This is a genomic window from Pseudomonas sp. CVAP#3 (assembly GCF_018986375.1).
In the GTDB taxonomy this organism is placed as follows: Bacteria; Pseudomonadota; Gammaproteobacteria; order Pseudomonadales; family Pseudomonadaceae; genus Aquipseudomonas; species Aquipseudomonas helvetica.
On the sequence record NZ_JAHMSC010000006.1, the window covers coordinates 112231 to 168810 of the forward strand.

A 56580-nucleotide genomic window follows, 5' to 3' on the forward strand; every position below is an offset into this window, starting at 1 on the left:
GTGCTCGGTCATCGCTGCCAGCACTTGCGCAGAAGGGGTCAGGGAAGGGTCGCGAATTTTTGCCAATTGCGCGTCGAGGGCTTTGCTGTGAGCGTCTCCGCCGTGGCTCTGATCGAGCAGCGCGGCCAGCGGGGCGATTTTTTCCAGCAGCTCCAAGGCCCACTCTTTCATGTCCACCGACTGACCATCGCGTTGCAATTGCAGGCCGGGACGACGACCTTCCTTGACCACGCTGAGGAAGTTCGAGGTGGCGTTGCCGCAAGTGGTGGCAGTCAGCAGCGGGCTGTCGTTCAGCGCGCAATACAGCAGGAATGCGTCGAGGAAACGTGCCTCTGGCAAGTCGATACCCATCGGCATGAACGGGTTGATGTCCAACAGGCGCACTTCAACGTACTGAATGCCACGGGCCATCAGCGCCTGAATCGGCCGTTCGCCGGTGTAGGTCACGCGTTTCGGGCGGATGTTGGAGTAGTACTCGTTTTCGATCTGCAGGATGTTGGTGTTGAGCTGAACCCACTCACCGTCCTGGTGCGTGCCGATTTCGACGTACGGCGGGTACGGCGTGGCCACTGCTTTGCGCAGGCTGTCGGTGTAGCTGTTCAGGTCGTTGTAGCACGGCGTTAGTCCGGCTTGCGCGTTGCTCTGGTAACCCAGATCGCTCATGCGCAGGCTGGTGGCGTACGGCAGGTACAGCGTCTCGGCGTCAAATTGCTCCAACTGATGGGAGCGACCGCGCAGGAAGCCGGCGTCCAGCGCTGGCGAAGAGCCGAACAGGTACATCAGCAGCCAGCTGTAGCGGCGGAAGTTGCGGATCAGCGCGATATAGGCCGCCGACTGATAGTCGCGGTCGGTGCCGACAAAGCCTTCAGCCTCTTTGAGCAGCGGCCAGAGCTTTTCCGGCAGGGAAAAGTTGTAGTGAATCCCGGCGATGCACTGCATGGTCTTGCCGTAACGCAGGGCCAGGCCCTTGCGGTAGACGTACTTGAGCTGACCAATGTTGGAGGTGCCGTAGTAGGCGATCGGGATATCTTCCTCGGCCGGCAGCGGGCACGGCATCGACGGACTCCACAGGTACTCGTTGCCGAGCTTGCTGTAGGCAAAGCGGTGAATCTTGTCGAGGCTCGCCAGCGTGTCCGCAGGGTCCGGCAGTGCAGGCGTGATGAACTCCAGCAGCGACTCGGAATAGTCGGTGGTGATCTGTTCGTTGGTCAGCGCGGAACCCAGGCTTTCAGGGTGCGGCGTTTGCGCCAGGCGACCTTCGCCGGTCACGCGCAGGCATTCACGTTCGATACCGTGAAGACACTGTTCGAGCAGAGAGAGGTTAGCGCGCTCGCCGAGCAGAGCCAGGCGGCGGTTGAGAAGTTCGCTCAAGTTGGATTCCTTCACGCGTCAGTCGCCCCAATATGGGGGTGGGCAGGACGGTCTACAAGGGTGAAGTTAAAACTGGCGTTTTCGCCTCATTATCGAGCTGCAATGACCCACTCGCAAAGGCCAATACTCCATCCCTGAAACTGGCTATCGCGCACGAAGAAACGTCGGCGCAGCTTTCGCAGCGCCGAAATTAACTCAAATTGATGACGCGCATCTACAGGACAGCGAACGTGCCTTGTGCTTTTGCGACCAGTTTGTCGCCTTGCATCACATCGGCTTCGACCACCAGCGTGCGCCGGCCCGGGTGAATCACCCGCGCCGTGCACATCACCTCGCCTTCAGCCACGGCGCGGATGTAGTTGATCTTGCACTCGATGGTCGCGCTCTGCTGGTCAAAACCATGAGAACTGGAACAGGCCAGCCCCATGGCAATGTCCACCAGACTGAACAGCGCCCCGCCGTGCAGCTTGCCGCCGCGATTGCGCAGCTGCGGCTCAAGCGTCATGGCGACTTGCGCCACCCCGACATCAAGGCTGTGCAAACGGCAACCCAGCAGCTTGAAAAAAGCGCTTTCGGTCAACCCCGCAGGGACCTCCATCAGCGCTTCTTCAACTGCTTGGCGTTGGCGAACAGCGACGCCATGGCGTTGTTGCTCGGAGCTGCTGCCGTGGTTTCTTTACGCGGCGCGGTGCTCGAAGACTGACGCGGCGCCGAACCCGGACGTGCGCCACGCGCACCGTCGATTTTCTCACCCGGGGTGTCGCTCATGCGCATCGACAGACCAACGCGTTTGCGCGGGATGTCGACTTCCATGACCTTGACCTTGACCACGTCACCGGCTTTCACCGCTTCACGCGGATCCTTGATGAATTTCTCCGAAAGCGCGGAGATATGCACCAAACCGTCCTGATGCACGCCGATATCGACGAAAGCACCGAAGTTGGTCACGTTGGTCACCACACCTTCGAGGATCATCCCCAGCTGCAAGTCCTTGAGGTCTTCGACGCCTTCCTGGAACTCGGCGGTCTTGAACTCTGGACGCGGGTCGCGGCCCGGCTTCTCCAGTTCCTGCAGGATGTCGGTGACCGTTGGCAGACCGAAGGTTTCATCGGTGTACTTCTTCGGATCGAGACGCTTGAGGAAAGCGGCGTCGCCGATCAGCGAGCGGATGTCGCGGTCGGTTTCTGCTGCGATGCGCTGGACCAGCGGATAGGCTTCCGGGTGAACGGCGGAGGAGTCCAGCGGGTTGTCGCCGTTCATCACGCGCAGGAAGCCGGCGGCTTGTTCGAAGGTCTTTTCGCCGAGACGGGCGACTTTCTTCAAGGCAGCGCGGGTTTTGAACGCACCGTTTTCATCGCGGTGGGTCACGATGTTCTGCGCCAGGGTCGCGTTAAGGCCGGAAATGCGGGCCAGCAGCGCAACGGAGGCGGTGTTCACGTCGACGCCAACGGCGTTCACGCAGTCCTCGACCACCGCGTCCAGGCCACGCGCCAGTTTCAACTGCGACACGTCGTGCTGGTACTGGCCGACACCGATGGATTTCGGATCGATTTTCACCAGCTCGGCCAGCGGGTCCTGCAAGCGACGGGCAATCGACACCGCGCCACGGATCGACACGTCGAGGTCCGGGAATTCCTTGGAGGCCAACTCCGAGGCCGAGTACACCGAAGCACCGGCTTCGGAGACCATGACCTTGGTCATTTTCATCGCCGGGTATTTTTTGATCAGGTCCGCGGCGAGCTTGTCGGTTTCACGGCTGGCAGTGCCGTTGCCGATGGCGATCAGGTCCACCGAGTGCTTGGCGCACAGGGCGGCGAGCACGGCGATGGTCTGGTCCCACTTGTTGTGCGGCACGTGCGGGTAAACCGTGGCGTGATCCAGCAGCTTGCCGGTGGCGTCGACCACCGCCACCTTGCAACCGGTGCGCAGGCCCGGGTCCAGGCCCAGCGTGGCGCGTGGGCCGGCAGGAGCGGCCAGCAGCAAGTCGTGCAGGTTGTGCGCGAAGACGTTGATCGCCTCGGTCTCGGCGCCGTCACGCAGCTCACCGAGCAGGTCGGTTTCCAGGTGGGTATAGAGCTTGACCTTCCAGGTCCAGCGCACCACTTCCCCGAGCCATTTGTCGGCTGGGCGGTTCTGGTTGGCGATGCCGAATTGCTGACCGATCATGCCCTCGCACGGGTGCATGGTGCCCGGCAGCTCGTCACCGACTTTCAGCGCGGAGCTGAGGATGCCTTCGTTGCGGCCACGGAAAATCGCCAGGGCGCGGTGCGATGGCATGCTTTTCAGCGGTTCGTCGTGTTCGAAATAGTCGCGGAACTTGGCGCCTTCTTCTTCCTTGCCGGCGATCACGCGGGCACTGAGCGTGGCTTCCTGCTTCAGGTAACTGCGCAGTTTGTCGAGCAGGTTAGCGTCTTCGGCGAAGCGTTCCATGAGGATGTACTTGGCGCCTTCGAGGGCCGCTTTCACATCCGCCACGCCTTTTTCGGCGTTGACGAAGCGTGCGGCTTCGGTGTCTGGCGTCAGGTTCGGGTCGTTGAACAGGCCGTCGGCCAGTTCGCCGAGGCCGGCTTCCAGGGCAATCTGGCCCTTGGTGCGGCGCTTCTGCTTGTACGGCAGGTACAAGTCTTCGAGGCGGGTCTTGGTGTCGGCGAGTTTGATATCGCGCTCGAGTTGCGGGGTCAGCTTGCCTTGCTCTTCGATGCTGGCCAGGATGCTGATGCGCCGTTCGTCGAGTTCTCGCAGGTAGCGCAGACGCTCTTCCAGATGCCGTAACTGGATGTCATCGAGGCTGCCGGTCACTTCTTTCCGGTAGCGGGCGATGAAGGGCACCGTGGAGCCTTCATCGAGTAGCGCGACGGCCGCTTCGACCTGTTGTGGGCGTACACCGAGTTCCTCGGCGATGCGGCTGTTGATGCTGTCCATAAAACCACCTGACAAATTGTGAAAGCAGGCTCGCGGGCGCAGGGAATAAGGCCCGGCGAGTCTGGTTGAGCGGCCTGGCCAGCGCCGCTACCTGGATCAAAAGGCATCCCATTGACCCGTGGAATCGAACAATTACTGCCAGGCGATGAAAAATAAAAAGCCGCCACCGGCAGTAACGATCAGACGTTGCCCGACACAAAAGGCCGCGCATTATAACCGCCGTTCTGCCCGATGGGGGCATCGCAGGCTGTAGGCATAAAGGCCATGTCGCTGGCGGTAGAGGAAAAATCTGCTAACAATGCACACGGTGCGTATAACGGCAGCTACGCCATAATGCGCACCGAGATCAAAGGAGCATCCAATGAGCAGCACTGCACAAACTGCTGAAGGCGAAAAAATTCTTATCGTTGACGACGATCCGGGGCTCAGCAGCCTGCTGGAACGTTTTTTCGTCAGCAAGGGCTATCGTGCCCGCGCCGTACCGAACACCGAACAGATGGATCGTTTGCTGGCGCGTGAAGTGTTCAACCTGGTCGTCCTCGACCTGATGTTGCCCGGCGAAGACGGCCTGACTGCGTGCCGTCGTTTGCGTGGCGCAAACAATCAGATTCCGATCATCATGCTGACCGCCAAGGGCGATGAGCTGAGCCGTATCAAGGGCCTGGAACTGGGCGCCGACGATTACCTGGCCAAGCCGTTCAACCCGGACGAACTGATGGCGCGCGTCAAAGCCGTCCTGCGTCGTCAGTCGGCTCCGGTGCCGGGCGCACCGGGCAGCGAAGACGAAAGCGTGACCTTCGGTGATTACGAATTGTCGCTGGCGACTCGCGAACTCAAGCGCGGCGACGAAGTACACATGCTCACCACCGGTGAATTCGCGGTGCTCAAGGCGTTGGTGATGAATGCGCGTCAACCGCTGACCCGCGACAAGCTGATGAACCTGGCCCGTGGCCGCGAATGGGATGCCCTGGAGCGTTCCATCGACGTCCAGATCTCCCGTCTGCGCCGGATGATCGAGCCTGATCCATCAAAACCACGCTACATTCAAACGGTCTGGGGCGTGGGTTACGTGTTCGTTCCGGACGGCACCGCGACCAAGTGATCGGTGATTTGTAGGAGCGGGTCAGCCGGGTAACGTGTCACCCGGTTGATTCGCGATCCGCAACTCTGCGAGCTTCGCTCGCTCCTGCAAAGTATGTAGCGGTTGTCTATGAAAACCCCCGTGTGGTTCCCCCAAAGTTTCTTCTCTCGCACCCTCTGGCTGGTGCTGATCGTCGTGCTGTTTTCCAAGGCGCTGACCCTGGTTTATCTGTTGATGAACGAGGACGTGCTGGTAGATCGCCAATACAGTCACGGTGTCGCGCTGACCTTGCGTGCCTACTGGGCTGCGGACGAAGAAAACCGGGCGAAGATTGCCGATGCCGCGACACTGATTCGTGTGGTGGGCGCCGGTGTTCCCGAGGGTGAGCAGCATTGGCCCTACAGCGAAATCTACCAACGACAGATGCAGGCCGAACTGGGTGCCGACACCGAAGTGCGATTGCGCATGCACGCACCGCCGGCGCTTTGGGTTCGGGCCCCGAGCCTGGGTGACGGCTGGTTGAAAGTGCCGCTGTACCCGCATCCATTGCGTGGCCAGAAAATCTGGAACGTACTCGGCTGGTTTCTCGCCATCGGCTTGTTATCCACCGCATCGGCGTGGATTTTCGTTAGCCAGCTCAACCAACCGCTCAAGCGGCTGGTCGATGCCGCCCGGCAACTGGGGCAGGGGCGTAGCGTGCGCCTGCCGATCAGCGACACGCCGAGTGAAATGACCGAGGTCTATCGAGCATTCAACCAGATGGCGGAAGACGTCGAGCAGGCCGGTCGCGAGCGTGAATTGATGCTCGCCGGGGTATCGCACGACCTGCGCACACCGTTGACCCGCTTGCGTCTGTCGCTGGAGCTGATGGGCAACCACAGCGACCTGAGCGACGACATGGTGCGTGACATCGAAGACATGGACGCGATTCTCGACCAGTTCCTGGCGTTCATTCGCGATGGTCGGGACGAGTCGGTCGAGGAAGTCGACCTGAGTGATCTGGTGCGCGAAGTAGCGGCGCCTTACAACCAGAACGAGGAGCGGGTGCGCTTGCGCCTGGAGCCGATCCAGCCGTTCCCGTTGCGCCGGGTCTCGATGAAACGTCTCTTGAACAACCTGATTGGCAACGCCTTGCACCACGCCGGTAGCGGCGTTGAGGTGGCGGCGTATGTCTCGGGAGATGTCAGCGCGCCGTACGTGGTGCTGAGCGTCATGGACCGTGGCGCCGGGATCGATCCGTCAGAGCTGGAAGCGATCTTCAACCCGTTCACCCGTGGCGACCGCGCGCGGGGCGGCAAGGGCACCGGACTAGGGCTGGCCATCGTCAAGCGGATTGCGTCGATGCATGGCGGCAACGTTGAACTGCGCAACCGCTCCGGTGGCGGCCTGGAAGCGCGAGTGCGGTTGCCGCTTGGGTTGATGTTGCCAAGGGATGCTGTCTAACGGCTGGTTGCGATCCTTGTGGCGAGGGAGCTTGCTCCCGCTCGGTTGCGCAGCAACCGCAAAACCAGCGATTGTGTTTAACCTGATCCAGCACAACCGCTGCATTTGGGAGTCCTTCGGCCTCCAGCGGGAGCAAGCTCCCTCGCCACCATGGGGCTGGCCGAGCGTTAGCCTTTTCCTTTGGTCCGCGTCATATTCGGCCCGCCGTTCTTCTCGATGTGCTGAATGATGATCCCCGCCACGTCCTTGCTAGTGGTGGTTTCGATCCCTTCCAGGCCCGGCGACGAGTTCACTTCCATCACCAGCGGCCCGTGGTTGGAACGCAGGATATCCACGCCCGCCACACTCAAACCCATGACCTTGGCCGCACGCAGCGCGGTCATGCGCTCTTCGGGGGTGATCTTGATCAGGCTGGCGCTGCCGCCACGGTGCAGGTTGGAGCGGAACTCGCCGGGCTTGGCCTGACGTTTCATTGCGGCGATCACCTTGTCGCCGACCACGAAACAGCGAATGTCCGCGCCGCCGGCTTCCTTGATGTATTCCTGAACCATGATGTTCTGCTTGAGGCCCATGAACGCCTCGATCACCGACTCCGCCGCCGTCGCCGTTTCACACATCACCACACCGATGCCCTGAGTACCTTCCAGCACCTTGATCACCAGTGGTGCGCCGTTGACCATTTCGATCAGGTCGGGAATGTCGTCCGGCGAGTGAGCAAAACCGGTGACCGGCAAACCGATACCGCGACGTGAAAGCAATTGCAGTGAGCGCAGTTTGTCCCGTGAGCGGGCGATGGCCACCGACTCGTTGAGTGGGAACACGCCCATCATTTCGAACTGGCGCAACACCGCGCAGCCGTAAAAAGTCACCGAAGCGCCGATCCGCGGGATCACAGCGTCAAAGCCTTCCAGCGGCTTGCCGCGGTAGTGGATCTGCGGCTTATGACTGGCGATGTTCATATAGGCGCGCAGGGTATCGATCACCACCATCTCATGGCCGCGTTCGGTGCCGGCTTCAACCAAACGACGAGTGGAATACAGACGCGGGTTCCGCGACAGCACAGCGATCTTCATGCAACACCTGTGGAAGAGGTAGTGGATACCGGAAACACCGGCTTGTCTTGAACGTATTTAATGCCTGGATTGACCACCAACTGGCCGTCGATCAGGGCTTTGGAACCGAGCAGCAGGCGATAACGCATGGACTTGCGGCAGGCGAGAGTGAACTGTACCCGCCAGACCCGATCGCCGAGCGCCAGGGTGGTGCTGATCACGTAACGCACCTGCGCTTGGCCGTTGGAGCTTTTAATGGTTTTCATCGTCACCAGCGGCGCTTCGCAGCGGCGGTGACGCAACTGCACCACCGTGCCCAGGTGCGCGTTGAAACGCACCCACGTTTCCCCGTCGCGCTCGAACGGCTCGATTTCGGTGGCATGCAGGCTGGAAGTGCTGGCACCGGTGTCGATCTTCGCCCGCAGGCCCGCGACTCCCAAATCAGGGAGCGCCACCCACTCGCGCAGACCCACAACGGTCAAATGGTCAAATGTCTTCAAATGTGCTCAACCGGTGAGGAACCGTTCGCACCGCAAAGCGGCCGAGTTTGCGGTATTCACGCAGAATAAAGGTTAAAAGGCGACAGATATCTACGGCCCGGATTCTCGGCTGCCGAGCGAGGCCCGATAGCGTCGCGCATTGTATGCTGAACCGGTGAAATTCATGGCACGACAGAAACGGTAGTACAGTTCAGAAATATTTCAGAATGAGGAAAACCCATGGCACAAAAAAACGAAGAGGACGACAAAGTCCGTCTCGATAAGTGGTTGTGGGCGGCGCGCTTCTACAAAACCCGTGCGCTGGCCAAGGCAGCGATCGAAAGCGGCAAGGTGCATTGCCGGGGTGAGCGTTGCAAACCGGGCAAGGAGCCGAGGATTGGCGACGAATTTCAGATTCGCGCCGGTTTCGATGAGCGCACCGTGGTGGTCCAGGCACTCTCGATCGTCCGTCGTGGCGCCCCTGAGGCCCAGACGTTGTACATTGAGACCGAAGCCAGCATCGCCAAACGCGAAAACGCCGCAGCCCAGCGCAAGGCCGGCGCCCTGGGCGTCAGCACCGACGGCAAACCGAGCAAGAAACAGCGCCGGGACCTGTTCAAGTTTCATGGCAGCGGCGCTGGCGAGTAATCGCGCTTGTGTGGCGAGGGAGCTTGCTCCCGCCGGCCGGTCCGCGCTCGGGCAAAGCAGCCGTAAACCCAGCTTCCGGGTAGTACCTGAACTCACCGCGTTGGCCGGGTCTTGGAGTCCTTCGGCCTCCAGCGGGAGCAAGCTCCCTCGCCACAGGCTAACGGGGCTAAACTAGCGAGCATCACTACGTCGCGGTTCGACCTTGCTTGGAACAATCCCGGATTGTTCATAAAATGCCTGCCATGGCCAATATTAATGCACCGAAACGGTGCGCAAGGCGCGACTCTCAGCCCTTGTCATCCTTTAGTCTTCACTTCAGATACCCAGACCTATGACTGATCTACCGGATACCGACTTCACCCAACGCTTCATCTTCGATGACAGCGACACTCGCGGCGAGCTGGTGGCGTTGGAGCGTAGCTATGCCGAAGTCCTCGCCAAACATCCCTATCCGGAGCCGGTCGCGCAACTGCTCGGCGAGCTGATGGCGGCTGCGGCGCTGCTGGTCGGCACCTTGAAGTTCGATGGCTTGCTGATCCTGCAGGCGCGTTCCGAAGGCCCGGTGTCGCTGTTGATGATCGAGTGCTCCAGCGAGCGTGAAATCCGTGGTCTGGCCCGTTACGACGCAGACCTGATCGCCGCTGACGCGACCTTGGCCGACATGATGCCCGACGGCGTGCTGGCGCTCACCGTCGACCCGATCCAGGGCCAGCGTTACCAGGGCATCGTCGACCTAGACGGCGCGACCCTGGCCGACTGCTTCACCAACTATTTCGTCATGTCGCAGCAAGTCGGCACGCGCTTCTGGTTGCACGCCGACGGTCGTCGCGCCCGTGGTCTGCTGCTGCAACAACTGCCGGCCGACCGCCTGAAAGACGAAGAAGAACGCGCTGACAGCTGGCGGCACATCACCGCGCTGGGCAGCACCCTGACCGCCGATGAGTTGCTGAGCCTGGACAACGAAACTATCTTGCATCGTCTCTACCACGAAGAGCAGGTGCGCCTGTTTGATGTGCAGAAACTACGCTTCCATTGCAGTTGCTCGCGTGAGCGTTCTGCTAACGCGCTGTCCAGCCTGGGTCAGGAAGATGCTCAGGCACTGGTCGTCGAGCACGGTGGCCACATCGAAATCGACTGCCAGTTCTGCAACCAGCGCTACCTGTTCGATGCGGCCGATATCACCCAATTGTTCGCCGGAGCGGGTGTCGATACGCCGTCAGATACCCGTCACTAAAACGCTTCAGCGCAGGTAAATTCACTGGTAAACGCCGGAATAACGCCGTCCTGACGGGAGGGCCCTACTATTTTTGGGCTTTTCTGGCATAATCCGGCCCACTTTTTTAGCGGTAGTAGTGCGCGACTTTCTACTACAAAACGTTTGGAGCACTCGGCCACTGGCCGACGGGGAACCTCATGACGCAAGCCAATAATGCTGTGTACACCGATCTGAGTGTTGATGATCTGGTTAAAGAAGCCCTGAGTCGCGGTGAGGGCGAGCTTGCCGATACCGGCGCGCTGGTCGTTCGCACTGGTCACCGTACCGGTCGTTCGCCAGTCGACCGTTTCATTGTTGAAGAGCCAACCACTCAGGCCGCCATCGCCTGGGGCCCGATCAACCGCAAGTTCCCGGCCGACAAGTTCGATGCCCTGTGGGCTCGTGTTGAGGCGTTCAACAACGCGCAAGAGCATTTCGTTTCCCACGTGCACGTAGGTTCGGCTGAAGAGCATTACCTGGCCGTGAAAATGACCACCCAGACTGCCTGGCAGAATCTGTTCGGTCGTTGCCTGTTCATCAACCCGGCCCAGTACAACCCGGCTGGTCGTGAAGAGTGGCAAGTTCTGAACGTCGCCAACTTCGAGTGCGTGCCAGAGCGTGACGGCACCAACTCCGACGGCTGCGTGATCATCAACTTCGCGCAGAAGAAAGTGCTGCTCGCCGGCATGCGCTACGCCGGTGAAATGAAGAAAGCCATGTTCTCGGTGCAGAACTTCCTGCTGCCGGCCGCCGACGTGTTGCCAATGCACTGCGCCGCCAACATCGGCGAAGAGGGCGACGTGACCCTGTTCTTCGGTCTGTCCGGCACCGGCAAGACCACCCTGTCCGCCGACGAAAGCCGTTACCTGATCGGTGACGACGAACACGGCTGGGGCGAGGGCGTGGTGTTCAACATCGAAGGCGGTTGCTATGCCAAGTGCATCGACCTGTCCGAGAAGAACGAGCCAGTCATCTGGAAAGCCATCAAGCACGGCGCAGTCCTGGAAAACGTTGTTATCGACGACGCCAAACACGCCGACTACACCGATGTCAGCCTGACCCAGAACAGCCGCGCCGCCTACCCGCTGGAGCACGTTGCCAAGCGTTCCGAGAAGAACCTGGGCGGCGAGCCAAACGCAGTGATCTTCCTGACCTGCGACCTGACCGGCGTACTGCCGCCAGTGTCGATCCTCAATGAAGAACAAGCGGCCTACCACTTCCTGTCTGGCTACACCGCACTGGTGGGCTCGACTGAAATGGGTTCGGGCAGCGGCATCAAGTCGACCTTCTCCACCTGCTTCGGCGCACCGTTCTTCCCGCGTCCGGCTGGCGAATACGCAGAGCTGCTGATCAAGCGCATCCGCGGCTTTGGCTCCAAGGTCTACCTGGTCAACACCGGCTGGACCGGCGGCGGCTACGGCGTTGGCAAACGCTTCAACATCCCGACCACTCGCGGCGTGATCGCAGCGATCCAGAGCGGCGCGTTGATCGGTGCAGCCACCGAACACCTCGACACCATCAACCTCGACGTGCCATTGGTTGTGCCAGGCGTTGAGACTGGCCTGTTGAACCCACGTAATACCTGGGCTGACAAGGCTGCTTATGATGAAGCTGCCAAGGCGTTGGCCGGTCTGTTCATCGAGAACTTCAAGAAGTTTGAAGTGAGCGACGCGATCAAGGCTGCTGGGCCGAAGTTGTAATTATCGGTAGTGGTTTGAGGTAAGAAAAAGCCGCCCTTAAGGGCGGCTTTTTTGTGAGCGCAATCCAGGTCAGCGGAGGTAGAACTATCAATATTCCAGCTGAAATGGCGCTAAACGGCCAGAATAATGGCACTTATGTGTTCGACTTGCCTTCCAGTTCCTGCGTATCCCAGCGTTGCGCCTTGATGGCCTGGTAGAGCATGCCAATGGTCAGCGGGACTTTGTCGCCGCGTCCCTTGGCCCTGCGTTTGAGAAACACGTCGAAGCCTTCGGGCTGAAAGTAGCGATAGGCGTCGTAGTCGACGAAGTCGATGGCGAACTGTTCTTCCAGGGCTTCCATCAGGTGCCGGGCGTCTGAGCCGTCGCAGCCGAGGTCGAAATTGATCGAGGTGCTGAGGCTGATGGTTTTGCGTTCGGGCAGGCCGAGTTCTTCGTGCAGCAGCTGCATGAGTAACTGCATGGCGTGGTCGTCGGGGAAGTTGGGGGCGAGGTACATGGTTAACAGTCCGGTTGAGGCATGCAGGAATGTTATGGGGCGCAGGGTTTGGGTGGAAGGCCCTTGCTACGCGGTTGATCGTTCCCACGCTTACGAGTTTCTTTGATTTGCAACGCGTCAACATGGAATTCGCGGGAAGGTAGGCGTTCACCCCGTACGATCTCGTCCATCTGCTGCACGCTTTCCATCAGCTCATCAAAAAACGTGTTCACGGTTATCTCCTGTGTTCGATGACGGCTTTCAACACTTTGCGTTCGATCGTTCTCACGCAGAACGTGGGAACGATCTGTTCACTCGGACTTCAGGACGGCGCTTTCCAGTTCAGCATGCGTTGCTGGGCAACCTGGAGTAGGTCGCAGCCATCTTGATTCAGCAGGTACAAGGCGTGCGTGATATGGGGGATGTCTTTGACGTCGCCGTGTTTGAAGCATTGGCAGTGCAAGGTTTCGAGCAGGTCGCTGGAGGCGCGGATGCGTTGCAGGGCAGCTTCGAGGATGTCTTGCGGGTCGGCCTCTGTGTCGATGATCAGAACCGGCGTGTCGGTGAAGTTGGTTTTTAATGGACGGTAGCGGTCTGCAAACGGATTTAATGTGGTCATTGAGGAGCGCCTCTATTTAAGGGAAATGTATGCCTCTCGTCCGGGTGACCAAGCCCGGTCGCTGATTTTGCAGCGACGCTAACGACTATAGGTGTGGTGTGCCGGCTGGCGATAGCCGACAAGGAGCACGAGGTTGTAGGACGGGGACGAAGATTGGTTAGGCCGTGTCTATCGGTCTGTCCGCCGACGTAGGACGTCTCGTTGTTCAGCCATAAAGCGCTTGGCTTCGTCATCTTCAATGCTGGGCCGAAGATCGTCGATGCTGGCTTGTACTTGCTCCCTGAACCATGCGTTGTAGGCGGCTGTTATCACTCCATCCCCGTACGAGTGCAGGATCTCTGCATCTATCTCCGCCATGGCGTCTTCATGCGAAATGCTGGGTCTAGGGTCGTCGATGGCCGCTTGAATGTCGGCAGCGAGTTGCTGGTTGTATGCGTCGGCTTGATGGGTTCGCATGAGAGATCCTTTATTGGCTACGTTTTCACCTCGTCATCCGCTGCCGTGCCACCTCAAGCAATTCACTCCCATCCTGAGTCAGCAGATAAAGCGCGTTGACGATATTCGGAATGTCTTTCACATCCGCTTGCTTGAAGCACAGGCAATACAGGGTTTCGAGCAGGTCGCTGGAGGCGCGGATGCGTTGTCGGGCGGCGTCCAGGATGGCGTGGGGGTTGGCCTCGGTGTCGATGACCAGAGCCGGGGTTTCGCTGTAGCTGGTTTTGAGTGGGCGATAGCGATTGTTAGACGGATCGAGCGGGTTCATTGAACGTGTCCTGTAGGAAGTCGCGGCGTCGCTTCTGCAGGCCGACACACGGGGTTTAGCCGCGCTGCAAACTATAGAACCCGATCCCGAAGTCTCGCAAGACAGCCCGAATGGACAGGTTTTGTAGGGGGTTTACTTGATCTTAAGGCTGGGGACTACGCACCGCCCGAGGTTTTTTTCAGCGAATCCCCTAGAGGTCGAATTTCCTACGCAATTGTCAGGTGAAACGCGGCAAATTTCTGTATGGTGCGCGCCAGAATCCGTAGGACCTTTCTAGACGTCTGTTTAAACACTTAAAGGGAATTAGGTATGCGTTTGCTTCGTATGGCTTCGATTTTTTCACTGTGGGCCGCGTTTGGCTCGGCGCAGGCTGAACAACTGCCGATCGAGGTGTTGAGTGCGGTGGTCAAGGATCAGAAGATCGCCGACGCTGAAGTGCTGTTGCAACGCAATGGCGCGCAGAACGTGGTGGGGCGTACCAATGCTCAGGGCCAGGTCAGCCTGACCGCTGATTTTGCCGATGACGCCAGCAACCTGCTGATCATCAAGAAGCCGGGTTATTCCAACCTGGTGGTCAAGTGCCCGTGCAAGGGCATGACCTATGCCGTCAGCCCGGTGATGACCAACCTCGACGGTCTGCGTGTGGTGCTGACCTGGGGCGCAACCCCGCGGGACCTTGACTCGCACATGATCTTCCCTGGCAACAACATCTACTTCGGCAGCAAGCAGGGTACCGACGCTCATCTGGATGTCGATAACACCACCAGCTATGGTCCGGAAACCATCACCCTGGAGAAGAAGCACTTCGGCGAGAGCTATGTCTACGCCGTGCATGACTTCAGTAACGGCGGCAACCCAAGCTCGCGTGCACTCTCCAACAGCCAGGCCAAAGTGTTCGTGTACATGGGCCAATCGCTGGTACGCACTTACTACGTGCCGCAAAACCGCAGTGGCAACCTGTGGACCGTATTCCGCATGACCGGCAGCGGCGATTTCCAGGACATCAACAACTTCACGGGCTCGCAGGTCGATGCCAAGAACGTATTGAACGAAGTCTCGCCGTTGCTCAATGACAGCGTGGCCGTCACTGCCGTGGCGGTCAGTGCTTCGGCACTGTCGGATGCGAAAAGCCTGAACCAGAAAGGCGAAGCGGCCTACCACGCCGGCGACCTGCCGCAGGCGATCGACTTCTATCGTCAGGCTATCGAACTGAACAATGGTTTCGGTCAGGCCTACAGCAACCTGGGTCTGGCGTATCAGAAGGCCGGCAACACTGCCGAGTCGATCTGGGCCAACCGCAAGGCTATCGCTCTGGCCAGCGGCAATTCGGCTGCCACTGTTCGCGCCAGTTCCTACTACAACATCGCCCGTATCTATGAAGCGGCGAATCAGTTCCCCGACGCATTGCGTCATTACCAGTTGGCCAAGCAGCAAAAAGCCAACCCTGTGTATGACAAGGCGATCGAGCGCGTGCAAAACCGCTGATCGGTTTGCGTTGAGTTGACCCCACAACGCGCCGCTATCGGCGCGTTGTGCATTTAAGGAGCTGGGTATGCGGTTGCGGGTTTTTACGTTTTTACTGCTCGGTTGCCTGTGGGCAAACACTGCATATGCGGTGGGTGCGGCGGTGTTCGCGACGATTGATCGCGGCGGCTGGCCAGGCTCGCTGGCCACTGAGGCGGGTTTCGATACGGCCTCGCGCGCCGAGATGCTGATGTTCGGCAAGGCGTTGCTGGCCAGCGAAGCACTGGACGAAAACGCCCTCAAGCAGCGTTTGGGTGTGAAGCAAGTCGAGTTCAAATCCGTGGAGCAGGTGCGCCAGCGTTTCTGGGACCGGCTGTTGAGCAACTACCGCAGCGCCAGCCAGAACTGCGAGGCCGAGCTGTTTTGTCCACAGGTGCGTGGTCTCGACGATTTGCGTCAGCAGGCGGCTAGCTTCACCGGCGAGGTCGTCCCGGCCTATGCCGCATGGGCTTCGGTCAGCCGGGTATTTCACGAGCAGTATTTGAACGAGCAACTGCGTCTGGCCGCGTTGTTCCCGACGATCAGCAGCGAGATCGAGCGCTTCGACAGTGCCGAACTGACGGGTGATGAGTTGGCTGACCGGCAGTTTCTGCTGACGTTCGACGATGGCCCGAGCAGCATCGACAAGCAAACCGATACCGTGGCCAATGTGCTGCGGGCCAACGATTTGCACGGCGTGTTCTTTGTGCTCGGCGAGCCCTTTCAGGCACGCTTGCGTAAATCTTCGCCAGACAAAATGCGCGAGTTGTACCGAGGCCAGTGCGTTGCCCTGCATGGCTGGGAGCACAAATCCCACAGCGCCTGGAGCGAGTGGCAGTCGTCGATCAACCGTTCGGTGACGTTGGTGCGCGGTACGGTTCCGGATGACTATCAGTCGTTGTTTCGCCCGCCTTATGGCCAGCGTCGCAGCGACAGCGCCGGGTTTTTCAAGGCTCAGGGGCTGAAAGTGATGCTTTGGGGCATCGACTCCCAGGACTGGAGCAAACAGATCAACGCAGACGCCGCGACCCAACGTGTGCAGACCCTGATGCTGCTCTGGCGCCGCGGGATCATCCTGTTCCATGACATCCACGACAAGGCACCGAAAGCCATTCCCGCGTTGATTGCGGCGAATCAGCGCAACGGTGTGAAGTGGGTAGACTGTCGGGCGCAGCAATAGGCCCGAGTCTTTCGTTTACGATCGTTCCACGCCCGGCGCGGAACGATCGGTGCTCTTGCGACACGCCCTCCCTGTATCATCCCGTATCTCTTTTGCGCCCGACCTTTTCTCGACTCGCTGCTTTGGCCGGCTAGGCTTTCGGCATGGCAGCGGTCAACGGAGTGACAGCTTATGCACAACACCCTTGAACAGGTTTTTGGTTATCCACAGTTCCGGCCCGGCCAGGAGGCGGCGGTCAGTGCAGTGTTGGCCGGGCGCTCGGCGGCGGCGATTTTCCCGACCGGCTCCGGCAAATCCTTGTGCTATCAGTTGCCGGCCTTGTTGCTGCCGCACCTGACACTGGTGGTGTCGCCGTTGCTGGCGTTGATGCAGGACCAATTGGCGTTCTTGCAGCGCCACGGCATTGCGGCGGCGAGTATCGATTCGGCGCAGAGCCGCGATGATGCCAACGAGGTGATGGCGCGGGCGCGTTCCGGCGAATTGAAGATCCTGATGATTTCCGTGGAGCGCTTGAAGAACGAGCGCTTTCGCAACTTTTTGCAGCAAGTGCCGATCTCGTTGCTGGTGGTGGACGAGGCGCACTGTATCTCCGAGTGGGGCCACAACTTCAGGCCCGACTATTTGAAACTGCCGGACTACCAGCGCCAATTCAATATCCCGCAAGCCTTGCTACTGACAGCCACTGCCACGCCCAAAGTGATCGCCGACATGCAGGCGAAATTCGCCATCGCGGCGAACGATGTGGTGACCACCGGTTTCTATCGCCCCAACCTGAATTTACTGGTTGAACCGGTGCGTGGCCAGGACAAGCGCCGGCGTCTGGTGGAGTGGATGGGCCAGCGTGCCGGGCAGCCGAGCATCGTCTACGTGACCTTGCAGAAAACCGCCGAGCAGATTGCCCAGCACCTGAGCCAGAACGGTCTTCAGGCCGAGGCCTATCACGCCGGTTTACCCCATGAACAGCGGGAAGCCATTCAGCGTCGGTTCATGGGCGGGCAGTCCAATTGCATCGTCGCCACCATCGCGTTCGGCATGGGCATCGACAAGAGCGACATCCGCAACGTGGTGCATTTCGACCTGCCGAAATCCATCGAAAACTACAGTCAGGAAATCGGCCGCGCCGGGCGCGACGGGCAGCCTTCCGACTGCCTGGTGCTGGCCAACCGCGACAGCCTCAATGTGTTGGAAAACTTTGTGTACGGCGATACGCCGGAGCTGGATGGAATCCGCTGTGTGCTCGACGAATTGCAAGCGGCCGCACCGGATGGGCAATGGGAGTTTTTGCTGGGACCGCTGGCCGACCAGAGCAATATTCGCCAACTACCGCTCAAGACCTTGCTGGTGCAGCTTGAACTCAAAGGCTTGATCGCACCGCGTTACGCCTACTTTGCCGAGTACCGTTTCAAGTTCCTGCTGGAGCCTGAAGCCTTGCTGGCGCGCTTTGAAGGCGAGCGACGGGACTTCGTCGAGGCGATCATCCAGACCTCCAGCCGTGCGCGAACCTGGGCCACGGTGAATTTCGAGGCGCTGTACCAACAGCATCAAGCCGAGCGCAACCGGGTGGTCAAGGCGCTGGATTACTTCCAGGAGAAGGGTTGGGTCGAGCTGGAAAGCAAGCAGATGACCGAGGTCTACAGCCTGCTGATGACGGACTTCGATGCCCTGGCGTTGAGCACCCAGTTACATGGCTACTTCACGCGCCATGAGCGCACCGAAATCGCTCGCATCCACGCGATGCTCGATCTGTTCGCCACCGAGCACTGCCTGGGTTATCGATTGGCGCAGTACTTCGGCGACGACAATGCGCCTCAGCAGTGCGGGCATTGTTCGGTGTGTCATGGGCAGGTTGCCCGTCTGCCGGAACCGCCTGAGCTGCCGGCGCTTGTGGATAAAAACTTCGAGTCGCTGTGTAGCGACTTTATCCACAGGCATGAGGCGTACAACGGCGATCTACCGGGTGCGGAACGGCTGACGCGATTCTTGTGCGGTATCAGCGTGCCGTTGTTTACCAAGCTCAAGGCGCGAGCGATTCCGGGGTTTGCAGCGCTGGAGGATTATCCATATGCCGAGGTACGCGAGTGGGCCGAAGCGAATCTGACTGACTGACTGAACTGTCACTCATGTAGGAGCGGGCCGGGCGGTTTTCGCCTTAGACTGGCTGTTCAATTCCAGGAACCGACACTGATGTCCAACCCGATACCCCAGCGCTCCGACTACCGCCACTTCCAGCCGATCATCACCCGCTGGCACGATAACGATGTCTATGGCCATGTGAATAACGTGACCTATTACAGTTTCTTCGACACGGCGGTGAATACCTATCTGATCGAAGTCGGTGGTCTGGATATTCACGGCGGTGAAGTGGTGGGGTTTGTGGTGAGTTCGGCGTGCGATTACTTCGCCTCGATCGCTTTTCCCGAGCGCATTGAAATCGGTTTGCGGGTGGGCAAGTTGGGCAGCAGTTCGGTGCAATACGAATTGGCGGTGTTCAAGGCCGGGGAAGCGGACGCCTGTGCGTCAGGACGCTTTGTGCATGTGTTTGTGGATCGGGCCTCGAATCAGCCGGTGGCGATTCCTGCCGGGTTACGCGGGGCGTTGGAGCGGTTGGTGGTGTGAAACGAAAAATCGCAGCCCGAAGGCTGCGATTTTTTGGAGTCCGTTGCGTGACACTACTCGAGTATCAGTCGCGATAGTACCGGTGGTGATGCTTGCGATGGCCGTAGGCATGGCCACGACCGCGGTGGTCATCATCATCGTAGTAGCGACGGCGATCATGGTCGCGATAGCCACGGCGACCTTCATCGTTGCTCTGGTTGCCCATGTAGTTACCCAGCGCACCACCAGCACCACCACCGGCGGCTGCGCCGATCAGGCTGCCTGATGTGCCGCCCATGCTGCGGCCGACCACGTTACCGCCGGCTGCGCCGAGCGCACCACCGATGGCCGCTTCGCCACGGCTGTGTTTGTTGGCACCCACCGCACTACCACCAGCGCCGCCCAAGGCTGCACCAATGGTCGAGCCGGTGCTGCCACCCAGCGATTGACCAACCACTGAGCCAAGAACCCCGCCCAATGCGCCGCCAACACCTGCCTCGGCGGTGCCACCAGCAGACGCGGCGCCACTGATCAGGCCAAGGGACAACAAGAGAATCGAGGAGAACTTCATGAGAGGAGCCTCAAAGGGATGACGGCGCGATCCTGAGGCTGTGTCGCGATGGTTACAATAGAAATCCGACGAGTAACACGACTTGTGCACAATTTGCTAAGTTATTGTTTTATAGACGGAACTTAATGGATTTTCGCGGGTCTTTAGCTACTTGCGACAGGCCGCTTTGATACAAAAGCGGCCTTTTTTGTGGGCGTTTGGAAAGTGTTCCAACACTGAGTAAGTGGGTGAACATAGTCCTGTGGCGAGGGAGCTTGCTCCCGTTGGGTCGCGAAGCGGCCCCAAGGTTCACGGCTGCTACGCACCCGAGCGGGAGCAAGCTCCCTCGCCACAGAGGTTTGACTTTGTGTCAGGCCAACCTGGCCATGATCAGCCCGGTCTCGCTCGCTGCTTCCAAGCGGATCGCCACGAACTTGGAGGTCGGTGTGTGGCTGCCATCACCGATGCTTTCCAGCGGCACCAACGGGTTCACTTCCGGGTAGTAGGCGGCGGCTTGTCCGGCGGGAATATCGAACGCCAGCAAGGTGAAGCCTTTGACGCGGCGCTCACGACCGTCATCCCAGATCGATACGATATCGGCTTTCTGCCCCGGTTTGAAACCCAGGCGGATGATGTCGGCTTCGTTGACGAACAGCACGTCACGCTGGCCCTTGACCCCACGATAACGGTCGTCGAGACCGTAAATGGTGGTGTTGTACTGATCGTGAGAGCGCATCGATTGCATGATCAGGTCTGGTAACTGCCCGGTGGCGCGGGTGCGCTCGTGCACCAGATCAGCTGGCAGGATGTTCGGGCGGAAATTGGCGCGGCCCGACGGAGTGTGCCAGCGCCGGGCACGTGCGCTGTTGCCCAGATAAAAGCCGCCCGGGTTCTCGATTTTCTGGTTGAAGTCCTTGAAGCCCGGAATAGTGTCGGCAATCAGTTCGCGGATACGGCGGTAATCGGCCACCAGCCAATTCCAGTCGACAGGCGTGGCGCCCAAGGTTGCGGCAGCGATGCCGGCGATGATCGACGGCTCCGAGCGCATCTGTTTCGACAACGGCTGCAGTTGGCCGTTGGAGGCGTGAACCATGCTGAACGAATCTTCAACGGTCACCGCTTGCGCCCCTTCGGTTTGCAAGTCGATGTCGGTGCGCCCCAGGCACGGCAGGATCAGCGCTTCTTTACCGTGCGCCAGATGGCTGCGGTTGAGCTTGGTGCTGATTTGCACGGTGAGGTCGCAATTGCTCAGGGCCTGGAAGGTCCGTGGGCTGTCCGGCGTGGCTTGGGCAAAGTTGCCACCCAGACCGATGAAGACTTTCGAGCGACCGTCGAGCATCGCGTGGATGGCCTCGACTACGTTGTGACCGTTTTCGCGCGGCATCTTGAACTGGAAGCGGCGCTCCAGTGCATCGAGGAAGAATGCCGGAGGGCGTTCGTTTATGCCCATGGTCCGGTCGCCTTGCACATTGCTGTGCCCGCGCACCGGGCACAGGCCCGCGCCCGGCCGACCGATATTGCCGCGCAGCAGCATCAGGTTGGCGATTTCCTGGATGGTCGGTACCGAGTGCCGGTGCTGGGTAATGCCCATGGCCCAGCACATGATCACGTTCTTGCCTTTGGCGTACATGCGCGCCGCTTGCTCGATCTGTTCCAGGGTCAGCCCGGACTGCTCGACGATCTGCTCCCATGAGGTGTCGTCGATCTCGCCCAGGTAGTCGAGCACGCTGACGGTGTGTTCGTTGAGGAAGTCGTGGTCGAACACCGATGGCGCGTCGGTTTGCTGCGCCTCGCGTTCCCATTGCAGCAGGAACTTGGCCATGCCGCGCAGCAGCGCCATGTCGCCGCCCAACGCTGGGCGGAAGTACGCGGTGTTGGTCGGCTTGTCACCGTTGGTGAGCATTTCGATCGGGTGCTGTGGGTGCTGGAAACGCTCCAGGCCACGCTCTTTGAGCGGGTTGATGCACACCACCTGAGCGCCGCGCTTCACCGCTTCGCGCAGAGGTTCGAGCATCCGTGGATGGTTGGTGCCGGGGTTCTGGCCCCAGACGAAAATCGCGTCCGCGTGTTCGAAGTCGTCGAAGGTCACGGTGCCTTTGCCGACACCGACACTTTGTGCAAGTGCAACACCGCTGGCCTCGTGGCACATGTTCGAACAGTCGGGAAAGTTGTTGGTGCCGAACGCGCGGACGAACAGCTGATAGAGATACGCCGCTTCGTTGCTGGCGCGGCCCGAGGTGTAGAACTCGGCCTGATCCGGACTCGACAGGTTTTGCAGATGTTTGCCGATCAGCGCGAAGGCCGCTTCCCAGCTGATGGGGGTGTAACGGTCGGTCTCGGCGTCGTAGCTCATCGGCTCGGTCAGTCGGCCTTGATACTCGAGCCAGTAATCACTCTGTTCCAGCAACGCGCTGACGCTGTGCTTGGCGAAGAACGCGGCATCGACGCGGCGCTTGGTGGCTTCCCAGTTGACCGCCTTGGCGCCGTTCTCGCAGAACATCACCATGCCCTTTTCCGGAGAATCGCCCCAGGCGCAACCGGGGCAGTCGAAGCCGCCGTTCTGGTTGGTCTTGAGCATTATGCGGAGGTTTTTCAGCGCGTTATCACTGGTCAACCAGGCCTGGGCGACGCTGATCAGCGCGCCCCAGCCACCGGCTGGGCCTTTGTAGGGCTTGTAGCGGGGGACGGGTTTCTGGTCGGCTTGACGATGTTGACTCACGCTTGGTTCTCCGTCGCAGGGCTGTAGACCCTCGGCGCACTTTTTTGCGGCAGGTGGATGAGATTGAGGTTGTGCCGGCGTGCCCATTGCACGGCCAGGCCGGTGGGCGACGACAGGCTGACCAGTGTCTGGATGCCGGCGCGCAGCACTTTCTGGATCAGTTCGAGGCTGCAACGGCTGGTGACTATCACCAGTCCACCTGCCATCGGGATGTTCTGGCGAATCAGCGCGCCAATCAGCTTGTCGAGCGCGTTGTGCCGGCCGATGTCTTCACGGCCCAGCAGCAACTCGCCCTGGTTGTTCATGAACACAGCGGCGTGCACTGCGCCGCTGTATTGGCCCAATGGCTGGAATTCACCGATGCGCTGGCGCAGGCCTTCAAGCCATTGTGCGGGGGGCAATGGTGCGCCCGGCAATACGTTGAGTTGCGGCAAGGCTTGCTCTACCGCTTCGACGCCACAGAGTCCACAACCGCTGGTACCGGCCAGTTGCCGGCGCTGCTGCTTGAGGTTCCAGAACGCGCGGCTGGAAATACTGACCTGCGCGTACTGCGCCGAACCGGACCCGCTGAGTTGCAGGTCATAGAGGTCGGACACGTCACTGATGATCCCGCTGCCCAGGCTGAAACCGACGATGAAGTCTTCCAGGTCACTCGGTGTCACCAGCATCACCGCCTGGCTGATGCCGTTGTAGGCGATTGCCAACGCCACTTCCTCAGCGAGCGCGGTGCTGGCTGATTCGCTATGGTCGAGGTTGCAATACTGATAGTTCTGACTGGCGGCTGGCTTGGGCATTTCGAGGGCGGGCGCCCCGCAGACCGGACGCTTGGCTTTCATGGGGGCATTACCGGCGGTTTATCCAGCCTTAAGCCTAGGCGCGTCAATGTGTCACGTCTAATCGCTATTACTGATCTGCCGATAGATGGCGTCGATCAAGAGCTCGTAAGTGATTTCTGATAGTGCGCGAAACACGCTTCAGCCAGTGCCGAGCGCGGTGCACCGCGGCGCATGATCAGCCCCAGCCGGCCAAGGGTTTGCGCATTTTCAATCGGTTGCAGGCGCAAATGCTCGGTCAGTGTTTCGAGCCCGCCTTCCAGTGGCATCACTGCGCAACACAGGCCACCGTGCACAGCTTGCAACAATTGATGGACCGCGTCGGTTTGTAACAACGGCTGCGGGCTGAGACCGCGGCTGTGGAAGTTGTGGTCGATGGACTGGCGAAAGTGCATGCCGCTGGTGAGCATGCCCAAGGGTAGCTCGATCAGAGCCTCCCAGCTCAAGGGCTTTTCACCGAAGCTGAAAAAGCGCTGGTCGTAGAGCAGGCCCATGCGGGTTTCGCTGAAGGCAAGTGAGTCGAAACGCTCGCTATCAAGGCGTTCAAGATAGGACACGCCGAGGTCCAGGCGATTGTTCGCCAAGTGTTCGAGGATCTGCTCGGAGCTCAAGGCCGAGAGTTCGAAGCGCAGGTTCGGGTGTTCGGCGTGCAGTTTCTGCATCAGTGGCAGCGGATCAAAACTCGACAGCGGCACTACGCCCAGGCGCAAGGTGCCGACCAGGTTGCCGCGACAGGCTGCGGCTTCGGCCTGCAAGCCGTCACAGGCGGCCAGCACGGTGCGCGCCCAGGCCAGCACCCGCTCGCCCGGCGCGGTGAAACCTTCGAAGCGCTGGCCACGATTGACCAACGGCAGATCGAGTTCTTCTTCAAGGCTGCGCAAGCGCATCGACAGGGTGGGCTGAGTGATGTGGCAGCGCGCAGCGGCTTGGCCGAAGTGTCGGGTTTCGTCGAGGGCGATGAGGAATTTCAGCTGTTTGATGTCCATCGTCGCTCCGTGGCGCAGGCAAAGGGCGCGATTCTAGCGCTTGTGCCGAAGTTGAGTCATTGGTCGGGCACTGTGGATTTCTAGACCGTGTGATGGCCATCGCGAGCAAGCTTTGCTCCTACAGACGATTACGTGATTACGCGGTCCGTAGGAGCAAGGCTTGCCCGCGAAGCAGGCGATAAGGTCTCAGAGCCCTGCAATGAGCTCTCGATAATCCTCAACCGCTGCAAATTCCGCAGTGTCTTTCGGTTCTTTGCGGCTGTCCGGCTGGCTCACGGCCAACAGATGCGCCACGCCAAAATCCCGGGCACTGCGCAGGATCGGTAATGTGTCGTCGATGAACAGGCTGCGGCCTGGGTCGAAGTCGATGTCTGCGTGCAAGGCGTCCCAGAATTGCGGATTTTCCTTGGCGAAACCGTAATCGTGGGAGCTGATCAACCGCTCGAAGTAGGGCGCCAGTTCGACTTTTTCCAGCTTCAGCGACAACGAGTCACGGTGGGCGTTGGTGATCAGGATCACGCGCTTTCCGGCCTGCTTGATCGCTGCCAGAAAGGTATCGGCGTCCGGTCGTAATGCGATCAGATGGGCGGTCTCGAGTTTCAACTCGCGCACCGGCAGCTTCAGCTCAGCGCTCCAGAAGTCCAGGCAATACCACTGCAACTGACCGGCGTTGCGCTTGAACAACGGCTGCAATTCCAGCTCGGCCATGGCCTGACTGACACCATGCAGCTCGGCATAACGCCTGGGCAGGTGTTCCATCCAGAAATGGTTGTCGTAGTGCAGGTCCAGCAGCGTGCCGTCCATATCCAGCAGAACGGTATCAATGTCGCGCCAGGGCAGTGATGGCATTGAAAACTTCTCCAGCGGTAAAAAGATATCCGACATAAACAATCAAGGAAGCCGCGTTATAGTACCGCGTTCACGCCAAGGAGCCGCCATGCGCCAGAAACCCGAAGTATTAGCCCGCGAGATCGTCGCCACCACCCGCTTGTTCTGCGTTGAAGAGGTGCAGTTGCGCTTTTCCAATGGCGTCGAGCGCACCTATGAGCGATTGGTCGGCAAGGGCGCGGGGTATGGCGCAGTGATGATCGTGGCGATGCTCGATTCCGACCACGCGGTGCTGGTTGAAGAATACTGCGGCGGAACCGATGCCTATGAACTGTCGTTGCCCAAGGGCTTGATCGAACCTGGTGAGGATGTGTTGGCAGCAGCCGAGCGTGAGCTCAAGGAAGAGGCCGGTTTTGGCGCCCGACAACTGGAGCATCTGACCGAGCTGTCGCTGTCGCCCGGTTATATGAGCCAGAAAATCCAGGTGGTGTTGGCGACTGATTTGTACGAAGAAAGCCTTGAAGGCGATGAGCCAGAGCCGATGCGCGTGGACCGGGTCAATCTGCGGGAGCTCGCGGCGCTGGCGCAGAATTCACAGTTCACCGAGGGCCGTGCCTTGGCGGCGTTGTACCTGGCCCGTGATCTATTGACCCAGCGTGGAGTGTTTCAACCGTGAGTGATTTCCCCCAGGTTCATCCTTTGCTGGCCCCTGTGGTCGAGTTGGCGCTGAAGGCCGGCGAGGTCATTCTGCCGTTCTGGCGCACCGGTACCGAGGTGACCGCCAAGGCTGATGATTCGCCGGTCACTGCCGCCGATCTTGCCGCTCATCATCTGATTCTGGCCGGGCTGACAGCGCTTGATCCGAGCATCCCGGTGCTCTCGGAAGAAGACGCCGACATTGCGCAATCGGTGCGCGCCGGTTGGCAGCGCTGGTGGCTGGTCGACCCGTTGGATGGCACCAAGGAGTTCATTTCCGGCAGTGAAGAATTCACCGTCAACATCGCGCTGATCGAACAGGGACGCGTGGTGTTTGGCGTAGTGTCGATGCCGACCAATGGCCGCTGCTACTTCGGTGGCGCCGGACTTGGGGCCTGGCGTGCTGACAAGGATGCTGCGCCGCTGCCGATTCAGGTCCGTGACGTACTGCCTGCTGGCGAAGCGTTCACCGTGGTCGCCAGTCGTCGACATTCAAGCCCTGAGCAGGAGCGCTTGCTCGCTGGCTTGAGTGCCAGTCTGGGTGAGCTGCAACTGGCCAATATCGGCAGTTCGCTGAAGTTTTGCCTGCTGGCCGAAGGCGCGGCGGATTGTTACCCGCGTTTGGCACCAACCTCCCAGTGGGACACGGCTGCGGCACAAGGCGTGCTCGAAGGTGCGGGTGGCGAGGTGCTGGAGTTGAGCGGTGAGCCGTTCAGCTATCCGGCGCGAGAGTCGTTGCGCAATGCGTTTTTCCTGGCGCTGCCGGCCAAAGCCGCGTGGCGCGAGAAGCTGCTGGAACTGGCTCGCTCCTGAGCACACCACAGCCTTGTGGCGAGGGAGCTTGCTCCCGCTGGGTCGCGAAGCGACCCTAATATCAGCCATCGAGAGTATTCAGATGGAACGCGATTACCGGATTACGACCGCTTCGCGGCCGAGCGGGAGCAAGCTCCCTCGCCACAGGGTTTATCGATGCAACACGTATTGCCCTGTAAACGTCACTGCGTCCTCATCGCTATCGACGTTGACGACCCGCGTATGCAACGTCAACCGTGCCCGGCCATAGCGTTGGTACATCGCCAAAAACTTCTTCCACACCGCTGCACTTGGCGCAGCGCAGATTGCGATGCCGTCGCGGGTGACCGGCAGCGGATAGCTGATCCGGCCTTCCTGGATCACGATGTGCCCGCCCTCGATGCCTTCTTCGCGCAGGCGCAAATGCAGCCAGCCCCAACCTGCCAACACCGCGCCGCAATACAGGCTGCCGCCGAACATGGTGCTTTTGTGATTGAAATTGGCCGCCAGCGGTAACTGCAAGCGCAGTTGATGTGATTGCCAGTCGAGCACCTTGAGGCCCATATCCCGCGTGAGGGGAATGTCGCGATGGAGGACGGATTCCAGGTGACGACTGTCGCGGTTCATGCGCGGGCCTCGCAGTGTGGGATGTTTGGGTGAAGGTTAGTCGGCGTGGCTCAATCAAGCTCGTCGGCATTGCTGTTGGTGCCAGCGCCATCGGCGAAGCTCAAGCCGTGTTTGCGCAGTTTGTCATGCAGGGTTTTGCGTGGAATACCCAGCGCTTCGGCGACACTGCGCAGTGAGCTGTGAGTGCGCGCCAGTTCGGCGGCGATCAGGTTCTTTTCGAAGCTTTCCACCTGCTCGCTCAGATTGCCGCCGAGCACTGCACTGTGCGGCGCCGGAGTGCCGTCCGGAGCACCGTTATCCAGCGCCAGTTCCAGGCCCAGGGCGAAACGTTCGGCGGCGTTTTGCAGTTCACGGACGTTGCCGGGCCAGGAATGGCGCAACAGCAGGGCCCGTTGTCCGGGTTGCAGTTCGTGGGGTGGCAAGCCATGGCGCTCGCTGGCTTCGTTGGCGAAATGCTGGAACAGCATCAGCGCGTCTTCGCCCCGTTCGCGCAGCGGTGGAATGCGCAGTGGTGCGACGTTCAGGCGGTAGTACAAGTCCGCGCGAAAACGCCCTTGATCCGCCGATTGGCGCAGGTCTTCCTTGGTCGCGGCGATGATCCGGATGTCCAGCGGGATCAACTGATTGCCCCCCAAACGCTCGACCACCCGCTCTTGCAGCAGGCGCAGCAATTTCACCTGCACGTCCAGGCTCATGCTTTCGATTTCATCGAGGAACAGCGTGCCGCCGTTGGCGAACTCGAATTTGCCGATACGGCGCTTTTGCGCGCCAGTGAAGGCGCCGGGTTCGTGGCCGAACAGTTCGCTTTCGACCACCGATTCGGCCAGTGCTCCGGCATTGATTGCCACAAACGGGCCATTGCGGCGATTCGACAGGTCGTGCAGGGCACGGGCCACCACTTCTTTGCCGGCACCGGTTTCACCGAGGATCAGTACGTCGGCCTTGGTCGGTGCCAATGCGCCGATCTGTTCGCGCAAGCGCAGCATCGGCGCCGACTGCCCGACCAGTCGGGTGCTCAGCTCGTTGCGATCGCTCAAGGCCAGCCGCAGGCTGCGGTTGTCCAACACCAATTGCCGCAGGGCCAGGGCGCGGCGCACGCTGTCGAGCAATGCGTCACTGGCGAACGGTTTTTCGAGGAAGTCATAAGCGCCGGCACGCATCGCCTGCACCGCAAGCGGTACATCGCCGTGGCCGGTGATCAGCAACACCGGCAGTTCCGGGTCCTGGGCGTGCAATTCATTCAACAGTTCGAGACCGTCCATGCCCGGCATGCGAATGTCACTGACCACCACGCCCGGCCAGTCGCGCTCAAGGCGCGAAGCGAGGCCCTTGGCTTCGGCCAACGGGAGGATTTTCAGACCGGCGAGATCCAGCGTCTGGCTCAGGGCCTGACGCAGATGCGGATCATCGTCGATCAGCACGACCTGGATTCGGTTGTCGATCGGGTTGCTCATTCACTGCGGTCCTCGGACGGTTGCAGACTTACACCGGGTGCGCCCGCGCGCAGCCGCAGGGTGATCAGGGCGCCGCCTTCCTTGTGGTTGGCGAACGACAGTTCACCGCCGAAGGCGCGCATCAACGTGTCGCAAATGGCCAACCCCAGACCAAGGCCCTGAGTGCGGGTCTTGGTGGTGTAGAACGGTTCACCGGCGCGACCGAGGGCCTCCATGCAGAACCCCGGGCCGTTATCGCGAATGTACAGGTTGACGCCGTCGGCGGTGGATTCGGCACTCAACCAGAGTTTACGGGGCGGGCCTTTTTCGGTCAGGGCGTCGAGGGCGTTGGCCAACAGGTTACCGAGTACCTGGCGCAGACGGGTTTCGCCGGCCTCGACCCATAGCGTGGCAGCCGGCAGGTCCCGGATCAGTTCGACTTCCATTGCCCGCCTGCGCTTGGCCAGCAACGCCAGTGCATCATCCAGCGCCGGTTGCAGCGCAACGCTTTCCGGGGCGTGACGGTCGCGACGGGCAAAGGCACGCAGGTGGGCGATGATCGAGGCCATGCGCCCGGTCAGCTCGCTGATCAGTTTCAGGTTGCCGCGGGCATCGTCGGTGCGCTGGTGGTCGAGTAGCACTTCGGCGTTTTCCGCGTAGCTGCGAATCGCCGCCAGCGGTTGATTGAGCTCATGACTGATGCTTGCCGACATGGTGCCCAGCGCCGAAAGTTTGCCGGCCTGGACCAGATCGTCCTGGGCGCGCACCAGTTCCTGTTGTGCCTGTTCGCGTTCCAGCACTTCCTGCTTGAGACGGCGGTTGAGCCCTTCGAGGTCGCTGGTTCTTTCGGCGACGCGCGCTTCCAGTTCGCGGCGGGTCTTGGCTTCGAAGGCGATGCGCTGCAAGTAGTGGCGACGGCGTTGCATCATCAGCCCCAGCAGCAACATCAACACCAACAGCGTCGCCCCGCCGATGGCCACTACCGTGCGCACCGGGCGGTCGATCAAGGTTCTGGGCGCGAGGATACTGACGCTCCAGCCGGTTTCTTCGATCTGCTGAGTCTGGATCAGCCAAGCGTCCGGGTTGAGGTTCAGCGGTTGCGGATCACGGGTCGGGTAGGGCTGGACGGCTGAGATCGCGTGGCGTTCTTCGTCAGTCAGCGGTCGGGTCGCCCTGAAGCGCCACTCCGGGCGTGAGGTGATGATGACCACTCCGTTGTGATCGGTCAGCAGCAGTTGCTCGGGGGTTTTACCCCAGAGGCTTTCGGTGTGGTCGAGGTCGACCTTGACCACCAGCACACCAATGATCTGCTCGCCATCGCGCACGGCTCCCGCAAAGAAATAACCGCGTTTGGCCGACGTCGTGCCCAGGCCGAAAAAGCGCCCGAGGCGGCCTTGCATGGCTTCGCTGAAATACGGTCGGAAGGCAAAGTTACGCCCGACAAAACTATCGTGTTTGTCCCAGTTGGACGCCGCCAGGGTCTTGCCGTGGGTGTCCATCAGGTACATGACTTCGGCGCCAGTCTGGGCGCGGATGTCCTTGAGCAGGCGATTGGCGTTGTCGGTGGCCTGCGGCTCAAATGGCGCGGCGAGAACGGCACGCAGGGCCGGTAGATCACCGAGGATCTGCGGCAAGACTTCATAGCGGTGCAGGGTCCCCAGCAGGTTGGCGACGTAGAGGTCCAGCGTCTGGCGGTTTTGTCCAACCAGCTCGCTGCGGTAATAACGCTCGGCCAGGTGCTGCAGTGGCCACAACAACGGCGCCAGGCACAGGGCGAGCAGCGCCAGGCTGCGCCAGCGGGGTCTGCGGGGGAGTGTTGGGGTCATAAGCATCGGGCGCCTGAAGGTACAGGCGCATTATGCCTAGGCTTGTTCGGCAAGACACTCGCGCAACGCGTCGCGCCAGTCGGGTTGGCTGACCTGCCATTGCTGTTGCAGAAGGCGGCAATCCAGACGCGAGTTCAGTGGGCGAGCGGCAGGCGTCGGGTAGTCGCGGCTGGGGATCGCCTCCAGGCTGGCGCAGGTTTTGTGCTGCGTCTGTAAATGTTCGGCGATGGCTTGAGCAAATCCAAACCATGACGTTTCGCCCTGAGCGGTCAGGTGGTAAGTGCCCCAGGCGCCGGGTTGCCCCAACTGCCAGCGCTCGATCAAGGCGCGTGTACTGGTGGCGATGGTGCCGGCCCAGGTTGGTGCGCCGATCTGGTCGGCAACGATGCGCAAGTGCGGTTTCTCTTGCAGCAACCGTTGCATGGTCAGCAGGAAATTGCGCCCGTGGTTCGAGTAGACCCAACTGGTACGCAGAATCAGGTGCTGACCGTTGACGGCGCGGATGGCCTGCTCGCCGGCCAGTTTGCTGGCGCCGTAGACGCCCAGCGGGTGGGGTTCGTCGGTCTCGGTATAAGGCGAGGTTTTGCGGCCGTCGAACACGTAGTCGGTTGAGTAGTGAATCAGCGGGATACCCAGTTCCAGAGCCAGCTCGGCGAGCACTCCTGGTGCTGTGGCATTTATGGCAAACGCCAAATCGGGTTCACTTTCAGCTTGATCGACGGCTGTGTGTGCGGCGGCATTGATGATCAGACTCGGACGTAAAGCGCGAATCTGCAGACGGATCTGCTCTGGATGCGCCAGATCGAGCTGATCGCGCCCCAGCACGATCAGTTCGCCGAGCCCTTTGAGGCGACGTTGCAGCTCGATGGAAACCTGACCGTGCTGGCCGTTGATGAGGATTTTCAGGGGCATGCTCATGCAAATACCTGCGCCTCGCGCAGAAGCTTGCCGGCCTGGTCCTTGGCCGACAGCTGCGGGGTTTGCGTCAGTTGCCAGTCGATGGCCAGATCGGGGTCGTCCCAGCGAATGCAGCGTTCGGCCGATGGGGTGTAGTAGTCGGTGGTTTTGTAGAGGAACTCGGCGTAATCGCTCAGCACGACGAATCCGTGGGCAAAACCTTCGGGAATCCACAGTTGGCGATGGTTTTTTGCAGACAAGCGCACGCCCACCCAGCGTCCAAAATTCGCTGAGCTGCGGCGGATGTCGACGGCGATGTCGAGGACTTCCCCATCAGTGACCCGCACCAGCTTTCCCTGGGTATTTTCCAGTTGGTAATGCAAGCCGCGCAGCACACCTTTCTGCGAGCGTGAGTGGTTGTCCTGAACGAACGTTGTGTTCAGCCCCGTCGCTTGCTGAAAATCCCTGGCGTTGAAGCTTTCGTAGAAAAATCCACGCTCGTCACCAAACACTTTCGGCTCGATGATCAGAACCTCGGGCAATTGGGTGGCGATGACCTTCATTGGTGTGTTCCGGCGAGGCTGAACAGGTACTGGCCGTAACCGGTCTTGCCAAAGTATTCGGCGTGCTTGAGCAAATGATCGCGATTGATCCAGCCCTGGTAGTAGGCGATTTCTTCGAGGCAGGCGACTTTCAGGCCTTGGCGATGCTCGATGGTTTGTACGTACTGCGACGCTTCCAGCAGGCTGTCGTGGGTGCCGGTGTCGAGCCAGGCAAAACCCCGGCCGAACCGCTCGACGCGCAAGTCGCCACGCTGCAGGTACGCATTGTTGATGTCGGTAATTTCCAGCTCGCCACGAGCCGATGGTTTGACCGCTTTGGCGATCTCCACCACCGAATTGTCATAGAAATACAGGCCGGTGACCGCGTAACTCGATTTGGGATGCAGGGGTTTTTCTTCGATCGACAACGCGTTGCCCTGATCATCGAAATCAATCACACCAAAACGCTGCGGGTCTTTGACCCAGTAGCCGAAAACCGTGGCGCCTTCGGTGTGCTCGGCGGCACGTTGCAATTTTTCGGTGAAGTGCTGTCCGTGAAAGATGTTGTCGCCCAGTATCAGGCACACCGAATCGTCACCAATAAACTCCTCGCCAATCAGGAACGCCTGGGCCAGGCCGTCTGGAGACGGTTGCTCGGCATAGCTGAAATGCACCCCGAACTGACTGCCGTCGCCCAACAGATTGCGGTATTGCGGCAGGTCCTGAGGGGTGGAAATCACCAGGATGTCTTTGATGCCTGCGAGCATCAGCACCGAGATCGGGTAATAGATCATCGGTTTGTCGTAGACCGGCAACAGTTGTTTGGACACCCCGAGTGTGATCGGGTGCAGGCGGGTACCAGAGCCGCCTGCCAGAACAATTCCCTTCATCATGCGATCAAGTCCTTGAAGTCAGTGAAACCCAGGCGTTGGCCTTGATAGCTGCCATCCTGGACTCGTTGGCACCAATCCAGGTTATCGAGGTACCACTGCACGGTTTTACGCAGGCCACTGGCGAAAGTTTCTTCGGGAACCCAACCCAACTCGCGTTCGATTTTGCTGGCGTCGATGGCGTAGCGCTGGTCGTGGCCGGGGCGATCCTGGACAAAAGTGATCAGGTCGGCGAAGTGCTCGACGCCTTCAGGTTTTTGCGGCGCCAACTCCTCCAGCAGGCTGCAGATGCTGCGGACTACGTCGATGTTTTTCTGTTCATTGTGGCCGCCGATATTGTACGTCTCACCGACTACACCGTTGGTCACCACGGTGAGCAGCGCGCGAGCATGATCCTCGACGAACAGCCAGTCACGCACTTGCAGGCCGTTGCCGTACACCGGCAGTGGCTTACCGGCGAGGGCGTTGAGGATCACCAGCGGAATGAGTTTCTCGGGGAAGTGGAACGGCCCGTAATTGTTCGAGCAATTGGTCAGCAGCACCGGCAAACCGTAGGTGCGTTGCCAGGCGCGGACCAGATGGTCGGACGCAGCCTTGCTGGCGGAGTACGGCGAACTCGGCGCATAGGGTGTGGTTTCGGTGAACAGGTCGTCGACGCCATGCAGGTCGCCATACACCTCGTCGGTCGAAATGTGGTGAAAGCGAAAGGCGCTTTTCTCAGGCTCCACCAAGCTGTTCCAGTAGGCGCGAGTGGCTTCCAGCAGGCTGTAGGTACCGACAATGTTGGTCTGGATGAAGTCCGACGGGCCGTCGATGGAGCGGTCTACATGGGACTCTGCGGCCAGGTGCATGATCGCGTGCGGCTGGAACCGCGCCAGTATCGCACTGACAGTGGCCTGGTCGACGATATCGGCCTGCACGAATTCATAACGGGTGTTGGTGGCGATACTGCTCAGTGACTCTAGATTGCCGGCGTAGGTCAGCTTGTCCAGGTTGAGCACTTCATGTTCAGTGTGGCGGATCAGGTGGCGAACCAGCGCCGAGCCGATGAAGCCGGCACCGCCGGTGATGAGAATGCGCATGTGGAGTTGCCTTTTCCGTCGAACGATTATGCGTATGGATCATAGCTTGTCGGCAGGAGGGGGGCGGCACAAGAGGGGGGGTGGTCGGATTTTGGTTTTTATGAGGTTTTGTTGAGCTGCGGGAGGGGGGGATTGCGGGCAAACCATGTTCCTGCGATCGCTGTAGCATTCCCGTAGGAGCAAGGCTTGCCCGCGATGGCGGCCTGGCATTCGCCTAAAAATGAAATGTCCTAGCCGAAAAGTTCAGGGTTTTCAGCGCGGAAGGATTTAAAGGTTTTGTATCTCCAGCGCTCTTTCTCGGAGCCATCATCCGCTTCATCGACTTCTCCGAAGTACCAATGCTCAGATTCAAACTTCTGCCCGTCTTCATCCTCGTGAACAAAGTGCAACCCCACTTCATTCATTCCAGCAGGGACGATTAAACCCCATTCGGTGGCGAGGCTTTTGTCGGTGATGCGGGTCTGGCAAAAATGTTCGTAGTCGAATGGCAATACATGACCGCGATAACGGCTCATGTCGGTGTAAATGCAAATCCCGCTGGAGAACATGTCGGGCGTGAGGATTGACGCGACGATTCGGCAGTTGCCGGTGTCTTCGGGTCTGGCCTGAAGCAGGTGATGGGCTGCATTGATGAGTTGTTGCGCGCATTCCTTTTGAATGGCGAAGGTGGTTTGTTTCCCTTCAACCAAGGTTTCCAGGACCGGAATTTTTCGGTTTGCGTAGCCTTGTTCCACGGGAAGCTCGTCCGGAAAGTAACCTTCGTAGCTGGCCGCCCAGGCAGCAAGAGCGCGGAGGCGGCGTGGGATGTTGCGGACTTTTTTGTCTGAGAATGCAATTCGGCGCATAGGGGATATTCTTTCCGTAGGTTAATTCAGCTCAAGCGAAGCTGGTTAAAAAAAGCTCCAGATCTCTGGGTAGCCTTGTTGAGCAGGCTTGCTCGATATCGCAGATTTGTTGCTCGGTGAGTCGATAGTCAAAGACGCAATCATTGTTGTGTTGCCAACCCATAATCGGCATAAGATCGTTTGTCATAATAGGGAGCGTTGTTTCAAAGCATGGGAAGTCTTCACCACGCCGAACACCCATGACCATGTGTACAAGGTTCCCTTCCATCCGGTTTTCACCATTGATCCCTGTAGGCGAATCCCAATTGATAGTCGTGAGCGCTCAGATCAATGGTGTGGTTAAAGTAAGGTTGAATGAGTGCTACCCACTCAGGCAGCACATTGAAAACCCCCTGATTGACTGTGTTTGCAGGCTGCAGGCCCAACGATTCGATGATTACACCGTCGTCCCCGAAGTCCTGTGAGTAAATTTCTTCTTCACAAAACTCGGTAGTTTTGTTGAACCAGTGCAACTTCAATTTCAAACCCATACTGATCTCACATGAATTTTTTGACGTTGCGCTTTTTATTCGCGGGGAGGGCTTCGTTCCCAATTCGTAAATCACCAGTGATTGCGGTACCGAAAAGATATTTGATAGTCGAAAAGGTTAGTGTCTATCTGATGATTGAAATGCGGTTGGATCATCGCTACCCACTTCGGCAGGACGTCAAATCCTCCATCAAATATTTCAGGTTCATTGCTCAGTCCTAGTGCAGCAAGGATGCTGTCGTCATCACCGAAATCTATAGAAAATTCATCAGCAGCTAACGCTTCAGTTTCTTTGTCGTACCACTCCAACCTTACTTTCATTCCCATGTTGCTCATCTCCAATGTCATCTATTGATGCGTCGTTCTTTTTTGGGTTGTCCCCGTCGTTCGCCGGTGTAGGGGTCAAATGCACCGAGATGGCTGAGGTCGCTTTCTCGGTAGGCCTCTAACTCGGCTTTTTTTGAGTCCCATTCATATAGTGTTCGCCCTTTGGCATCTCTCCAGCGTTCACGCAGTCCTCCTCCACCCTGTCTTGGGGTTTTTCTCTTTTGTTCCACCAATCCGGGAAAACCAGTTATTTCGCTGGTTTTCGGTGCTGGAAAGTAGTCATGGTCTGGGGTCTTGCGACCTTTCCACGGTTCGCTCACCACCACGTAAAGTGGCCGCACCCCCGAATCCGCCGGGAATACCAGGATGAAATCCTGATACTGCGGTGGATAAATCGGGTTCACGAGGATGCTGTTGCTCGCCTCGGTGGGCGGGTAGACCCAGAGAGTTGGTACTTGCGGGGCGGCCTCCAGTGCGGGAATGCCGAGGGTGTCTGCTGGGTCGATAGCCGGGGTCCAGATCAGTTCCAGACCTTCGCCGAATACGGCGACCTGTCGGGCTTCGCGTGTCTGGAACTGAATGACCGGGATCCGTTGCCATTCGGCGTTGTTGCCGGTGTAGAAGCCGTAACCCTTGAGGGTGCCGTCAGCTTGTTGCTCGATGCGCAGGCGCACCCGTGAGTTGGCTTGTTCAAGCGAGCGCAGTTGCTCTTCGCTATAGAGGGCGCTGTCGCCCAGCTCGGAGGGCCAGAACAGGGCGACCAGACCGGTTAGCAAACGGGCGGCAACAGTGCCGCCGACTGCTGTGACACCACTGACCGATGACCCGCCCAGAGCAAGGCCGCCAAGGCCGATTGGCAATGCACTGCCACTGATTTTCTTGAGTGGCACGGCGCCAGAACTGTCGGTCTCACGCCCGCCCAGCAGGGCGAAGTTTCCGTAATCTTTCAACGAATCCAGCGGCACGAAACCGGACGGATTGGCGTAATTGATGATGCCGTCCGGCAACTTGCAGGATTTGGCGAAAACGCAGCCCAGCGGTTTGTTGGGGGCGGGATCAGCGGGTCGATTCACCGGCAAATCGGCAATCGGTGGATACAGGTTGGGTGATGGCGACGGCTGCAAAATACGGCGGCGCAGCTGTTCTTTGTACGTCAGCGGGTATGAGCGTTCTGGCATGTGCGGCGGGCTTCCCTGTCCATGGGAGGCAGCCTAGGGGCGTGAGAACGCGCCGAACATTCCTCGGGTTCGACACGTTTCGTGGGAAAGTTCACTGCTGTGTGGCGTGGCCTGAAGCCCCCCGCCGTTATCCATCACTGATCGGTATAAGGGGGTTGCGTATCGCGGTCAGCAGTGGCGATATAGACGCCTTATAAAAATTCCAGGGGTCGTTGTATGTCGCTCGCCACGTTGATTCATCGTGCCAGTCTGCCCAGCCCGCAAGTCACTGCGCAGCAAGCGCTGGAGCTGTTGCGCGAGCACTACGGCCTGAGCGGGACGTTGCAGTCGCTGGGCAGCCAGCAGGATCTCAACTACCGGCTCGACAGCGACCAGGGCCGTTTCGTCTTGAAAATCTGCCGGGGTGACTACGCGGCGCTGGAACTGCACGCCCAGCATGCGGCTCTCAAACACCTGGGCTCGCAGCCGGTTTTGCATGTGCCACGGGTGATTCCGGCGAAAAACGGCGAGGACCTGCTGACCCTGGAACTGGCCGGGCAAGCACTGCACGTGCGCTTGCTCGACTACATCGAAGGTCAATCGCTGACCCACCTCAAACACCTTGGTCATGAACTGGTTGCCGGCCTCGGCCAACTCTGTGGCGAAATGGATCTGGCGCTGGCCGGGTTCGAGCATCCAGGGCTTGAACGTGCCTTGCAGTGGGATGCCCGGCACGCCAATGCGTTGATCAATCACCTGCTGCCGGTAATCCGCGACGAGCGGCAACGAACATTGATCGCCGAGGCCGCGCAACAGGCCGAGCGGCGTTTGCAGCCGCTGATGGCGAAGTTGCCGGTGCAGGCGATTCACATGGACATCACCGATGACAATGTGGTCTGGAAACGGGATAAGCAACGTCACTGGCAGTTGCAGGGCGTCATCGATTTTGGCGATCTGATTCGTACCTGGCGCATTACCGATCTGTCGGTGACCTGCGCTGCGCTGCTGCACCATGCCGATGGCGATCCGCTGTGCATTTTGCTGGCGGTGCAGGCTTATCACGCAGTCAATCCGCTGAAGCACGAAGAGTTGCTGGCGCTGTGGCCGCTGATCGTCGCGCGCGCGGCGGTGCTGGTGCTCAGCGGTGAGCAACAGGTCAGCATCGATCCGCAGAATCAGTACAGCCGCGACAATCTGAACCACGAGTGGGAGATCTTCCGCGTCGCGACCTCGGTGCCGTTTGAACTGATGGAAGCGGCGATTCTGACGGCGGCAGGCCAGTCGTTGCCGGCGATTGCCAGTCAGGGTTTTGCGCCATTGCTGCCGAGCCTGGTCGGCCGCGAGTTTGCCTTGATCGACCTGGGTGTCTTGAGCCCGCATTTCGAAGCGGGCAACTGGGAGCAGGACGGCATCGATCAACGTCTGTTGGTCGAAGCGGCGGCAGCCCATGGTTTGGCGGCCAGTCGTTATGGGCAATACCGCTTATCGCAGACGCGTCCGGACAGTGCCGTCGAGCCGGACACATGCCCGCTGCACGTTGACTTGCAGGTGCCGCAGGGCACAACGGTTGAAGCGCCCTTTGCCGGCGTCGTGCACCTGTGCGCCGACGGCCGCGTGCAACTGGACAGCGCACAATTGAGCGTGCGCCTGTGGGGTGTAAAACCTTCACTGCACACCGGTGCGGCCGTGCTCAAAGGGCAGGTGCTGGGCGAGGTCGGCGGCGCGTTGCGGGTTCAGCTCAGCCGTGGCGCCGAACTGAATCCACCGCTGTTTTGCACACCATCGCGCGCAGCTGCCTGGCAGGCGTTGTGCCCATCGCCCGCGGCGTTGTTGGGGCTGGCTTGCGACGCAGAGGCCGAACTTGATCCGCATACCTTGCTGGCACGCCGCGATGCGAGTTTTGCCCGCTCGCAAAAACACTATTACGTCGATCCGCCGCGCATCGAGCGGGGCTGGCGCAATCACCTGATCGACATGCAGGGCCGCTCCTACCTGGACATGCTCAACAACGTTGCGGTGCTCGGTCACGGCCACCCGCGCATGGCCGCCGAGGCCAGCCGTCAGTGGTCGTTGCTCAACACCAACTCGCGTTTCCACTATGCGGCTATCGCCGAGTTCTCCGAGCGTTTGCTGGCACTGGCGCCGGACTCGATGGATCGGGTGTTTCTGGTCAACAGCGGTACCGAGGCCAATGACCTGGCGATTCGTTTGGCGTGGGCCTACAGCGGCGGTCGCGACATGCTCAGCGTGCTTGAGGCGTATCACGGCTGGTCGGTGGCCGCCGATGCGGTGTCGACGTCGATCGCCGATAACCCCAAGGCTCTCAGCAGTCGTCCGGACTGGGTGCACCCGGTGACGGCGCCGAACACCTATCGTGGCGAGTTCCGTGGCCTCGACAGCGCGCCGGATTACGTGCGCAGCGTCGAACACAACCTGGCGAAGATTGCCGAGCAGAAGCGACAACTGGCCGGTTTTATCTGCGAGCCGGTGTACGGCAATGCCGGTGGAATTTCTCTGCCACCGGGTTACCTGAAACAGGTGTATGCGCTGGTCCGTGCCCAAGGTGGCGTGTGCATCGCCGACGAAGTGCAGGTCGGTTACGGCCGCATGGGCAAGTTTTTCTGGGGCTTTGAAGAGCAGGGCGTAGTGCCGGACATCATCACCATGGCCAAGGGCATGGGTAACGGCCAGCCATTGGGCGCGGTCATTACCCGTCGTGAAATCGCCGAGGCGCTGGAGGCCGAAGGTTATTTCTTCTCGTCGGCTGGCGGCAGCCCGGTCAGTTGCCGCATCGGCATCGCAGTGCTGGATGTGATGAAGGAAGAGAAACTCTGGGAAAACGCCCAGATCGTTGGCGGGTATTTCAAGGAGCGGCTTGAAGCGTTGATCGAGCGCCATCCTTTGGTGGGCGCGGTGCATGGCTCTGGCTTCTATCTGGGCGTGGAGCTGATTCGCAACCGCGAAACCCTGGAACCGGCCACGGAAGAAACCACGGCGTTGTGCGACCGCCTGCGCGAATTGGGCATTTTCATGCAGCCGACCGGCGATTACCTGAACATCCTCAAGATCAAACCACCGATGGTGACCACGCGACACAGTGTGGATTTCTTTGTCGATACCTTGTCGAAGGTGTTGGACGAAGGCCTCTAAACACACTCCCACGGGGATTGCGATAAGTTCGATTGATATCGTGATTTAAAGGGATATTTTCGACTGTATGATTATATATCGCTTTAAAAGCCGATTTTTATCGGTTATAAAGTCGCCTAACGCCACGGCGTAGATCACCGCGCCTGGCCGTTCCCATTTCTGTCATCGGTCGATGCCACAATCGACCCTCTGAACCCGCCCGGGAGATGCTTCATGAGTCGTATCGTTACCGTCGCCGCTACCCAGATGGCTTGTTCCTGGGACCTTGAAGCCAACATCGAGACCGCTGAGAAGCTGGTCCGTGAGGCTGCAGCCAAAGGCGCACAGATCATCCTGATTCAGGAGCTGTTCGAGACCCCGTACTTCTGCCAGAAGCCGAACCCGGATTACCTGCAACTGGCCACTTCGGTTGAAGACGACGTGGCCATCAAGCACTTCCAGAAAGTCGCCAAAGAACTGCAAGTCGTGCTGCCGATCAGCTTCTTCGAACTGGCGGGTCGCGCACGCTTCAACAGCATCGCGATCATCGATGCCGATGGCAGCAACCTCGGGATTTATCGTAAAAGCCACATCCCGGACGGCCCTGGGTATCACGAAAAGTACTACTTCAACCCGGGCGATACCGGCTTCAAAGTCTGGAACACCCGTTACGCGAAAATCGGCGTGGGCATCTGTTGGGATCAGTGGTTCCCGGAGTGCGCTCGCAGCATGGCGTTGCAAGGCGCGGAAATCCTGTTCTACCCGACCGCCATCGGCAGCGAACCGCACGACAAGAGCATTTCGTCCCGCGACCACTGGCAGCGTGTCCAACAAGGCCATGCCGGTGCCAACCTGATGCCGCTGATCGCCAGCAACCGCATCGGCAATGAAGAGCAGGACGGCTACGACATCACCTTCTACGGCTCCTCGTTCATCGCCAACCAGTTCGGCGAGAAAGTCCAGGAGCTCAACGAAACCGAAGAAGGCGTACTGGTTCAGAGCTTCGACCTCGACGAGCTGGAGCACATCCGCAGCGCCTGGGGTTCGTTCCGTGACCGTCGTCCAAACCTGTACGGCGCAATCAAAACCCTCGACGGTTCCCTGGAGTCCTGATCACTATGACTACTTTGCACAGCACGCCTCGCGCTGACGGTTTTTACATGCCCGCCGAGTGGGCGACCCAAACCCAGACCTGGATGGTCTGGCCGGAGCGCCCGGACAACTGGCGCCTGGGTGGCAAGCCGGCGCAGGCCGCTCATGTTGCGGTGGCCAAGGCCATCGCGCGTTTTGAACCGGTGACCGTTGCCGTCTCGGCGGCCCAGTACGAAAACGCCCGGGCGCGTCTGGACGTGCCGAATATCCGCCTCGTCGAGATGTCCAGCGACGACGCTTGGGTCCGTGATACCGGCCCGACCTTCGTCATCAATAACAGCGGCGAAGTCCGTGGAGTCGACTGGGATTTCAACGCCTGGGGCGGCTTTGATGGCGGTCTGTATTCGCCGTGGAATCGTGACTCGCAGGTGGCCGGCAAGATCCTCGAGATCGAGCGCAGCCCACGTTACCGCACCGAGGGTTTCGTGCTCGAAGGCGGTTCGATCCACGTCGATGGCGAAGGCACACTGATCACCACTGAAGAATGCCTGTTGAATCGCAATCGCAATCCGCACCTGAACCGTGCCGACATCGAAGCGGTGCTGAGTGCACAATTGGCTGTGGATAAAATCATCTGGCTGCCGGACGGTTTGTTCAACGACGAAACCGACGGTCATGTCGATAACTTCTGCTGCTATGTGCGTCCCGGTGAAGTGCTGTTGGCCTGGACCGACGATCCGCAGGATCCGAACTACCCGCGTTGCCAGGCTGCAATGAAGGTGCTGCAAAGCAGCAAGGACGCCAAGGGCCGCCCATTTACGGTGCACAAAATGCCGATTCCGGGGCCGCTTTACGCGACCGAGGAAGAGTGCGCCGGTGTCGACCCGGTGGACGGTACTCAGGAGCGTAACCCTTCTGTGCGCCTGGCCGGTTCCTACGTGAACTTCCTGATCGTCAACGGCGGCATCATTGCGCCGAGCTTTGACGATCCGCTGGACGCGCAAGCCAAGGAAATCCTCCAGAACCTGTTCCCGCAGCACGAAGTGGTGATGGTGCCGGGGCGTGAACTGTTACTGGGTGGCGGCAATATTCATTGCCTTACCCAACAACAGCCGGCACCGCACAAAGGTTGAGTGAAGTTGTAACAACTGGTGGCACTGGATTGATCCGCGTTTTATCCGGTTTATGTGAGTGACCCCTTATCTAACCCGCAGCTCCTATGGACTGCGGGTTTTTTTACGTCCAGATGCCGGTCTGGCAGGCACTTTGGCATAGCTCTTGTATCTGTTTGAGAGCAATTCTCGGGAATGTAGAACCGCGTTGTTCTGTCATAAACCTTGGATAAGTTAGCCGCTCACGAACCAGGAGAGAGCGCCGGAAATGAATATGGTCAGCGAGCGGACATTGCATCCCTTGGCAATGAATGGCGAATCGCTTCAGGTGCTGGCGCAATGGTTGAAATCCAACGGAACGCGACAGGTCAGAGAACCTGACCCGCGCAGGATGATGATCGAGCGTTATCCCGCTGGTTTATTCAGTGAGGCAGAACTTGAAGCCTTGTGGGATGTGATTGAAGGATAGAAAGCAAAGGATTGGTAAAGCGCTGCCCGGATGGCAGCGCTTTTTTTTGCCCTTGGAAAAGCGGGTTCAGGTTTGATCCAGCCTGCCGTAGCTTAAACAGGCCATTTGACCGATCTGCGAAACAGACTAAAAGCCATTACGGCGTTTTTCCCTCTCTGCCATAGGAATAGTCTGCCGGCATCGAATTCCTACGACTTTGCTGGAGCTTTCCATGTCTACCGCGACCCTTCATTACATCTACGATCCACTGTGCGGCTGGTGCTACGGTGCCAAACCATTGGTGCAAGCGGCGCAGGCTGTTTTGCCGGTGATTGCCCATGGCGGCGGCATGATGATTGGCGCCAACCGGCAGACGGTTTCGCCTCAACTGCGCGATTACGTGATGCCTCACGATCGACGCATTGCCGAGTACACCGGGCTGCCGTTTGGTGAGGCATATTTCGAAGGCTTGCTGCGTGATCACACTGCAGTGTTCGATTCGGCACCACCAATTGCTGCCGTGCTGGCTGCCGAGCAACTCGCCGGACGTGGGCTGGAACTGCTGGGGCGTTTGCAGAGCGCACATTACGTGGAAGGTCGGCGGATTGCCGATGAAGCGGTGTTGCTGGAACTTGCCGTGTCGATTGGCCTGGAAGCAGAATCCTTCAAGCGCGAGTTCAAGGACGCATTGGCAAACGAAACCCAAGACCACATCAAGAAAAGCCGCGCACTATTGGCGCAGGTTGGCGGCCAGGGCTTCCCGACATTGGTGCTGGAGCAGGACGGTCAATTCACCGTGGTCAACATCAGCCCATGGCTCGGTAAGCCTGAAGCTTTTGCCGCCTGGTTGAGCCAGTCGGTTGTCACCCAAGTAAGCGAAACCGCTTCCCCGGTTCAGGCCTGTGGCCTGGACGGTTGTGCTCACTGATCTCGTCAACTACGCGGAGCGACCCATGGATAACCTGAGCTTGATCAAAAGCACCTACGAAGGTGCCAACTCCCAGGAAAACGCACGCAACACCGCTGCAGCGTTAGCCACCGATGCACAGTGGACCGAATCGGCGGGGTTTCCGTATGCGGGGACGTACGTTGGTTTCGACGCCATCGTCGAGAATGTCTTCAAGCGTCTGGGCACTGAATGGGACGATTTTCAGTTCAAGGTCGAGAGCTATGTCGCGCAGGGTGACAAGGTATTTGCCTACGGAAACTACAGTGGAATCTACAAGGCCACGGGCCGTCCGATGAACGCCCGAGTCGCGCATTTGTGGACTCTGGCGAACGGCAAAGTCACCCATTTCGAGCAGTTTGTGGACAGCCACACGGTGCAATTGGCGATCGCCGACCGGTAAGTTCTTAGACGATTTTCGCCTAATCACAGACGATTCACGAAATTGACACATGCTTAAGGGCGCGGCTAGGATTCGCCCCAACGCCTGTGGCCAACCGCCACGACTCCAAAAAATAATAAGGGCCTGCCTCGCTTTTGCGTGGGCGGGCCTTTTGTTTTGGAGTGAAAAAAGAGCGCAATAACAGCCATTTCAGCCAGCGGTCACAGTGCGTATCAACCCGTAATAAGGAAAATAACATGTTGAACAAGCGGATCGGTCTGATCGCTCTGGGGATTTTTAGCGCCACTCAAGCCATGGCAAATGACCAAGCTGAGTCCAAGGGTTTTGTTGAAGACAGCAGCCTGAAAGTGCTGTTGCGCAACGCCTACATCAATCGCGATTACAAGGACGGTAACCCAGACAAGGCCGAGTGGGGCCAAGCTGCCATCGGTACTTTCTCCTCGGGTTTCACCCAAGGCACCGTGGGTGTCGGCGTTGATGCCTTCGGTCTGTACGCCCTGCGTCTCGATGGCGGCAAAGGTCGTAGCGGCGCCGGCGGTATCGACTTCTTCAAGCAAGGCGACAGCGGCGAAGCAGCCGATGACTTGGCCAAGGCTGGTGCGGCGGTAAAATTCCGTCTGTCCAACACCGTGTTGACCTACGGCGACCAGATGCCGGAGCTGCCGGTGCTGAACTACGACAACGCCCGTCTGTTGCCTGAAAGCTACACCGGCACCTTGATCACCTCCAAGGAGATCAAAGGCCTGGAGCTGAACGCTGGCCGTTTCACCGCCGAGTCGCGCAAGAGCGCCGAAGGTCGTGACAGCGGTGGCCTGAAATCGATCAACGTCTTGGGCGGTCGCTACCAGTTCACCGAACAGTTCAAAGGTGCGTTCTACGCGTCCAACGTTGAAGACGTTCTGAAGAAACAGTACGTGAACCTGAACTACGTGTTCCCGCTGGCCACCGATCAGTCCCTGACCCTGGACTTCAACGGCTACCAGACCAAGCTGGACAAGTCTTACGCCGAACTTAAAAACGCAGAAGGCCAGGACAACAAAATCTGGAGCCTGGCAGCGACCTATGTCACCGGCCCGCACTCGTTCACCCTCGCACACCAGCGCAGCACTGGTGACAGCAACCTCGGCTACCCGTACGGCGGCTACCAGAACGATGGCCGTCGTGTCGGTGACGGTGGCAACACCATCTACCTCGCCAACTCCTACTGGTCCGACTTCAACGGTGAAGACGAACGCAGCTGGCAGCTGGGCTACGGCCTCGACTTCGGCGCCTTCGGCGTTCCAGGCCTGACCTACAACGTGGCTTACGTGCGTGGCGACAACATCACAACCGCCACCAGCACCGGCGGCACCGAGCGCGAAATCTTCAACCAGTTCAAGTACGTGGTCCAAAGCGGCCCGGCCAAAGACCTGAGCGTGAAAGTGCGCAGTTCGGTCCTGCGCGTGTCGCAAAAATCCAGCGACTACAACGTCAGCGGCAACGAAGTCCGTGTGTTCGTGGATTACCCGATCAACATCTTCTGATGATCGGCTGCGTGGTTGAGGCCTGATGCCAGGCCGAAATGAGAAAGCCCCGACTGGTTCGGGGCTTTTTCTTGCGTGCGGATCAGGTTCAGATCTCGACGTTACTGACTGCGGTTGTTACCCGGCGCGCCCAGCACCTTCACCACGTCATCGATCACCGCCTTACTCATCTCCTGCAAATAGTGCGACGCCCAGGCATAGCGGTCCGTACCGCGTTCCATCGCCGCGTCTTTGGCCAGCAGTTTGGAGAGGTGGAGCAAGTCGGAAACGTGGGACAGGGCTTCGCGGATCGGGACGCCACTGTTGACGCGGAAGAGGGGTTGGTCGGAGTGGATGGAGAAGGGCGTGAGGCCGACAGTTGTCAGGTCTTGGGGGTTAGTCATTGGGCACCTCCAAGATGTGAGGAGGCAAAGTATGACTTTGAAGGTCGCCTGGCACAGAATTTGGACGGACTGATCTTGTACATGGTCTAACTCCTATTGTTGAGGAACTGCCACGAACCGTCGCCAAACGATTATGGGTGGCAGCTGTACGCAGGTTGGCGAACCGGGACAATAGGAACCCGGCAGACCCGAAGGTCTCCCGCGCACAGCCGCCATAACAGAAAAGTACGAGCGAAAAAAAACGCCAGCAATCGTAATGGTGGCGCCTGTGCGCCTATTGTAAGTCGGGTCGCCAAACCCGTTCGCTGAATTTGCAGCGATGACGGGAGCCTAGCGTGCGGGCTGATAGTCTGCAACCGTGGCGAAGTGCTGGCCGAGGCCAAGGAGTTTTTGTGGTTTTTATGAATGGGCAATAATTGTGGCCGTTCATAATTTTAATAATTTCGAAAAAACGACTGACAGCCTTATCTGGCTGACCGAAGGAGGCGTTAGAAATGGATGCTGAACTGAATCAGTTTCAGAAGGAGTTGCTGGATTCTGTTCGTGAAATGAATACCGAGCGTGCCCTTCGTGACGCTGAGGTGAGGCCGTTAGCAGATGTGTCTGGTTTTGACGCGGACGTGGCGTCGTCAACGACACATCATCACAACGTGTCGCTGAAATCGAAAAACAACGACACGTCAACGAGCGAAGTACATGGGTAGGGACTAAGTCCTACGATGGAAGTAATCGACGGTGACGACCATCGTCAGGGGGCGTTTCATATACATGGGCTCTTAACTGGCCTCAATCAACGCCCGCTCCTCCAGCCAAATCTCCTGGACAAACTGATCTGTAATCGCATAGATCCCATGCCCGCGCCGCATGATGATGTTCTCCGCAACCAGCGCAATCACCACAGGTTGAATCTCTTCAACACGGACCTCTCGACCTACTGTCTTCGAATACTCAGCCGCAGCATCGGTGGAGAAAATGCCCCGTGCGTCACCTTCCGTGGACGCAATCTTGTTGAAAATCGCTTGGGCCAAGCTGCCCAATAGCTCAACTTTCTCAAGCTCAATACTCGCCGCCGCTGAGCGCAACGTACTGGCAATAACTGGCAGGAAAACGTCAGGATCCCCCTCTTGCTGCATGAGTTGTCGCAGCGCTTTGAGCATTTCCTCAGGTCGATTCCCCAAGGTGTTGAACGCTTCGATGGCGACTTCGAGGGACGGTAATTTCTCCTTCTTCACTGTCATGGCTAGCCGGTTGAGCAGGTACTCGACGTAATCACCTTTCAGCACCGGGTACGCCGTCGATGTGGCCCCGGAAAATGCCTGGTTTCGCTTTGCCGTCAGCTCGCTCACTTGAGCCCTGTGGGATCCCGTTCCGATGAACAGGAAGTAACCCGGTGTATTCGGGCGAGGGTTGATCGCGTCACGAGCGGCTTTGAGTGCCAAGAGCAGTTGATTACCGTCGTCGGAGGAAATGGCGTGCTGCACTTCATCGATGATCAGTACCAAATTGGTTTTTGCTTGATCCACGACTTCCGTCAAAGCCTGCGCCAGTGTCGGTCCACCTGCGTTGCCAATGCTGTCGAGTTTGAAACCAAACTTGAATCCTGCTGCGCCTATATCCGCACCGCTAACGCGCTTGAGCATTTCGAGCAGCGTAGAGCCTGGTGTTTGGAGTTCCTCCAGGCGTTTACGGATAGCGTCATGCACTAGCGTCGCTGGGTTGGCGAGCGTATCGCTCCATAGGTCGACGTAAATGACTAGAGCACCGGCTTCTTCCAGAGCAGGGATAAGGTCATTTCTCAGGAATGTTGTTTTACCTGTCCTGCGTAGGCCGGACAGAAACAGACCTGAGCGCAGACCTTCATCGAGAACACCCGGATTGAGGAGCTGGTTCGCCATCTCTTCAGCCAGCTCAGGGCGCTGGAAAATGCTGCTCATGCAATTACCTCTTTTTATGGATACGCCATAATTATTGGCCAGCCATAATTTAGCATAAAGGCTGGATTCTGGTCTGAGGGCTCAGAAATCAGCGTTCTTCCAGGATTTTTCAGGGGCGAAGAACTGGTTTAGGCACATCAATATCCCGCCCATACTCATTACATCACATCACTAATGATGTTCTCGGCCCCATCTTTATCCCTCCAAAGCAACGTCATACAGTCATCTCCACCACCTGCCCATCATCCCGAAGGGAAGGTCACTGGAGAGTCGTCATGCCTTTTGTCAGCGTACGCATCACCCGCGATGGCGTTACCTCGGAGCAGAAAGCTCAGGTGATCGCCGAAATCACTGAAACCCTGGAGCGGGTCCTCAACAAACGTCCGGACCTGACCCATATTGTGATCGAAGAAGTCGACACCGATAACTGGGGCTATGCCGGGATCACCACCACCCAGTACCGAAAACAACTGGCAGAGGGGCAGTCATGAATCAGCCTGTCACCATCGATTTCATCTCCGATGTGGTGTGCCCGTGGTGCGCCTTGGGGGTGACGGCACTGGAGCGGGCTATCGAGAATCTGGCCGGTGAAGTATCGGTCGAGTTGACCTTCAAACCCTTCGAGTTGAACCCGGACATGCCGGCCGAAGGCGAGCGCGCGGTCCAGCACTTGATGCGCAAATACGGGCGCAGCGCCGAGGACATCGCGGCCGGCAAAGCGATGCAGATCGCCCGTGGTCAAGCCATCGGTTTCACGTTCGATCTGGAGAAACGCAGCCACTTCTACAACACCTTTGATGCTCACCGCCTGTTGTTCTGGGCATTGCAGGACGGGCGGCAAATAGAACTGAAGAAAGGCTTGCTGCGCGCTTACTTCAGCGACGGCCAGAACCCGAGCGATCGCGAGACGCTGGTACGCCTGGCGGCTGAAGCGGGTCTGGATGCGGCGCGTGCGCGTGAGGTGTTGGCGTCTGGAGCGTTTGCCACGGAGGTGCGTGAGCTTGAAGCGTATTACCGCGATCACGGTATCAACTCGGTACCGGCCATGATCCTCAACGGTCGTCACCTGGTGTCCGGTTCGCAATCGGTCGAGTACTACGAACAGATGCTGAAGCAAATGGCGCAGGCCCCCGCTGAAGCCTGATTGATCACGTTTAAAACTCCATTATTTTGTAGAGGTTCATCATGAGCAATTCGAAAAAAGTCATTGTTATTACCGGCGCATCCCAAGGTCTCGGTGCAGGCATGGTCAAGGCCTTCCGTGATCTCGATTACCGGGTGGTTGCCACCTCGCGTTCGATCAAACCGTCCACCGACCCGGACATCCTCACCGTGGCGGGCGACATCGGCGACCCGGCGATTGCCGAGCGCGTGATTCGTGAAGCGATCGCACGTTTTGGCCGTATCGACACCCTGGTCAACAACGCCGGGATCTTCGTCGCCAAGCCGTTCACCGCTTATACCCACGAAGACTACGCCGCTGTGTTGTCGGTGAACCTGAATGGCTTCTTCTACATCACCCAACTCGCCATCGCCGAGATGGAAAAACAAGGCCGCGGCCACGTCGTCAACATCACCACCAGCCTGACAGATCACGCGGTCGACGGCGTGCCGTCGGTACTAGCGTCGTTGACCAAAGGGGGCCTCAACGCGGCAACCAAATCCCTGGCCATCGAATACGCCAAGCGTGGCATTCGCGTGAACGCGGTCAGCCCCGGCATCATCAAAACACCGATGCACGCTGAAGAAACCCACGAAGCGCTGGGCAATTTGCACCCGGTCGGGCACATGGGCGAAATCAGCGACATCGCCCAGGCCGTTGTGTATCTGGACTCTGCAGGGTTCGTCACCGGTGAAATCCTGCACGTCGATGGCGGTCAGAGTGCCGGTCACTGAGACCTGCTTTTCCAAACCCCGGAAACAACAAAACCCTCGCATCGCTGCGGGGGCTTTGTTTGATAACTCCAAGCATTTAGTGGTCCGTCATTGCGCCAAAAAAGTCTAAATCCATCCTGTTGTTTCTACGATATTTAAAGATTCGTTGCTGGAGTTGTCCTGCTGCCGGCTCTGGCATGGCCACCAGCGAACTAAACTAAGTTGTACCTCTGGTGTAGATGTCTCCAGAGAGGTAAGGAGGTGCCAAATGGCCATTCGTGATACCTATCGGGAAATTGAGCAGACCCTGGGTCAGGTACCGGAGTGGATCAAGCAGATGCCGGAAGGTGCAGCGAACGGATTCTGGGGCGTAGCCCGGGATTTTTGGCTGGCAGAAACCAGGATTCCTAACAAGTACAAGGAGTTGATAGGTCTGGCAGTGTCCGGGGCGACTCGTTGTAAGTATTGCGCCCTGTTCCATACCGAAGCCGCGCGCTTGTTTGGCGCGAGCGATGAGGAAATTTCCGAAGCCAGCTTTATGGGATCGCTGACCATGATGGGCAGCACCTTTATTAACGCCCAACAGATCGACTACGAGCAGTTCCGGCAGGAAACGCTGAGTATCGTCCGGTATGTCAAAGAACACTCGCAACCCAAAGCCGCTTAAGCCGTTGCGGGAACCAGCCCTTCGCCAGCTGACGGAGGACAAGTTGATTGCAATCACCGGCGATGGTCCGAGGACCACCGCTCGGTGGCAAGCGGCTGTGATGCGAGCGATCAGCGAACTCATGCAATACAGCGACAGCGCCCGCGAAGAAAACCAGGACCTGCGCATTCCCTTTGCCAAAGCACTCCACGACCTCTATGCGGGACAGAAGTCTGACGCCGAGTTAACGGAGATGGTGTTGCTGATGCTGGAAGTGGAAACCGCGCCTTTTCTTGGCAAAGGGCCATAGGCGGGAGCGCGGGTTACAAGTCACATTTAAAAACTATTAAATCAGTCACCTGACATTGCCATTCCAGTACTCAAACCGAACGAAGCTATGATCAACCTGGCTCTAACGCGAGCATCGCGTGTTGCCGTGCTGGCGAAGTTCGAGCCTACCATCACCTCGATAATCACCGAGTTCAAGCAAGTGGCTGAGCGTAGTGGTCGGGCGATGGAGGTGGTGCCCTATTTTGTCCCTGGTGCAATACAGGCATTGAGTGAAGGGAGCAAAGACGGTCACGATACCGCCATCGCGGAAATGGCTGCTCAGGTCGGAGCCTGCGATCTGATCTGTTTCGCACAGTTTTCGATGACGAGCGCCGCAGGGCAAGCACAGGCTCGGTCTGGTCTACCTGTATTGACCACTCCCGATAGTGCAGTGCTGGAGCTGCGAAAGATGCTCCAGGCTGATGATTTTGTTTCTTTCCAGGATGGATGGTTACCCAATGCTTAAGTTCAATGCTCATCTCGGTTTTCAATTCAATGAGTTGCCTTTTCTGCAACGCATCGAAGCCGCTGCCGCAGCTGGTTTTCGGGCGGTGGAGTTCCCGTCGCCCTATGAATTCGACGCGAGTCTCCTGGCCGACAACCTGGCTCAATACAGTCTGCCGTTGATTCAGTTCGCCGCACCAGCTGGCGTTACCAAAGGCATCGCTGCCTTGCAGGGCAAGGAAGAAGAGTTTCGCAACGGGTTGCTCCAGGCCGCCAGCTATGCAAAGACGCTGGCGTGTTCGGATGTCCACATCATGTCCGGGGTTACGACGCAGGATGAGGCAGCGCTTATCTTCGGGAGCAACCTGGAGTATGCCGTCAAGTATTTCGAAGATCAGGGTTTGCGGCCGCTTATTGAAGTGATCAGTTCGCAGGCGATGCCGGGCTATTACATGTCTGACTTTAGCAAGGCGCAACAGGTGCTGGAGACCTTCCCGAGTGTTGGGCTGATTCTCGACCTTTACCATGCCCAGCTTCTGACCGCAGACGCAGCAGATGTTCTGGCCCGGTTTTATGACAGAACCGTCCATGTACAAATTGCCGACTGCCCGGGTCGTCATGAACCGGGAACGGGGAGCATCGACTTTGCTGACTTATTCGCGGCGCTGGAGCAGCGTGGCTACACAGGATGGATCGGGTGTGAATACCGTCCTTCCGGTTCTACCGTTGCGAGCCTTGACTGGATTAAGCAGCTAAGTGCTTAGTGTTTGCGACGCTCGAACGGGATTCGGAGTTCACGTACGAGCGTCCATGCGACCGACTTTTGAACCCATTTTGGCTGGTGTCGAGCCGTAGCGACTTTTTCAACAGAGTCTGTTGATTGCGGCAGGGGAAAAGGGCGCGCCCATTAGCCGGCCTCCCCACCTCCGTGAGGTGGGGAGGCCGGATAGATGATTCTGGGGGGGGCGCAGCTTGCAATCTTTTCCAAGGGCACCGGATCTGCGTTGAAGATCAAAAGATCGCAGCCTTCTGCGGCTCCTACAGAAGGGTGCGTGGCAGTTGGATTTCTGGATGCCAGAAACAACAAAGCCCTCGTATTTCTACGAGGGCTTTGTTTTGTATGGTGCGGCACCAGGAGTCGAAGCAAGTAGTAACTATCTGTAAATAAACGAAATTATCTAATAGTAATTGTTATTCTATCCCTAAAAATATCCTGAGACTGGAAGGTGCTTCTAGATGAAGGACTACCTAAGGAGGATGTACGTGTTCGACGCCTTGGCATCGTTAATTACATACCTACAGCTCTTTTCCGTTATGTCAATGGGTCGAAAGTCTCATTCATGATAAGAGCCGTTATCAGCATCAAGTGGTCAGTTGGGGGCTGTAGTTTTCAAACGAGCGAAGATTCCTCGTTTAGTGATGGGGGCTAGCTTGCATTCGTGAAATTGCTATGGCTTGATTAAGAGCGCGCGATTAGTTCTTGGAAATATATCAAATAGCGTCCTACCCTCCCCATACAAGCTCAGTGGGCCTATCGACCGCCTGTTGTTAGCAAAGGAGTGCATATGAGTTACTCGGCAACGTTTACCGACTGGAAGGGCTTACGCCTTGAAGATTTAGTAGTCGCCTATCGTAAGGCAAAAGCTGATTGTTTTTTTGAAAATACATTTCCAACCGCTATAAAGTTTGCCGAGTACGAACAAAAATTATTAGAAAATCTGAAAGATTTACTAGTTAGATTGCAACTTAATCAAGGGTTTTCCGAAGATAAGAAATTACTTGGTGAGTTTCGGTTGTTACCTAAAAAGCTCTCTGTTGAGCCGAAGAGAGAGAGCGCAAATGGGCATATTCACTTTTCTTGTCCAGTAAGGGCGTTTGAAAGTCTTAAAAGTAATAATGAGTTAGTTCCTGAGTTTCGTATTGTTGGCGATTTTCCCGTGGATGCGCATATATTATCTGCGCTTTGGATAAACACCATTGGGCATAAGTTTGACGCATGTTTGGGCAGGGATTGTTACGGTGCACGCTTAAAACGTATTAGAAATGATGATAGTTTGGACAGGAACGCAGATAAGCCTTTTCACGTAAGTGCAATAGGTTCCTTTACGCCATATTTCCAACCTTATCAAAAGTGGCGTAATGATGGTCTAAAAGCTATTCGGTTTGAGCTTGAGAAAGACCGTGATGTGATCGCTGTATCGCTTGATCTGAAAAGTTATTATCATTTTGTGGACCCGTTGGCAATTGCATCTCCGTTGCTACAAAGCAAACTTGGACTTGAACTATCCAAGGCGGAGCAGCTATTCACTAAAGAATTGACTAGGTTCTTAGCTAACTGGTCCGAGGGCGCGCAGGAATTTAGTAAGGGGTTAGTAAAGGGTGAGGCGGATATCCCAGGCGGCTTAGTCATCGGTCTAACAGCTACACGCATTATGTCTAATGTTCTATTGCATCATTGGGATACTCTTATAAGAGAAAAAGTCGCGCCAATTCATTATGGGCGTTACGTCGATGATATGTTTATGGTTTTGCATGATACAGGTTGTATAAATAATACAAAGGAGTTCATGGTTTTTTTGCAAGGTCGTTTGGGCGATGATTGTATTTTCCAAGAAGAAACTGAGCCGGCAGATAGGTCGAAGAAAAAAGAGAAGCTCTGGGAGATTCAGCAGGGAAAGGAATTACAAGGTAGTACTCGGATAAAGTTACAGGCTGAAAAGCAAAAGTTATTTATTTTACATGGTCGAGCTGGACTTGACTTGCTCGATAGTATCGAGAAGGAAATTTATGAACTTTCCAGTGAGCACCGTCTTATGCCCTCGCCTGATCAATTGGAGGATTCTACGGCGGCTCGAGTGCTCTCAGCAGCGGGAAGTGTAGGCGAGCAAGCAGATACGTTACGCCGCGCCGACGGCTTGACCATTCGCAGGCTTAGCTGGTCGTTGCAATTGCGTCATGTTGAGACATTGGCTAGAGATTTGCCACCAAGCGAGTGGGTAAAACAGCGCGAGGAGTTCTACCAGTTTGCCCACAATCATATTGTAAGACCTGAAAACTTGTTTGCTCACTTTACATATTTGCCGCGGCTCCTTGGGTTTGCAATTAGTATGAATGAATGGGCTCAAGCTGAGCAAATAGTAGTACGTGCTTTCGCATCTATTGACCAATTAGCAGGCCATATAACTCCGGGTCGGGAAATTGGCATGAATGGGGCCAAGGCAAAAGCAGGCAAGGAGTTATGGCGATATGTCAAAGGTACGCTGTCATGGATGTTTGTTGATGCAGCTGCTCGTTGTTATGACCCTAGAAGGTTGTTAAACAGTAATCGCTCGAAAAAAGAAGCACGCTTGGCTGAATTATTTCTGCAAACTATTATTGAAGCACTGACTGGTGTCGAAGATATTCTAGATTTTCGAATTGGATCGGAAGATTTTTACAAAAAAGCTCCACTCATCGCGATGGCAGATTTGGCTAAGGAACCTTACAAACGAATACTAAGCACTCGTTCTGCACAAACTTTAATCGGTAAGCGAGACGATAAGGTCGAAAGACTGCTCCTTAAGTGCTTCGAGCGAACTCAGTTATTAGATGTTGACGCATTAAAAAGCTTTCTGAAATCAACCCGCGTGTCTCGACTCGGTTTTTTTGAGGCGGGGGCACGTAAGACAGAGAGCTTTCTTCCTTACATCTTTCCGACTAGGCCACTAACACCGGCCGAAATAGCAGAGCTTGCGCCGGAATGCGTTGGTCTGCCTTGTAATAACCACAAGATCTCTGAGACAAACCCTGCAGTAATTTGGGCACAATATGCTCAGGCCCTGAGAGGGGTTTGGATAAAACCGACCTTGCTTGCTTTAGAACAAGACAAGGATGGAGGTAACTTACATAAACGCTCCACTAAATATTTATATATTGGAACCGAGCGTAGCAAAAAAATTGTTGTTGCTCTGACTAACCTTAAGACAGATGATAGCGATTGGGCTGCTATGGCATGTAACAAATCAAATCTGTCTCTTGATCGGTACAGCCGCATCGCAGAACTGGTAAATCAGGCTATAAGGCTCAATCCTAAACCTCATTATGTTTTGTTTCCGGAATTGTCGTTACCTTTGAGGTGGGTTGATAGCATTGCTGCAAGACTAAGTGCTGTAGGTATTAGTTTGATTGCTGGTACTGAATATCGACATTTTGAGGGAGATGAAGTAATAAGTGAGGCATGTTTGGTGTTGTCCGATAATCGGCTTGGCTTCCCTGCTTCAGTTAAAATCTGGCAACCTAAACTACAACCGGCGGTGGGGGAAGATAAAATACTTACCTCAATGTACGGGAAGCAATGGGCATACAGTAAAGTAGCCAGTCTGAGAAAAAAACCTGTTTATGTTCACAATGGCACATGTTTTGGTGTCATGGTTTGTTCTGAACTACAAAATAGTAAGGCCAGGGTTAAGTTTCAAGGTGAAGTTGATGCACTTATGGTTTTGAGTTGGAATCAGGACTTAGAAACCTTTTCAGCGCTTATTGAGTCCGCTGCACTCGATGTTCATGCGTATACCATTTTGGTGAATAACAGGAAGTATGGGGATAGCCGTGTTCGAGCTCCCGCCAAAGAGTCATTCATGCGTGATTTAGCCCGTGTGCGTGGTGGTGATAATGATTTTGTAATTGCAGCAACGTTAGATATTGACGCGCTTCGTGCATTCCAGAGTAGAGCGAAGCGCTGGCCTCAAGAGCGGGATGTATTCAAACCACTGCCGGAAGGATTCGTGCTCAGCCTGCGTCGTAAGAAATTACCACCGAGATAAAAGTCATAACTAAGAGATGATGAGTTAAGTGGCGAAAAGAAGACCGAAAAGAGGACTGATTTATTTGTTCTGAAATAGCTGGCCGGGTTATATTCTCCAGTTATGACGGAGTTTTGGCGAATAGGGCCTTGCTGGTTGTTAAAGTGGAATCGTAAGTTTTTAGGCTCCATGACTATAAAGGTACTGGAGCCCATTGAGATTGATCGATACTATTTCAAGGCTTACTATTGCGAGTCTGTGTTTCGACGCCATCAAAAAAGTAATCTAGGATGTATAAATCAAACTCATCCAGTTCGCCGATAAGGTGGTTGAGTCCTTGTGTATTCAAGGTTTGTAGTTTATCAATCGCTTGGTATATGTTTAATTCTTCAGAGTTGAAGTCTATAAGGCCCGCATGATGAATTTGCTTGGAGATGTTTCGTGGGAGTCCATATTCTTCTAGTTGATATACGACTTTCGGGAGAAACGCATGAGATAGTTTTGATACAAATGGTGAGATGTCTTGTGCGCTATCGCCGAAAATTTCTTTTTGTATTATAGATACGTCATTGAATAGGGCGGCAAGTTTAAACGTTACAGTTCTTTCTAGCTTGAAGAAATCATCAACACCAATATCAATGTCGTTGAGCTGCTGTAGAAGTTCCGGGATCGTTTTTGCCCAGTTTTGGGAAAGGATTTTTACAAATTCAACAACTTTCGTATAGTCAGTTCCCCAGCCAGCTGGCTGAAGTCGAATGACTTTGTATAATAATCTTTCCCAGTTTTCTGGGTTTTGTGAATTAAGGTATCCGAGTCCGTTCCATGAGGCAGGATTGTTTTTGAGGTCTTTAACGATATCCATAATAAGAAACGAATTGCTGCTTTGAAG

55 protein-coding genes and 1 pseudogene (2 of these 56 cut by a window edge) are annotated in these 56580 nt (G+C 57.6%); 27 read left to right on the plus strand and 29 right to left on the minus strand.

Annotation, left to right across the window (positions count from 1 at the left end; translation table 11 throughout):
• The 3 genes from gshA to KRR23_RS12775 all read right to left on the minus strand — a co-directional run.
• Positions 1–1371, minus strand: the 5' portion of a protein-coding gene (gshA, locus tag KRR23_RS12765; RefSeq protein WP_216742786.1) for a glutamate--cysteine ligase. It extends 213 nt beyond the left edge of the window; 1371 of the gene's 1584 nt are visible here — the first part of the coding sequence; the start codon lies at positions 1369–1371; its stop codon lies beyond the left edge, outside the window.
• Positions 1372–1585: 214 nt separating this feature from the next.
• Complete coding sequence (locus tag KRR23_RS12770) at positions 1586–1969, minus strand: PaaI family thioesterase (RefSeq protein WP_216742787.1); 384 nt, start codon at positions 1967–1969, stop codon at positions 1586–1588.
• Complete coding sequence (locus tag KRR23_RS12775) at positions 1969–4293, minus strand: Tex family protein (RefSeq protein ID WP_216742788.1); 2325 nt, start codon at positions 4291–4293, stop codon at positions 1969–1971. The genes KRR23_RS12770 and KRR23_RS12775 overlap by 1 nt, the downstream gene beginning before the upstream one ends.
• A gap of 361 nt (positions 4294–4654) precedes the next feature.
• On the opposite strand from KRR23_RS12775, the gene ompR reads away from it, so the two are divergent.
• Together ompR and KRR23_RS12785 are read left to right on the plus strand one after the other, a co-directional pair.
• Positions 4655–5395, plus strand: a complete 741-nt coding sequence (gene ompR / locus KRR23_RS12780; RefSeq protein WP_054595095.1) for a two-component system response regulator OmpR — start codon at positions 4655–4657, stop codon at positions 5393–5395.
• A 108-nt stretch (positions 5396–5503) separates the two neighbouring features.
• Complete coding sequence (locus KRR23_RS12785) at positions 5504–6817, plus strand: ATP-binding protein (RefSeq protein ID WP_054595096.1); 1314 nt, start codon at positions 5504–5506, stop codon at positions 6815–6817.
• A gap of 167 nt (positions 6818–6984) precedes the next feature.
• On the opposite strand, the gene rimK is transcribed toward KRR23_RS12785, so the two are convergent.
• Both rimK and KRR23_RS12795 read right to left on the minus strand, forming a co-directional pair.
• Positions 6985–7890 (minus strand): 30S ribosomal protein S6--L-glutamate ligase, encoded by a 906-nt coding sequence (rimK, locus tag KRR23_RS12790; RefSeq protein WP_054595097.1) that lies wholly within the window; start codon positions 7888–7890, stop codon positions 6985–6987.
• Positions 7887–8369, minus strand: a complete 483-nt coding sequence (locus tag KRR23_RS12795) for an ATP-dependent zinc protease (RefSeq protein WP_216742789.1) — start codon at positions 8367–8369, stop codon at positions 7887–7889. The genes rimK and KRR23_RS12795 overlap by 4 nt, the downstream gene beginning before the upstream one ends.
• A 219-nt stretch (positions 8370–8588) precedes the next feature.
• Here KRR23_RS12795 and KRR23_RS12800 point away from each other — a divergent pair, with 219 nt between their 5' ends.
• From KRR23_RS12800 to KRR23_RS12810, 3 genes are all read left to right on the plus strand, one after another.
• Positions 8589–8996, plus strand: coding sequence for an RNA-binding S4 domain-containing protein (locus KRR23_RS12800; protein WP_216742790.1), 408 nt, complete (start codon positions 8589–8591; stop codon positions 8994–8996).
• Between the two features lie 331 nt (positions 8997–9327).
• The gene (hslO, locus tag KRR23_RS12805; RefSeq protein WP_216742791.1) at positions 9328–10230 is read left to right on the plus strand and encodes an Hsp33 family molecular chaperone HslO; all 903 of its coding nucleotides are present in this window, start codon (positions 9328–9330) and stop codon (positions 10228–10230) included.
• A 179-nt stretch (positions 10231–10409) separates the two neighbouring features.
• Positions 10410–11951 carry a phosphoenolpyruvate carboxykinase gene (locus KRR23_RS12810; protein ID WP_216742792.1) on the plus strand — a complete coding sequence of 514 codons (1542 nt, stop codon included), beginning with the start codon at positions 10410–10412 and terminating at the stop codon, positions 11949–11951.
• A gap of 133 nt (positions 11952–12084) precedes the next feature.
• On the opposite strand, the gene KRR23_RS12815 is transcribed toward KRR23_RS12810, so the two are convergent.
• The 5 genes and pseudogenes from KRR23_RS12815 to KRR23_RS12835 all read right to left on the minus strand — a co-directional run bounded on the left by KRR23_RS12815 (position 12085) and on the right by KRR23_RS12835 (position 13808).
• Positions 12085–12447: a DUF1493 family protein gene (locus KRR23_RS12815; RefSeq protein WP_216742793.1), complete on the minus strand. Its 363-nt coding sequence runs from the start codon at positions 12445–12447 to the stop codon at positions 12085–12087.
• Positions 12448–12536: 89 nt separating this feature from the next.
• Positions 12537–12659, minus strand: a pseudogene (locus KRR23_RS12820) (transcriptional regulator); the annotation flags it as partial.
• Between the two features lie 89 nt (positions 12660–12748).
• Positions 12749–13045: a hypothetical protein gene (locus KRR23_RS12825; protein ID WP_216742794.1), complete on the minus strand. Its 297-nt coding sequence runs from the start codon at positions 13043–13045 to the stop codon at positions 12749–12751.
• Between the two features lie 168 nt (positions 13046–13213).
• Positions 13214–13501 carry a hypothetical protein gene (locus tag KRR23_RS12830; RefSeq protein WP_253912067.1) on the minus strand — a complete coding sequence of 96 codons (288 nt, stop codon included), beginning with the start codon at positions 13499–13501 and terminating at the stop codon, positions 13214–13216.
• Between the two features lie 25 nt (positions 13502–13526).
• Complete coding sequence (locus KRR23_RS12835; protein ID WP_216742795.1) at positions 13527–13808, minus strand: hypothetical protein; 282 nt, start codon at positions 13806–13808, stop codon at positions 13527–13529.
• Positions 13809–14117: 309 nt separating this feature from the next.
• Between KRR23_RS12835 and KRR23_RS12840 the strand changes: the two genes are divergently transcribed.
• The 4 genes from KRR23_RS12840 to KRR23_RS12855 all read left to right on the plus strand — a co-directional run bounded on the left by KRR23_RS12840 (position 14118) and on the right by KRR23_RS12855 (position 19107).
• The gene (locus tag KRR23_RS12840; RefSeq protein WP_216742796.1) at positions 14118–15293 is read left to right on the plus strand and encodes a tetratricopeptide repeat protein; all 1176 of its coding nucleotides are present in this window, start codon (positions 14118–14120) and stop codon (positions 15291–15293) included.
• A gap of 67 nt (positions 15294–15360) precedes the next feature.
• The gene (locus KRR23_RS12845; RefSeq protein WP_216742797.1) at positions 15361–16491 is read left to right on the plus strand and encodes a polysaccharide deacetylase family protein; all 1131 of its coding nucleotides are present in this window, start codon (positions 15361–15363) and stop codon (positions 16489–16491) included.
• Between the two features lie 171 nt (positions 16492–16662).
• Positions 16663–18597 (plus strand): ATP-dependent DNA helicase RecQ, encoded by a 1935-nt coding sequence (locus tag KRR23_RS12850; RefSeq protein ID WP_216742798.1) that lies wholly within the window; start codon positions 16663–16665, stop codon positions 18595–18597.
• A gap of 78 nt (positions 18598–18675) precedes the next feature.
• Positions 18676–19107 carry a thioesterase family protein gene (locus tag KRR23_RS12855; protein ID WP_216742799.1) on the plus strand — a complete coding sequence of 144 codons (432 nt, stop codon included), beginning with the start codon at positions 18676–18678 and terminating at the stop codon, positions 19105–19107.
• Positions 19108–19171: 64 nt separating this feature from the next.
• On the opposite strand, the gene KRR23_RS12860 is transcribed toward KRR23_RS12855, so the two are convergent.
• The 5 genes from KRR23_RS12860 to yrfG form a co-directional block, all read right to left on the minus strand.
• Positions 19172–19657, minus strand: a complete 486-nt coding sequence (locus tag KRR23_RS12860; protein WP_216742800.1) for a glycine zipper domain-containing protein — start codon at positions 19655–19657, stop codon at positions 19172–19174.
• Positions 19658–20006: 349 nt separating this feature from the next.
• Positions 20007–22355, minus strand: coding sequence for an FdhF/YdeP family oxidoreductase (locus tag KRR23_RS12865; protein ID WP_216742801.1), 2349 nt, complete (start codon positions 22353–22355; stop codon positions 20007–20009).
• Positions 22352–23191 carry a formate dehydrogenase accessory sulfurtransferase FdhD gene (gene fdhD / locus KRR23_RS12870; RefSeq protein ID WP_216742802.1) on the minus strand — a complete coding sequence of 280 codons (840 nt, stop codon included), beginning with the start codon at positions 23189–23191 and terminating at the stop codon, positions 22352–22354. The genes KRR23_RS12865 and fdhD overlap by 4 nt, the downstream gene beginning before the upstream one ends.
• 95 nt (positions 23192–23286) lie before the next feature.
• Positions 23287–24174 carry a LysR family transcriptional regulator gene (locus KRR23_RS12875; RefSeq protein ID WP_216742803.1) on the minus strand — a complete coding sequence of 296 codons (888 nt, stop codon included), beginning with the start codon at positions 24172–24174 and terminating at the stop codon, positions 23287–23289.
• Between the two features lie 186 nt (positions 24175–24360).
• Positions 24361–25023 carry a GMP/IMP nucleotidase gene (gene yrfG, locus KRR23_RS12880; protein WP_216742804.1) on the minus strand — a complete coding sequence of 221 codons (663 nt, stop codon included), beginning with the start codon at positions 25021–25023 and terminating at the stop codon, positions 24361–24363.
• Positions 25024–25111: 88 nt separating this feature from the next.
• Here yrfG and nudE point away from each other — a divergent pair, with 88 nt between their 5' ends.
• Positions 25112–25678 (plus strand): ADP compounds hydrolase NudE, encoded by a 567-nt coding sequence (nudE, locus tag KRR23_RS12885; RefSeq protein WP_123581516.1) that lies wholly within the window; start codon positions 25112–25114, stop codon positions 25676–25678.
• Positions 25675–26511 carry a 3'(2'),5'-bisphosphate nucleotidase CysQ gene (gene cysQ / locus KRR23_RS12890; protein ID WP_216742805.1) on the plus strand — a complete coding sequence of 279 codons (837 nt, stop codon included), beginning with the start codon at positions 25675–25677 and terminating at the stop codon, positions 26509–26511. Before nudE ends, cysQ begins: the two co-directional genes overlap by 4 nt.
• Positions 26512–26661: 150 nt before the next feature.
• On the opposite strand, the gene KRR23_RS12895 is transcribed toward cysQ, so the two are convergent.
• The 11 genes from KRR23_RS12895 to KRR23_RS12945 all read right to left on the minus strand — a co-directional run bounded on the left by KRR23_RS12895 (position 26662) and on the right by KRR23_RS12945 (position 36666).
• A complete protein-coding gene (locus KRR23_RS12895; protein WP_216742806.1) occupies positions 26662–27117 on the minus strand; it encodes a thioesterase domain-containing protein in 456 nt (151 codons plus the stop codon).
• Between the two features lie 50 nt (positions 27118–27167).
• A complete protein-coding gene (locus KRR23_RS12900) occupies positions 27168–28571 on the minus strand; it encodes a sigma-54 dependent transcriptional regulator (RefSeq protein ID WP_216742807.1) in 1404 nt (467 codons plus the stop codon).
• Complete coding sequence (locus KRR23_RS12905; RefSeq protein ID WP_216742808.1) at positions 28568–30376, minus strand: ATP-binding protein; 1809 nt, start codon at positions 30374–30376, stop codon at positions 28568–28570. The genes KRR23_RS12900 and KRR23_RS12905 overlap by 4 nt, the downstream gene beginning before the upstream one ends.
• A 36-nt stretch (positions 30377–30412) precedes the next feature.
• The gene (gene rfbD / locus KRR23_RS12910) at positions 30413–31294 is read right to left on the minus strand and encodes a dTDP-4-dehydrorhamnose reductase (RefSeq protein WP_216742809.1); all 882 of its coding nucleotides are present in this window, start codon (positions 31292–31294) and stop codon (positions 30413–30415) included.
• Positions 31291–31836, minus strand: coding sequence for a dTDP-4-dehydrorhamnose 3,5-epimerase (rfbC, locus tag KRR23_RS12915; protein ID WP_216742810.1), 546 nt, complete (start codon positions 31834–31836; stop codon positions 31291–31293). The genes rfbD and rfbC overlap by 4 nt, the downstream gene beginning before the upstream one ends.
• Complete coding sequence (gene rfbA, locus KRR23_RS12920) at positions 31833–32708, minus strand: glucose-1-phosphate thymidylyltransferase RfbA (RefSeq protein WP_216742811.1); 876 nt, start codon at positions 32706–32708, stop codon at positions 31833–31835. The genes rfbC and rfbA overlap by 4 nt, the downstream gene beginning before the upstream one ends.
• Positions 32705–33787: a dTDP-glucose 4,6-dehydratase gene (gene rfbB / locus KRR23_RS12925; protein WP_216742812.1), complete on the minus strand. Its 1083-nt coding sequence runs from the start codon at positions 33785–33787 to the stop codon at positions 32705–32707. The genes rfbA and rfbB overlap by 4 nt, the downstream gene beginning before the upstream one ends.
• A 230-nt stretch (positions 33788–34017) precedes the next feature.
• Positions 34018–34632, minus strand: coding sequence for a DUF3916 domain-containing protein (locus KRR23_RS12930; RefSeq protein ID WP_216742813.1), 615 nt, complete (start codon positions 34630–34632; stop codon positions 34018–34020).
• A 275-nt stretch (positions 34633–34907) separates the two neighbouring features.
• Positions 34908–35162, minus strand: coding sequence for a colicin E3-like toxin immunity protein (locus KRR23_RS12935; protein WP_216742814.1), 255 nt, complete (start codon positions 35160–35162; stop codon positions 34908–34910).
• Positions 35163–35233: 71 nt separating this feature from the next.
• The gene (locus tag KRR23_RS12940; RefSeq protein ID WP_019691250.1) at positions 35234–35488 is read right to left on the minus strand and encodes a colicin E3-like toxin immunity protein; all 255 of its coding nucleotides are present in this window, start codon (positions 35486–35488) and stop codon (positions 35234–35236) included.
• Positions 35489–35505: 17 nt separating this feature from the next.
• Positions 35506–36666 carry an S-type pyocin domain-containing protein gene (locus tag KRR23_RS12945; protein WP_216742815.1) on the minus strand — a complete coding sequence of 387 codons (1161 nt, stop codon included), beginning with the start codon at positions 36664–36666 and terminating at the stop codon, positions 35506–35508.
• Between the two features lie 216 nt (positions 36667–36882).
• On the opposite strand from KRR23_RS12945, the gene KRR23_RS12950 reads away from it, so the two are divergent.
• The 7 genes from KRR23_RS12950 (at position 36883) to KRR23_RS12980 (ending at position 45298) form a co-directional block, all read left to right on the plus strand.
• Entirely contained in the window at positions 36883–39795 is a 2913-nt protein-coding gene (locus tag KRR23_RS12950; protein WP_216742816.1) for an aminotransferase, read from the plus strand.
• Between the two features lie 213 nt (positions 39796–40008).
• Positions 40009–40887 carry an N-carbamoylputrescine amidase gene (aguB, locus tag KRR23_RS12955; protein WP_216742817.1) on the plus strand — a complete coding sequence of 293 codons (879 nt, stop codon included), beginning with the start codon at positions 40009–40011 and terminating at the stop codon, positions 40885–40887.
• Positions 40888–40892: 5 nt separating this feature from the next.
• Complete coding sequence (aguA, locus tag KRR23_RS12960) at positions 40893–41999, plus strand: agmatine deiminase (protein WP_216742818.1); 1107 nt, start codon at positions 40893–40895, stop codon at positions 41997–41999.
• A 247-nt stretch (positions 42000–42246) separates the two neighbouring features.
• Positions 42247–42447: a hypothetical protein gene (locus tag KRR23_RS12965; RefSeq protein WP_216742819.1), complete on the plus strand. Its 201-nt coding sequence runs from the start codon at positions 42247–42249 to the stop codon at positions 42445–42447.
• Between the two features lie 211 nt (positions 42448–42658).
• Positions 42659–43354 carry a DsbA family protein gene (locus KRR23_RS12970; protein WP_216742820.1) on the plus strand — a complete coding sequence of 232 codons (696 nt, stop codon included), beginning with the start codon at positions 42659–42661 and terminating at the stop codon, positions 43352–43354.
• Positions 43355–43379: 25 nt separating this feature from the next.
• Positions 43380–43775, plus strand: a complete 396-nt coding sequence (locus KRR23_RS12975) for a nuclear transport factor 2 family protein (protein WP_216742821.1) — start codon at positions 43380–43382, stop codon at positions 43773–43775.
• A 236-nt stretch (positions 43776–44011) separates the two neighbouring features.
• The gene (locus KRR23_RS12980; protein WP_216742822.1) at positions 44012–45298 is read left to right on the plus strand and encodes an OprD family porin; all 1287 of its coding nucleotides are present in this window, start codon (positions 44012–44014) and stop codon (positions 45296–45298) included.
• 101 nt (positions 45299–45399) lie between these two features.
• Here the strand turns inward: KRR23_RS12980 and KRR23_RS12985 are convergent, their stop codons facing one another.
• The gene (locus KRR23_RS12985; protein ID WP_216742823.1) at positions 45400–45681 is read right to left on the minus strand and encodes a DUF3077 domain-containing protein; all 282 of its coding nucleotides are present in this window, start codon (positions 45679–45681) and stop codon (positions 45400–45402) included.
• Positions 45682–46175: 494 nt separating this feature from the next.
• Between KRR23_RS12985 and KRR23_RS12990 the strand changes: the two genes are divergently transcribed.
• On the plus strand, positions 46176–46385 hold the full coding sequence (locus KRR23_RS12990) for a hypothetical protein (protein WP_216742824.1): 210 nt from the start codon (positions 46176–46178) through the stop codon (positions 46383–46385).
• Positions 46386–46457: 72 nt separating this feature from the next.
• On the opposite strand, the gene KRR23_RS12995 is transcribed toward KRR23_RS12990, so the two are convergent.
• Positions 46458–47615 carry an ATP-binding protein gene (locus KRR23_RS12995; RefSeq protein WP_216742825.1) on the minus strand — a complete coding sequence of 386 codons (1158 nt, stop codon included), beginning with the start codon at positions 47613–47615 and terminating at the stop codon, positions 46458–46460.
• Positions 47616–47890: 275 nt separating this feature from the next.
• On the opposite strand from KRR23_RS12995, the gene KRR23_RS13000 reads away from it, so the two are divergent.
• The 8 genes from KRR23_RS13000 (at position 47891) to KRR23_RS13035 (ending at position 55712) form a co-directional block, all read left to right on the plus strand.
• Entirely contained in the window at positions 47891–48106 is a 216-nt protein-coding gene (locus KRR23_RS13000; protein WP_019691259.1) for a 4-oxalocrotonate tautomerase family protein, read from the plus strand.
• A complete protein-coding gene (locus KRR23_RS13005; protein WP_216742826.1) occupies positions 48103–48759 on the plus strand; it encodes a DsbA family oxidoreductase in 657 nt (218 codons plus the stop codon). The genes KRR23_RS13000 and KRR23_RS13005 overlap by 4 nt, the downstream gene beginning before the upstream one ends.
• A 41-nt stretch (positions 48760–48800) precedes the next feature.
• Entirely contained in the window at positions 48801–49511 is a 711-nt protein-coding gene (locus KRR23_RS13010; protein WP_103318191.1) for an SDR family NAD(P)-dependent oxidoreductase, read from the plus strand.
• Between the two features lie 247 nt (positions 49512–49758).
• The gene (locus tag KRR23_RS13015; protein ID WP_123582097.1) at positions 49759–50157 is read left to right on the plus strand and encodes a carboxymuconolactone decarboxylase family protein; all 399 of its coding nucleotides are present in this window, start codon (positions 49759–49761) and stop codon (positions 50155–50157) included.
• Between the two features lie 43 nt (positions 50158–50200).
• Positions 50201–50446 (plus strand): hypothetical protein, encoded by a 246-nt coding sequence (locus KRR23_RS13020; protein WP_253912068.1) that lies wholly within the window; start codon positions 50201–50203, stop codon positions 50444–50446.
• Positions 50447–50533: 87 nt separating this feature from the next.
• Positions 50534–50932, plus strand: a complete 399-nt coding sequence (locus KRR23_RS13025; RefSeq protein WP_253912069.1) for a hypothetical protein — start codon at positions 50534–50536, stop codon at positions 50930–50932.
• Positions 50925–51674 carry a hydroxypyruvate isomerase family protein gene (locus KRR23_RS13030; protein ID WP_216742827.1) on the plus strand — a complete coding sequence of 250 codons (750 nt, stop codon included), beginning with the start codon at positions 50925–50927 and terminating at the stop codon, positions 51672–51674. Before KRR23_RS13025 ends, KRR23_RS13030 begins: the two co-directional genes overlap by 8 nt.
• An 801-nt stretch (positions 51675–52475) precedes the next feature.
• On the plus strand, positions 52476–55712 hold the full coding sequence (locus KRR23_RS13035; protein WP_216742828.1) for a hypothetical protein: 3237 nt from the start codon (positions 52476–52478) through the stop codon (positions 55710–55712).
• Positions 55713–55926: 214 nt separating this feature from the next.
• Here KRR23_RS13035 and KRR23_RS13040 read toward each other — a convergent pair whose 3' ends face one another.
• A protein-coding gene (locus tag KRR23_RS13040; protein WP_216742829.1) for a hypothetical protein crosses the window boundary here: on the minus strand, positions 55927–56580 show its 3' portion. It continues 633 nt past the right edge of the window; 654 of the gene's 1287 nt are visible here — the last part of the coding sequence; the start codon falls outside the window, past its right edge; the stop codon is at positions 55927–55929.

Bases quoted from the DNA above. Each gene is read 5' to 3' on its own strand.
- KRR23_RS12990 (WP_216742824.1), top strand. From the start codon at position 46,176: ATGGATGCTGAACTGAATCAGTTTCAGAAGGAGTTGCTGGATTCTGTT.
- rimK (WP_054595097.1), bottom strand. From the start codon at position 7,890: ATGAAGATCGCTGTGCTGTCGCGGAACCCGCGTCTGTATTCCACTCGT.
- rfbC (WP_216742810.1), bottom strand. From the start codon at position 31,836: ATGAAGGTCATCGCCACCCAATTGCCCGAGGTTCTGATCATCGAGCCG.
- KRR23_RS12965 (WP_216742819.1), top strand. From the start codon at position 42,247: ATGAATATGGTCAGCGAGCGGACATTGCATCCCTTGGCAATGAATGGC.
- KRR23_RS12935 (WP_216742814.1), bottom strand. From the start codon at position 35,162: ATGGGTTTGAAATTGAAGTTGCACTGGTTCAACAAAACTACCGAGTTT.
- KRR23_RS12800 (WP_216742790.1), top strand. From the start codon at position 8,589: ATGGCACAAAAAAACGAAGAGGACGACAAAGTCCGTCTCGATAAGTGG.
- KRR23_RS12840 (WP_216742796.1), top strand. From the start codon at position 14,118: ATGCGTTTGCTTCGTATGGCTTCGATTTTTTCACTGTGGGCCGCGTTT.
- KRR23_RS12875 (WP_216742803.1), bottom strand. From the start codon at position 24,174: ATGGACATCAAACAGCTGAAATTCCTCATCGCCCTCGACGAAACCCGA.
- KRR23_RS13010 (WP_103318191.1), top strand. From the start codon at position 48,801: ATGAGCAATTCGAAAAAAGTCATTGTTATTACCGGCGCATCCCAAGGT.
- KRR23_RS12860 (WP_216742800.1), bottom strand. From the start codon at position 19,657: ATGAAGTTCTCCTCGATTCTCTTGTTGTCCCTTGGCCTGATCAGTGGC.
- rfbB (WP_216742812.1), bottom strand. From the start codon at position 33,787: ATGCGCATTCTCATCACCGGCGGTGCCGGCTTCATCGGCTCGGCGCTG.
- KRR23_RS12970 (WP_216742820.1), top strand. From the start codon at position 42,659: ATGTCTACCGCGACCCTTCATTACATCTACGATCCACTGTGCGGCTGG.
- KRR23_RS12770 (WP_216742787.1), bottom strand. From the start codon at position 1,969: ATGGAGGTCCCTGCGGGGTTGACCGAAAGCGCTTTTTTCAAGCTGCTG.
- nudE (WP_123581516.1), top strand. From the start codon at position 25,112: ATGCGCCAGAAACCCGAAGTATTAGCCCGCGAGATCGTCGCCACCACC.
- KRR23_RS12995 (WP_216742825.1), bottom strand. From the start codon at position 47,615: ATGAGCAGCATTTTCCAGCGCCCTGAGCTGGCTGAAGAGATGGCGAAC.
- KRR23_RS12900 (WP_216742807.1), bottom strand. From the start codon at position 28,571: ATGAGCAACCCGATCGACAACCGAATCCAGGTCGTGCTGATCGACGAT.
- KRR23_RS12810 (WP_216742792.1), top strand. From the start codon at position 10,410: ATGACGCAAGCCAATAATGCTGTGTACACCGATCTGAGTGTTGATGAT.
- KRR23_RS12895 (WP_216742806.1), bottom strand. From the start codon at position 27,117: ATGAACCGCGACAGTCGTCACCTGGAATCCGTCCTCCATCGCGACATT.
- KRR23_RS12775 (WP_216742788.1), bottom strand. From the start codon at position 4,293: ATGGACAGCATCAACAGCCGCATCGCCGAGGAACTCGGTGTACGCCCA.
- KRR23_RS12975 (WP_216742821.1), top strand. From the start codon at position 43,380: ATGGATAACCTGAGCTTGATCAAAAGCACCTACGAAGGTGCCAACTCC.
- KRR23_RS12945 (WP_216742815.1), bottom strand. From the start codon at position 36,666: ATGCCAGAACGCTCATACCCGCTGACGTACAAAGAACAGCTGCGCCGC.
- KRR23_RS12940 (WP_019691250.1), bottom strand. From the start codon at position 35,488: ATGGGAATGAAAGTAAGGTTGGAGTGGTACGACAAAGAAACTGAAGCG.
- KRR23_RS12985 (WP_216742823.1), bottom strand. From the start codon at position 45,681: ATGACTAACCCCCAAGACCTGACAACTGTCGGCCTCACGCCCTTCTCC.
- KRR23_RS12825 (WP_216742794.1), bottom strand. From the start codon at position 13,045: ATGACCACATTAAATCCGTTTGCAGACCGCTACCGTCCATTAAAAACC.
- KRR23_RS12930 (WP_216742813.1), bottom strand. From the start codon at position 34,632: ATGCGCCGAATTGCATTCTCAGACAAAAAAGTCCGCAACATCCCACGC.
- KRR23_RS12815 (WP_216742793.1), bottom strand. From the start codon at position 12,447: ATGTACCTCGCCCCCAACTTCCCCGACGACCACGCCATGCAGTTACTC.
- KRR23_RS12950 (WP_216742816.1), top strand. From the start codon at position 36,883: ATGTCGCTCGCCACGTTGATTCATCGTGCCAGTCTGCCCAGCCCGCAA.
- rfbA (WP_216742811.1), bottom strand. From the start codon at position 32,708: ATGATGAAGGGAATTGTTCTGGCAGGCGGCTCTGGTACCCGCCTGCAC.
- KRR23_RS13030 (WP_216742827.1), top strand. From the start codon at position 50,925: ATGCTTAAGTTCAATGCTCATCTCGGTTTTCAATTCAATGAGTTGCCT.
- KRR23_RS13035 (WP_216742828.1), top strand. From the start codon at position 52,476: ATGAGTTACTCGGCAACGTTTACCGACTGGAAGGGCTTACGCCTTGAA.
- fdhD (WP_216742802.1), bottom strand. From the start codon at position 23,191: ATGAAAGCCAAGCGTCCGGTCTGCGGGGCGCCCGCCCTCGAAATGCCC.
- KRR23_RS13000 (WP_019691259.1), top strand. From the start codon at position 47,891: ATGCCTTTTGTCAGCGTACGCATCACCCGCGATGGCGTTACCTCGGAG.
- KRR23_RS12980 (WP_216742822.1), top strand. From the start codon at position 44,012: ATGTTGAACAAGCGGATCGGTCTGATCGCTCTGGGGATTTTTAGCGCC.
- KRR23_RS12785 (WP_054595096.1), top strand. From the start codon at position 5,504: ATGAAAACCCCCGTGTGGTTCCCCCAAAGTTTCTTCTCTCGCACCCTC.
- KRR23_RS12905 (WP_216742808.1), bottom strand. From the start codon at position 30,376: ATGACCCCAACACTCCCCCGCAGACCCCGCTGGCGCAGCCTGGCGCTG.
- aguA (WP_216742818.1), top strand. From the start codon at position 40,893: ATGACTACTTTGCACAGCACGCCTCGCGCTGACGGTTTTTACATGCCC.
- KRR23_RS13015 (WP_123582097.1), top strand. From the start codon at position 49,759: ATGGCCATTCGTGATACCTATCGGGAAATTGAGCAGACCCTGGGTCAG.
- KRR23_RS13025 (WP_253912069.1), top strand. From the start codon at position 50,534: ATGATCAACCTGGCTCTAACGCGAGCATCGCGTGTTGCCGTGCTGGCG.
- KRR23_RS12830 (WP_253912067.1), bottom strand. From the start codon at position 13,501: ATGCGAACCCATCAAGCCGACGCATACAACCAGCAACTCGCTGCCGAC.
- aguB (WP_216742817.1), top strand. From the start codon at position 40,009: ATGAGTCGTATCGTTACCGTCGCCGCTACCCAGATGGCTTGTTCCTGG.
- KRR23_RS12845 (WP_216742797.1), top strand. From the start codon at position 15,361: ATGCGGTTGCGGGTTTTTACGTTTTTACTGCTCGGTTGCCTGTGGGCA.
- KRR23_RS12850 (WP_216742798.1), top strand. From the start codon at position 16,663: ATGCACAACACCCTTGAACAGGTTTTTGGTTATCCACAGTTCCGGCCC.
- KRR23_RS13005 (WP_216742826.1), top strand. From the start codon at position 48,103: ATGAATCAGCCTGTCACCATCGATTTCATCTCCGATGTGGTGTGCCCG.
- KRR23_RS12835 (WP_216742795.1), bottom strand. From the start codon at position 13,808: ATGAACCCGCTCGATCCGTCTAACAATCGCTATCGCCCACTCAAAACC.
- hslO (WP_216742791.1), top strand. From the start codon at position 9,328: ATGACTGATCTACCGGATACCGACTTCACCCAACGCTTCATCTTCGAT.
- yrfG (WP_216742804.1), bottom strand. From the start codon at position 25,023: ATGCCATCACTGCCCTGGCGCGACATTGATACCGTTCTGCTGGATATG.
- rfbD (WP_216742809.1), bottom strand. From the start codon at position 31,294: ATGAGCATGCCCCTGAAAATCCTCATCAACGGCCAGCACGGTCAGGTT.
- KRR23_RS12855 (WP_216742799.1), top strand. From the start codon at position 18,676: ATGTCCAACCCGATACCCCAGCGCTCCGACTACCGCCACTTCCAGCCG.
- ompR (WP_054595095.1), top strand. From the start codon at position 4,655: ATGAGCAGCACTGCACAAACTGCTGAAGGCGAAAAAATTCTTATCGTT.